Below are 57,671 nucleotides of genomic sequence, written 5' to 3' on the forward strand. Positions count from 1 at the left end.
TGTGCATCAGGTGTTGGCCGGGAAAATTACTTCCTTCTTTATGATGTTGCCGTTGGCGTTTGTTCTTCATTTTTCATCCTCCGTTCCGAAACCTACCTGTGTGGAGCAAACGGAGGATGAATCAACATCAACATGACCGACTGATCCCGGTCCGATTGGAACGGGTCGCCGGACTCTCGGGCAATCGCACATCAATCACAAAAAAGGAGGGCAAATGCCCCCCCTTGACAACCGTATGCGAATGGCAGGGTTTACCTGAAAATAGGCATACTAATCCCGATTCACTCTACACACAGGTAGGGCTTTGAGCACGATTCATAAATTAGTGACTCAAAGCTTGGAATCGGATTCTGTAAAACGCCAACATGGTAAACCCTCCATTGTTTTTTTGCCCCAAGCAATATATTAGATCAACCAATTTCATTTGGAAAACATGATAAACGGAAACTGGACTGCGATGTACTGTTCAACTGCTGGAGCATCTGTAGATGAAGCAGTTGCAGGACCAGTGTTCCCCTGACGGATGAGGGCTGCTGTGAAATATCAAGAGTCGGGGGGGTTTCCCCTGGTTCAGAACAGGAAGTGTTGGAACACCGGAGACGTATGTATTCCCCAGGAAAGGATTGGCTCCCTCACGGATTTGTCAGACACGCTCAAGTAAGGTCATCCGATTTTGGCTAAACGCGCTCTTTTCCGATCTCATCAATCTAAATATTGTAAATCATCTAACCATAGACTTACAATGAAATAAAAAAGACGACCATGATCAGGCAGGAGGTGCCCGCGTGGGTGTATTGGAAGAACTGCTGCGGGATGTGCCGCTTCCCCGCATGGTGAGCGTTCGGCAACGGTTTGACGATTCACGCTTGGAGGATTGGGAACGGGAACTGATTCAGCAGTTACGGCAACCGGACGTGAGAGGGCGCATTTCTCCCGGGGCACGGGTCGCCGTGGCGGTGGGCAGTCGCGGCATCGCCGAGATTGACGGAGTAACCCGCGTCGTTGTGGCGGAACTGCGGAAGGCGGGGGCGGCTCCCTTTATCGTCCCTGCCATGGGCAGTCACGGTGGGGCCACTGCGGAGGGACAGCGGGCAGTGCTGGCCAAATTGGGCATCAGGGAAGAGACGGTGGGGGCCCCGATCCGCTCCTCGATGGATGTGGTGCGCGTGGACACCTTGCCCAACGGATTGCCGGTTTATGCCGACAGGGCTGCCGCGGAAGCGGATGCGATCGTGGTGATCAACCGGGTCAAACCGCATACGGCCTTCCGCGCCAAGATTGAAAGCGGTCTGATGAAAATGATCAGCATCGGTTTGGGTAAGCAGAAAGGGGCGGAAGCGTGTCACCGGCTGGGCTTTGGGCAAATGGCGGAAAACATCGTGGCCATGGGGCGTGTCCTGATCGCCCGTTTGCCGATCATCTTCGGGGTGGCCTTGGTGGAAAACGCATACGACCAATTGTGCCATGTGGAAGTGGTGTTGTCCGAACGGATCGAAACTCGGGAACCTTCGCTGTTGGAAATGGCCAAATCCCGCATGCCGCGGCTGTTGTTTCCCGATCTGGACGTGCTGGTGATCGACCGGATCGGCAAAAACATCAGCGGGGACGGGATGGACCCCAATATTACCGGACGTTATCCCACTCCCTACGCCCAGGGAGGACCCCGGGTCAACAAAATGGTGGTGCTGGATTTGACGCCCGAGACAGGGGGAAACGCCAACGGTGTCGGAACGGCCGATTTTACCACACAACGATTGGTGGACCGGATGGACAAAACTGCCACTTACGCCAACGGATTGACTTCGACTGTCGTCGCGCCGACCAAGATTCCGACCACATTGCCCAACGATCGGTTGGCGGTTCAAGCCGCTGTCAAGACTTGCAACATCCTCGATCCGTACCGGGTGAAACTGGTTCGCATCCGGGATACCCTGCATCTGGGGGAAATTCGGATTTCGGAGACGCTGTTGCCGGAAGCCGAGCGGCATCCGGATGTGGAAGTGTTGTCTCAACCCGAACCGATGCAGTTTGACGAACAGGGAAATTTCATGGATGGATGGTGAGATACATGGGGAACCTGTTTGATCTGACAGGGAAAACGGCGGTGGTGATCGGAGGAACCAGTGTATTGGGCAGTGCCATGGCGGTCGGATTGGCGGAACACGGCGCACGCGTGGCCATCGCCGGACGCAACCAGAAAAAAGCGGGGAGCGTGTTGGAGCAAATCGAAGCCGCAGGTGGAGATGGACAAGCGTTTTTTGTGGAAGTGACGGTGAAGGAGAGCATTCAGGAGCTGGAACGTTCAATTCGTGAATGGGCCGGCGGATACGACATATTGATCAATGCCGCGGGGGTGAATGCATCCACCCCGTTTTTTGATCTGGACATGGAAGAATGGGATTACATCATGAGCGTCAATTTGAAAAGTGTTGTGATGGCTTGCCAGGTGTTTGGCAAAGGGATGGTTGAGAGCGGGAAAGGCGGCAGTATCATCAACATCTCCTCCGTTTCGTCGGGACCGCCGCTGTCCAAGGTGTTTTCGTATTCGGCGAGCAAGGCGGGCATCAACAATATCACACAATATCTGGCGCGGGAATGGGCCCCTCACCGGGTTCGGGTCAATGCAATCATCCCCGGATTTTTCCCCGCTGAGCAGAACCGGAAATTGCTCACCCCGGAACGAACCGAGGCGATCATGCGCCACACGCCGATGGCCCGCTTCGGCAATCCCGAAGAGTTAAAAGGAACTGCGGTCTGGTTGGCTTCGGAAAAGGCGTCCGGTTTTGTGACCGGCGCATTGATCCGGGTGGACGGCGGCTTCGGGGCGATGACGTTGTAATGATTCAGTGAACGCGGAGACAGTCGTTTTCCCGCCACAAAAGGGATCGTCTCCGCGTATCCGACTCGCCCAACCGTTTACGGAAAAAGCCGTCTGAAAGCCCATGGTTTGAATCGTGGGATGAAAGGCGGCGTTGCTCGGTATCCCCTTTTGGGGATGGTAAGAGCAACCAATTTGTTGTATAATCGAACATATGAGCGGTGCTCATCCACTAGTAGTGGGCTTGTTCCTGTGTACGTCATGGTATGAGGTTCCAGTGGCGAACAAATCTCTCCCACTGGATGAAACCATGAGAGTGAGGCAAAAAGAACTAGCGTACTGGTAATACCACGGGCACTTCCGTTGGTCGCAGGTACGCCGCCCATGTGGGTACATGTGCCCGGTGGCGCAGAACCATATGGGACGGGGTGATGACACACCCCCTAACTTGAGGGTTGCCCGAAACAGAAATGGACTGAGGGCGCTAACCACTCAAGAATCCCACGGCTTTAGCCGTGTGGAGTGTCAAGGAATGGTTCTTCCTCACATCAAATCCGTTCAAATGCTTCTCTTGAGATTGCTTTTGCCTCCGATTTGGAGTCTTTTTTTGTCTTGCCAAGGATAGAAAATTATCGAACCGAGTAGAAGTACAATGGGTTCCGTTGATGGACACGGCAACACTTGAGGAACAAGCGAAAATCGGTGCGGATGTTGGTTGTTGGCCGCCTGAAACCCAACTTATTGATCCACCCCGAACGTTGGCGGCCAATCTTCTGTGGATGAGTGTCCATCCTCCCTGTGGGTTCAGTGTATCTCCACCGCAGATACTAACTTAATATTCATGAAATTTTAAACGAAATAAAGAAGGGATGGTGGTTCTTGGTGTAGAATGGAAGAATACACATTTTTGGGTCTTGAGGCGGTGTCATACCGCCGAAGGGAGCAATCGGCATGAAAAGGTGGATGGTCGTCTGGTTGGTGTTTTTTCTGGGTACGCCGATTGTCGGAACGTTTATTCTTATCATTGCGTATCAGCTGGTATTGGACGGTGTGCGTTTTTATCCGTTTTGGCTGGGGGAATCGTATCTGTATTTGTGGTTTCCCGCAGCAGCGATTGCCACGATGACGACACACTGGGGAAAACGGCATCCCAAAGGGTATGGTGCATTGACAATCACGCTGTTTGTGTTGGTCATGGTGTTGGGAACGGCGGATATCATGCGACAGTATGGCCCTGTCGTCAGAGAGACGGTCGTACTCAAAGGATACACTCCCGACGCATTGGTGACCGACCGTCAGATGTACCGGGTGCCGTATTTTCCTTTTGATCAGGAAAAAGTTCTGCAGGCGGTGCGGGAAGAACGGGCGGAACCCGTTTATCTGGCACTGGATGAAGGAATGATACTGGCTTTTGCCGATCCCGCATACACCGGATACACATGGACCGACCGCATCGTGCACCTGGCCGTGGGGTTGACGGCGTTGGGCGCCTTCGTGGGGTATTTCGCCTATGTACTCAGTGTATGGACCCGGTACGTCCAAATGACCGATGAAGCGCTCGTCTTTCACCGCTGGCGTTCCTTCACCATTCTGCCGTATAAGGAGATCATTCATATCTGTATCGATGAGGATCAAAACCGGGTCTCGGTCGAGACGGAGGAGGTGGTTCATCATTGGACAACAGAACCGGAGGTCAAAGAACAGTTGCGGCAAGCCGCGAAAAAGGCCGGTCTGATCGCTCATGCGCACGGGAGATACAGTCGGCCGCAACAGTACCGGGAGATCCGGTTGGCGGAAGATGCTGTTGTCATCATGAAGGACGGAGAGGAGACGCGTATTCCTTATTTGGATGTGAGGGAGGTATATTGGGACGGCGCGGTTCGGATCACTGCCAGCGAAGTGGACGTGCTGATCACGGATGAACGGTACGTTCACCGGGATTGGTTGGAAGAATTGACGAAACGGCTGAAACAGGCCTGGCAGGAACGGGGTATCGGCTATGCGATGGAAGAGAGCTTGGAAGAGGGATATGTGTGGCTCGCATCGGAGTGGACGTGGGAGTGAAAAAGATCTGCAGGAGGAGTAAAAGGCCGGTGAAAAAAGAAGGAATCCTTTCCTCAAGGAGTGACTTCACCACGTGGGGTACGAATGGGGAAAGGATTCCGGAACCAGCCGATTGATGAAAAACGGGTGACGCTTTTGTTTGGGGAAGTTAGCCAGCCCAACCGCTTCAACGATCCGTCAGGGCGAGCCGGATACCCAAAATGGCGAATAAAGTCGCTTTCACCTTGTTGACATATCTCGCCATGGCCGGGTGTCGAAGCCATCGTTGCCCGATCATACCGGCAAATACCGAAACAGCGGTAAACACCGCCAATGCTTGCAGGAGAAAGAGGAAGCCCAACAACACCATCGGCCATACGGTATTCCCCGCGGAAGCGGGGACGAATTGTGGCAAAAACGCGAGGAAAAACAGTGATACCTTTGGATTGAGCAGGTTCATGAAAATCCCTTTGCGATAGAGAGTTCCGTGCGAACGACGTTCCGCTTGCGGAAGATCGAAGGTTGCTTTTCCTTCCCGCGCCGCCTGCCAAGCCAGATACAGCAGATACAATGCCCCCGCGTACTTCAAAACGGCAAACGCGATCGCCGATTGGTGAAAAATCGCTGCAACACCCAGCGCGGCGGCCAGCGTGTGAACGATCAATCCGGTACACAAACCGAGACTCGTAGCGATCCCGGCGGTTTTTCCCCGGCTCATGCTTTGTGCGATCACAAACAAAATGTCGGGGCCGGGCATCAGTGTGATGGCAACCGAAGCGGCGAGAAAATACAGGATGTGGCCTGGGTCCATTGTGAGACACCTCGCATTTAAGGGATGGAAGGATTCGGACCATGGACATTCAATGTTTCGGCCGACGATCACGGAAAAAGATAGCGATAATCCGGCGCATGGCTTTTCTCGACAAGAAGCGGGGCAACGCGGCAATCCAGCGGTTACGGATACCGGTCACCACGACTGTTTTTTGGTGTTCCCATCCGTCAAGGGCTTCCCGTACCACTTGTTCGGCAGGGATTGCATAGGGCTGCGTGATCCCCGTTCGCTCCGCAAATTCGCTTTGGGTACTGCCCGGACAAACAACGGTTACGGTGACACCGCTGCCTTTCAACTCCTCTGCCAACGCCTCCGTGTAATGAAGCAAAAAAGTTTTGGCAGCGCCGTATACGGCCATGTAGGGAGTGGGGAAGAAGGCCAGAGAGGAGGACACTTGGATAATCCCGCCCTGTTTTCGTGCGATCATATCAGGCAAAGCGGCACGGGTAAGCGCCAACGGTACTTGGATGTGAAGACGCACCAATGCTTGTTCCAAGTCGCCGTCGGTGTGAATAACAGGACCGTACAACCCGATTCCCGCATTGTTGACGAGCAGGTTGATTCGATGCCGAGTGATCCACCGGCTGATCCGGGCAACATCTTCCTCATGGGTCAAATCGGCCGTGATCACGGTCGCCTTCGCTCCACGCTGGTTGACGGCGTTTGCCACCTCTTGCAACAAGGAGGTTCGGCGGGCCACCAGCACCAGATCGTATCCCCTGTTTGCCAGCTCCTCGGCAAACGCGCGGCCGATCCCCGACGATGCTCCGGTGATAAGGGCAACCGGTCGCATGATGATGATTCCCCCTTAATTAAAAACAACGAATCTCCATGCGATTGCCGTCAAAGTCCTGGAAGCACATCCATTTTCCGTATTTTTCATCGAACATCCCGCTTACGTGACTTGCCCCACACGCTGAATCACCGGAGGCATACCCTTCGGTCGCCGTGGTCTCTCGCCGATAATCCATCCGCTTTGATTTACTGAGTTTTTCCGGTTTCGGTTTATGAATTCTGCTTGTGATCTTTCAAGTGTGCAAACCGATCGGTTCCGAATATGGATTCCGCAATTTCGCTTAATACTTTGCCGATGCTTTCATGTATGATGTGATCTGCCAAATGATCCAGAGGAGTAGCGGTTTTGTTGATGATGATGATTTTGGAACCTGTTTCATGCGCTAACTCTACCAATCCGGCAAAAGGATAAACTTGCAGAGAAGAGCCCATTACCAGTACCGTATCTGCTTGTTCCACTTCTTGAACAGCCGAATGCCAATCATCCGAATTAAGCGGTTCACCGAACAGAACGATTGGCGGACGAAGGGGAGCCTTACAATTCTCATCGGTACAATAATAGGTAGATTCGCGATAAGAAGTTGCGGGATATTCTTTTCCACAGCGGGAGCAGACCAGATGGCGCATATGACCATGGACTTCGATCACCCGTTGACTTCCCGCCCGTTGATGGAAACCATCGATGTTTTGCGTAAGAACCGCTTTTAACATTCCTTCCTTCTCCAGTTCGGCCAGCACATAATGACCAATATTGGGTTTATGCTTCAATAAGTCTTCGATGCGCATTTGATAGAATTCAAAAAAGTCATCTGTTCCGATCGCTTGCGGGCTGGCGATTTCATAAGGATTTCTTCCGCACCAAAGCCCGCCTTGTGAACGAAAATCGGGAAGTCCGCTTTCTGTTGACATACCTGCACCAGTCAGGGCGACGAGATAGTTGGAGTTTTGGATCAGCTGAATCAGTTCTTCCATGAGATCCCCTCCTCTTTTCAAAGGATCTATATTGAACCATTTCCATGAGGTTTGCCAGTGCCGGGGTGCTTACGTACGGGTATGCAGAATCGCCTCGCTTCTGATGCCAATCCTTTCTCCATTAACATATTAACATTAGACATCGCCCGATTCACAACTCAGCCCTTCCAATTTTGCCTCTGAGGGGATTGTTTTTTTGTCCGATGTGCCAGTATGACCTAATAGTAACAACAGTTTGGCGAAATACGGTCTTTTTGTTTGGCAACAGAAAAAGCCGCTGATGCGGCCGAGGCTGTTACAACAGAACCGGATTGGCATACGAAAACATTCAGTACCATTTGACACGCCACACGTCTGAAGACGTGGGAATTGGGTTGTTAGTGTTCGCAGTCCGTTTCCGCTTTGGACAACACCCAAGTTCTGGGGTGTGTCTTCACCCCGTCCCAAAGCAGTTCTACAACAACGCTGTATGCACCCGTCTGGGTGGCGTACCTTTTACCAGTACACTGGCTTTCATTCCTCACGCTCATGGTTTTACCTGGTGGGAGTCTTCGCCACCAGAACCTCCTGCCATGATTACAACATCCTACTACCAGCAGGATGTGCACAGCTCGATGAAGATGCCAACATTTCTTGTTTTTTCTGACCATCCCCGTGAAGGGGATCACGGGCAAAGCTGTCTTTCATCCCACGATTCAAATACCCCAAGGGCACTTCCTATGATCGCCATTTCTGTAATTCAAAAAAAGTCCTTGCTCTTGAAATTACGTAAATACCGGACTGTAAGCAATGGTGTAAAACATGATGAAGGTATTTTAGTGTCAACAAGATTATTAAAAAAAGTGATTGGGAAGCGGGGCATTGGGCAGGGATTGGTCGCGGGCCATTTCCTCCAAGCGTATCGTACTTTGCCTGCGACCTGCGCTGACCGGGTCGGGCGGTCCATCAGTTTCCCTGCGGGGCGCAGATGAAGGGAAGACTGGAAAGCAACGTGGACAGTATTCGCCAGACATACTCTGAAAAAGGGTGGCCGTTTTCCAACGAGCGACCTTTGCGTTTGTCGAAAGAGGGGCGAGAGGGAAAACGGCTTACCCGAAATTTTGATTGGTGAATACCGTGGGCTTTTTAATCCCTGAAAAAACTTTTGAGAACGAACAGCGCGTTGGCCGGGCGTTCGGCAATCCGGCGAGTAAAGTAGGGATACCAATCTTTCCCGAACGGCGTATACACCCGCACTTTATAACCTTCGGCCACCAGTTGCCGCTGCAATCCGTTACGCACACCGTACAACATCTGGAATTCGTACAGGTCGTCGGGAATGTTGTTTTCCTTGACGAACCGCTTCGTCCAGTTGATGATGTTTTCGTCGTGGGTGGCGATGGCCGTGTAGCAGCCGTTTTTCAGATGCATGGCGACCAGCTTCAAATAGTTGTCATCCACGTCCTTTTTGTCCGGGAATGCTACGTCCTTGGGCTCCTTGTAGGCTCCTTTTACGATCCGCAGATTGACGCCCATCTCGCCCAGCTCTTCGACGTCTGACTCGGAACGGTACAGATAGGACTGAATGACGAGGCCCACATGTTCTTTCCCGTATTCCTGAACCAGCGTTTTGAAGAGATCAATCGTTTGTTGCACCCGGGGCGAGTCCTCCATGTCGATGCGGACAAAGTTGTTCTTCTCTTTGGCTTTGGCCGCAATCCGGCGCATGTTTTCCAAACAGAAATCGTAGTTGATGTCCAATCCCAGTTGGGTCAGCTTGACGGAGACGTTGGAATTGACACCGTTTTTGGCGATGGCATCAAATATCGTCACGATGGAGTCGGTGGCTTGCCGGGCTTCTTCCCGGGTGGTTACACTTTCACCCAGCAAATCCAGGGTGACGACCAACCCTTCCTCATTCAGTTTTTTGACGATGTCCACTGCTTCGTCCAATGTTTCCCCGGCAACAAAACGGGATGCCCCCAACTTCAATCCGTATTTGGAAACGAATTTCGTGACGATGGGGTTTCCAGCAATTGTTAGGACCAATTTGCGTGAAAAGGACATCCTATTCCTCCTTTTTCGAGGACAATTGTATATAATCATACATAGCATTCACCTTTAAACCGTTTTCATTATACACCAGCATGGGTGATCTGCAATCCTTTTTATCATTCGAACGATTTGAAGATTTCCCATGGGGTGGGGTACAATAAGGGAGGCAAATCAGGATAAGAGGAGGCGTTTTCGTTGGTAGTCGAATTTCGCAATGAGCCCTTCACCGATTTCTCCAAAGAGGAAAACCGCCGCGCGTTTGAAGAGGCGCTGGCCAAAGTGGAATCCGAACTGGGGCGCGAATACGACTTGATCATCGGCGGAGAGCGGATCAAAACCGAAGAGAAGTACCGCTCCATCAACCCGTCCAATGTGGATCAGGTGGTCGGATTTACCTCGAAAGGCACGGAAGAGCATGCGGAGCAGGCCATTCAGGTGGCGGCGAAAACCTTCGAAACTTGGAAAAAGGTTTCTCCTGAAGCACGTGCCCGGATTCTGTTCAAAGCAGCGTCCATTTTGCGCCGGAAAAAACATGAGTTCTCCGCCTGGATGGTGTTCGAGGCGGGCAAATCCTGGCCGGAAGCCGATGCCGACACCGCCGAAGCGATTGACTTTTTGGAGTTTTACGGCCGTGAAATGATCCGTCTGAGCGAACGGCAACCGTTGACTCGCATTCCGGGAGAAGACAACGAACTCACCTACATTCCGCTGGGTGTGGGGATTGTCATTCCGCCGTGGAACTTCCCGTTGGCCATCATGGTCGGCATGACCTCCTCCGCGGTTGTCGCGGGTAACACCGTGGTGCTGAAACCGGCCGGTCCGACGACGGTAATCGCCGCCAAGTTCATGGAAATCCTGGAGGAAGCCGGTCTGCCGGCAGGCGTGGTCAACTTCGTGCCCGGTTCCGGTCCGGTCGTGGGTGAGTACTTGGTGAAACATCCGTTGGCACGGTTCATCTCCTTCACCGGTTCCCGTGACGTGGGGCTGCGCATCAACGAACTGGCCGCCAAACGGGCCAAAGGGCAAAAATGGATCAAGCGCGTCATCGCGGAGATGGGCGGAAAAGACTCCATCATCGTGGACAAGGAGGCCGACCTGGATCTGGCCGCTCAAGCGATCGTCACCTCGGCGTTCGGGTTCTCCGGTCAAAAATGTTCTGCTTGTTCCCGAGCGATCGTGCATCAAGACGTTTACGACGAAGTGCTGGCCAAAGTGACCGAGCGAGTAAAAAACCTCAAAGTGGCCGAAGCGCGTGAGTTCGGCATCGATATGGGTCCGGTGATCGACGAAAACGCCTATAAGAAAATCCTGGAATATATTGAGATCGGAAAACAGGAAGGTCGTTTGGTGATCGGCGGCGGGAAAGCCGAAGGAAACGGGTACTTCATCCAACCGACGATCTTCGCCGATGTGGATCCGAACGCCCGGATCGCCCAAGAAGAGATCTTCGGCCCGGTCGTGGCGTTCATCAAGGCAAAAGACTTTGATCATGCGCTGGAAATTGCCAACAACACAGAGTACGGTTTGACCGGTGCCGTTATTTCCCGAAACCGCGCCAACCTGGAAAAAGCGCGTGAAGAGTTCCATGTCGGCAACCTGTACTTCAACCGCAAATGCACCGGTGCTTTGGTGGGTGTGCATCCGTTCGGCGGCTTCAACATGTCGGGTACCGACTCCAAGGCGGGCGGGCGCGACTACCTGCTCTTGTTTACCCAAGCCAAAGTGGTTTCCGAGTTGTTCTGATGCAACGAACAGAACCCCGGCAAGTTACAATTTGCCGGGGTTTTACTCTTGTCAAAGTTTCGCCGCTCCCCCAAAAAAGGTGGGTCGTTTTCCCCCGGGCGATCTTTGGGCTTGCCGAGAGGGGAGCGGGAAAAGGGCGCACCCGAAATGGCAGGTTTGGTTTCGCCCGTTGTGTTTGTAAACGATCCCCGGCAGGTTTATCCCTTGCCGGGGCTTTCGGTTTCTTCGCCGGTGGATGCAGTCTCTTTTTGTGCCGGATTGACAGGACATGCATCATCGCAACCTCCCGCAGGGATCACCGTTCGTCGGCTGGCGATGAAATCGTACACTTTTTGTCCCATCCCGATCCGGCGCGCGATCCACATCAGCGGAACCAAGGGCCACAGGAGCGGCAGGCGGGAAGACATCTGGATGATGCCGTCGATTCCGTCACGAAAATGCCGGCCGTCGGCGGTGCTGTGCAAGCGTTTCTCCACTTTTTCCGCTGACAATCCGTATCTCTCGATGACGCCCGGCTCCCGGAACGAGACAAACGTCAGCAGGGAGAACCAGTCCAGTTTGCGTGCCGTCGTCACGCTCTGCCTGCAAAACGGGCACCATCCGTCATAGAACACGGTGACACGATGTCGTTGCACCCATTTCCGTTCTCCGATCCACCTTGTGATTCTGAGCCATACTTGCTGCATGTAACTTCCCCCCTGCACGATGGCTGATCCGATCCGCCGGAAGTCGCTGTCGGTCAGAAAAATCATCTCACTGCCGATCATCACCCATGAAAATTCGATCAATCCCATGAACAGGGCGATGCCGATGTGCATGGAGATCGCAAAGGCAACCGCGGCGTATTTGGTGTAACGATTGAGCAGCAAAAACGGAAATGCCACCTGAAACAATACGGTTGAATAGCTCAACAGAACCACCACGATATCATATTTCCAGATCCATTCACTGTAACCGGGCCAGTAGAACTCGTTGACCCGCGTGGCGTAGTAGATGGCTGTCCCGTGTTGCCACATGCTGCCCATCACTTTATACATACCCGAAGTAAAGTACACCATGGCCAGTTGGATCATGACGGCCAGTACTGCTGCGTTGTGAAGAACGGCAAACATCTGGCGCGGGAGGGAGCAGGTCGTCTGATCCAGCCGCTTCCGGCGACGTCGGGCGTCCCACGAGAACCAGGCGCCGGTGTTGGCGAGCATGAGATAAAACAAGTCCAATCGGAGAACATTGTCCCCGCCGTTGGTGATATAAGGATTGCGAATGAAAAGGGACCAGTACAGCACCGCGAGCAGAACACCGGTGATCCGAGTCCGGTAGCCGATCAGGTAGGCCAATGAGACCAGGATGGTCACATGATACACCCATTCGAAATAGATGCGATCCGCACTCAGTTGATAGAGTGAAAAGGTGTGACGCTCCCGGAGATACCGCAAAAAGTCGTCGTATGGCCAAATGCCGTGAGTGCCCCACAGCAAATGACGGTCGGTGTAATTGGAGAGTAAGTAAAAGAGAATGGCCGCAGCGACGGTGATCCGAACCAGACTGGCTCCGATCAATCCATGTTCCGTGGTGAGAAAACGAAAGATCCGGGCGGTCATCGGAAGTTCCCTCCCGTGGTTCCCGCATCGATGGGGCGAACATTCATCCAATCCGTTTCGCTGTAGTAAAACGTACCCTTGCGATCGGGTTTGTGCCGTTCATAAAACCGCGGAAATACGTTCGTGACGATCCGCACTTTCACTTGCAGCACGTGGGGCCGGTGCGGAAAGTCGCGGATTGCGTTGGCGGCCACCCGCTCCAGCATTTGTTCACCCTTGGCCTTGCGGTTTTGGTCTTTGTCGGTGAACCAGGTGATGGCGGTGTATTGAAACCGGTACAAACGTCCATCGTTGGAAAAGCGGTCCCGTTGTATGTGGGCGATCAGGGGCTGGGAAACATCGCGCCAGGGTGTTTCCCTGATTCGGCCCGTCTCAGGCTCCTTCCACTTCGCCTTGACGAGGATGTTCCTGTGTTGGGAGACAGGATTGGGAGCAAACAATTTCCAGTTCTGCATGAACAAAGGGTCCATATATTTCATCATGGGCTGAAACCATGATTGCTTGACCGGGTTGGGTGGTGCCAGATACAAAGCGGTCATGCCGAAGTGAAAGACCAACAAGCATGCCAGGCCGATGATCCAAGTGCTCAATACGGTGGTTTTCCATTTCACGGACCTCACCTCGTCCGGGAAGGTTCATCTTTCATCCTATCATACTTGGACAACAAAAACCGTTCATTCTTTGGTTACAGCCACACCGAGCCAACGGGCGACCACACCGGTGGTGCTCGCCTGAAGCACGATGGTGAACAGGATGGCGATAAATGTGACCGCCGCGATCACATCGGCATGAGCGACACCGGCACCGACGATCATGCCGGACAGGGCGGCAGGGATCACGCCGGTTTCCCGCACCCAAAAGAAAAAAAACACTTCCCGCCAACGCCAGCGCGCGAGCCGGTCGGGAAGGGCGCATGCCAGCACGGCAAGCGGACGTGCAACAAACATCAACACAAGCACGACCAGCACGCCTTGCCACCAGTATTGGGACAATACGGCGAAATTGACTTGCGTCCCGAGCAGAACGAAGATCAGTTTGCGCAACAGCAATGTGACGGTGTCTCCGAATAAGACGATTTCCGAAACGGTGTCCTCCGGGATGCGCAACCGGAACAGATCCGGGTTGCCGAAGACGACGCCCGCGGCAAAAGTGGCCATGAAACCACTGGCGTGAATCCCCCCGGCTGTCAGGTAGGAACCGATCGCCACCAGCAGGCTGACCACTGTACCATACCGGCGAAACAGGCCGATTCGATGCTCGGATGTGAACAACAAACCCAACCAGCCAACCAGGATACCGACGATCAATCCGCCGCCGGCCTCACGAATGAAACTCCAGATGGTATCGATGGCGGAAAAACGGGTTTCACCGAGGATCAGTCCCAGGACCGTGAAGGTGAGAATCGAACCGGTGGCATCGTTGAACGCGGATTCCGATTCGACGGTTTGCCGTACCCGGGGTTCCACTGCGACTTGGCGGAAGACGGGAATCAATGTCGCCGGATCGGTCGAGGCGATCACCGCAGCCAACAAGGCAGCATACAGGATCGGCAGTTTCAATACGGCGACCGCCGCTGCTGTCACGATGGCGGCAGTGATGAGCACGCCGGGAACGGACAACAGGGTCACCGTGATCCATACGCGCTTCAATACGGAAAATTGAATCGCTCGCCCACCTTCAAACAGGATCAAGGTGGACCCGATCAAAATGATGAACTGATAAGCAACGGAGTTGCCGGGCTGTACGATCCAGTTGAATCCGGCCGGACCGACGAGCATGCCGAGTATCAGGAATAACGCGACGTCGGGGATGCGAATCCGTTCCGCCAGTCGGGTGGCGATCAGCCCGAGCAGAAAGACCATGGCAAACATGTACATTTCGGTTTGTGCGATTTCCATTACTTTGGATTCCATTGTGCTGACTCCTTTTGAGGTGTGTTCGGTTGGTTCTCCCGCTTTTCACCGATTGCCGGTACAAGTGGCAATCTGATTATACCTTAATGCTGATCGATTTGTCGGACAATGAAGGGATCATTTGGTAACATAACCAAAACTGGCTCATTTAACCTCATTTCTTTCCGATAAGACAGAAGAATCGGATTCATTCCTTGACATTGGGAGGGGGGAATGGGTATATTCACCTTACGGATAGTGTTTTTCTTCGCGGTTCCTCATATTGATTTCAAAATTGTCTGTAATGGAGGGATGTACGATCATTCAGTTCCGCCAGGTCAACAAATGGTTCGGTGATTTTCACGTTCTAAAAGACATCAACTTGACGATCCAAGCGGGCGAAGTGGTCGTGATTCTCGGACCCAGCGGATCGGGCAAAAGTACCTTGCTCCGCTGTATCAATCAGTTGGAAACGGTATCTGACGGCGAAGTGATCGTGGACGGGGTAAAAATGAACGACCCCAAAACCAATCTGAACAAAGCACGGCAGGAGATTGGCATGGTCTTCCAGCACTTTCATCTGTATCCTCACAAAACGGTGCTGGAAAATATCATGCTTGCCCCGATGAAAGTGAAAAAAATGCCGGAAGAGGAAGCGCGAAAGATTGCGGAATTTTACCTGCAAAAAGTGGGAATCCCGGAAAAAGCCAACGCCTATCCCTCCCAACTGTCGGGTGGCCAGCAGCAGCGTGTCGCGATCGCCAGGGGGTTGGCGATGAAGCCGAAGATCATGTTGTTTGACGAGCCGACTTCCGCACTCGATCCCGAAATGATCGGCGAAGTGTTGGATGTGATGCGAACGCTGGCCAAAGAAGGTATGACCATGGTGGTAGTGACCCACGAGATGGGGTTCGCGCGGGAAGTGGCGGACCGGGTGATCTTTATGGATGAAGGACGGATTTTGGAAGAATCCGAGCCGGAGACGTTTTTCAACAATCCGAAAGAAGAGCGGACCCGGCAGTTTTTAAGCAGAATTCTGAAACATTGAAAAAGGGGGAATTCGATGCGTTTTTGGAAGCGTTGGTTGACGCTGTGTCTGTCTGTGGTGCTGGCGTTCTCCCTGACGGCGTGCGGTGATGGAAGCTCGGCCGACGATTCGTCGCTGGCAGCGATCAAAAAGCGGGGGAAATTGGTCGTCGGTGTCAAGTATGACACCAATCTGTTCGGCTACAAAGATCCCGCTGACGGTCAAGTCAAAGGTTTTGAAATCGATTTGATGCGCGAGTTTGCCAAGAGATTGCTGGGAGACGAAAAGAAAGTGGAGTTCAAGGAGGTCACCTCCAAAACGCGTATCAAGATGCTGCAAAGCGGCGATATCGACATGATCGCAGCGACGATGACCATCACCGACAAGCGGAAGAAACAGGTGGATTTCTCCCGCGTCTATTTCATGGCCGGACAATCCTTGCTAGTACCGACCAACAGTTCGATTACGGGGCTGAAATCTCTGAACGGAAAAGTGGTGGCCACGGCCAAAGGAGCCACGAGCGGCCGGAACTTGGAAAAATTGGCTCCCGGTGTGAAGATCAAGGAGTATGAAAACTATGCGGATGCATTCACAGCACTCAAGAGCGGTCAAGCGGATGCCGTGACGACCGACGACAGTATTTTGATGGGAATGCAGCAACAGGACCCCACCCGCTTCAAGCTCGTCGGCGGACAGTTTACGCAAGAGCCGTACGGGATTGCCGTGAAAAAGGGGAACAAGGATCTGCTGAAAGCGTTGAACGATTTCTTGAACGACATCATGAAGGATGGCACCTATCAGAAACTCTATCGGAAGTGGTTCAAAAAGAACCCGCCGGCCAATATTCCTGCTGAGGCAGTGCAAAAATCTCCGTGATCATGCGTACCACCTTCCAGGCAACTCTGGCCATTCCGTAAGGAGAACAACGATCTCCCGGGGTGAGTCGCTTTCCTGAGCCTGATCGAGAGGAAGCAGAATGCGCAGGGATTCATTCGCGGGCAAATTCCCATTAAGCCAAGCGTGCTCGCCCGCGTCCTGCGCCACCTGTTTCGGACTGCCATGATCTGCTTCCCGGGAGGGCGTAGGTGGACTGAGCCGGGAAGGCGATGCGGACTATTGACAGACACGTCTTGGCAACGGAGTCATGATCGTGTATCAGGTGAATCGGACCATATCCACCGGGATATGTCCTGGAGACGAAAGCGGGGGTGAGCGATGTTCGACGTAGCGGTTTTGGCCGATTACAAGCAGGAGTTTATCGACGGGTTCTTTGTCACGCTTTCGGCCAGTGTACTGGCATTGGGACTCAGTTTGGCCATCGGTACCTTCATCGCGGTGTTGCGGTTGTCCGGGGTGCGGCCATTGGAAATCCTGGGAACGGCTTATGTGGAGTTTTTTCGCAACACGCCCATTGTGATTCAGGTGTTTCTGTTTGCGATCGGACTCCCCACGTTGGGCATTCGGTTTTCTGAGTTCACCAGTGGCGTGTTGGGCCTGTCCATCTACACCGGGGCATTCATCGCCGAAGCGCTTCGGGCGGGGATCCAGTCCGTGCCGAAAGGACAGATGGAAGCGGCACGTTCATCCGGGATGAGTTATGTGCAGGCCATGCGGTACGTGATTTTGCCGCAAGCGTTTAAACTGGTCATCCCGCCGCTCGGCAACCAGTTTGTCAATCTGGTGAAAAACTCATCCGTTTTGGCCATCATCGCGGGTGGGGATTTGCTGTATACCGCAGATCGTGTTTCGTCGGATACGTTTGAGGTGGCACTCGTCTACGGCTTTGTCGCTTTGCTGTATCTGGTCATCACCCTGCCGCTCAGTCTGGGTGTCAACTGGTTGGAACGTCGGTTGAGTAAAAATCACTGAAAGGGGGATGCCGGTGGATTTACAACACACATTCGCACCCGCAACGCTCCGTTCGTTGATGGAAGGACTACTGGTCACATTGGAAGTGGCGGCATCCGCCATTGTGCTCAGTTTCGTCTTCGGTATTATTCTGGGCATCCTGCGGTATACAAAATTGCCGGTATTGTCCCAGCTCGCGGTGTTGTACATTGAGGTGATGCGCAATTTGCCGCTGTTGCTCATCATCTTTTTCGGCTATTTCGGGTTGCGTGACATGGGGATCGAATTGCCCGTGACCATGGCGGCGATTACGGGGCTTACAGTATTCACCTCGGCGTTGATCGCTGAAATTGTGCGAAGTGGATTGAATTCGGTGGAAAAAGGGCAAATCGAAGCCGCACGTGCCCAAGGGTTCACCTATTCACAAACCTTGTGGTACATCATCCTGCCACAGGGCCTCAAACGCATGATCCCGCCGTTGGTCAGCCAGTTCATCACGTTGGTGAAGGACACATCGCTTGCGGTTGTGATCAGTTTGGAAGAGATCATGCACAACGCGCAGATCGTTTACAACAAGTACGTGAATGCGACCATCCCGTTGCTGATCTTGGTGGCGTTTATCTATTTCACCATCAATTACAGCCTCTCGAGAGTGAGCCGGTATTTGGAAAAACGGTTGGCAGGCTGAGCGCCCGACCTTGATACCGATCCCGGTAATGGTATTCACTGTCTGAAAACTCACCACCAGCCCACATCAACACCATCATCGCCCATCCCGGACCGATTCGGGACATGTCCAGGGTGTGTCTGTCATGCTTCTCCCCAATGCAGAGTGATCTTAATTCCTGTAAATGGAAAAAGATCCCGATTGGGTATGTGTCAGACATGCCCTCACAGTGTTGGATGCAGTTTCATCCAACACACAATCTTCACGGAATCCCTTTCAACGAATATGGACACAACCATGCAGATGGAATAAGATCAAAGTGGTGAACTCATTCAAAAAAGGACATACTGTCATGGCCGCATGGCATACATATTCGTGGATGCCCGTTTGACGGGCCGGTTATTCATGTGATTCCAACTTTTGCATACACACCATGAATCAATGGAGTCGAAAGAAAGGGGTCAGGGATGGGCGAATTTATTCAATCCTTTTTACAGTGGTTGGCGGATCTTGGTTATTTGGGGATTGCTCTGGGGTTGATGGTAGAAGTGATCCCGAGCGAAATTGTCCTCGCTTACGGGGGATACCTAGTTTCCCGAGGGGAAGTGACGTTTGTGGGTGCCGTGATCGCCGGTACGATCGGCGGTGTGTTGGCACAGTTGTTCCTTTACTGGGCAGGGTATTATGGCGGTCGCCCCTTCTTGGAAAAATACGGGAAATACATCCTCATCAACAAAAAGCATCTCGATGTGGCGGAAGAGTGGTTTCAGCGCTATGGGGCGGGCGTCATCTTCGGGGCCCGTTTCATCCCGGTCGTGCGTCATGCCATCTCAATCCCGGCCGGAATTGCGAAAATGTCGTGGATCAAATTTACGGCGTATACCACGGCGGCCATCATCCCGTGGTCGATTTTCTTTATTTACATCGGTTGGGAGCTGGGAGATCGCTGGGAAGACTTCAAAGAAATCGCCGAACCGTATGTACAGCCGTTGGCGATCGTTGCGGTGATTTTGCTCGTCGGTTATGTGTTGATCCAATCGATGAAGAGAAAACGTGCACAAAACAATGGTTGAGCTTGAATTCTCGGACATTTGCACGATTGGGAAAAAATGAGGACATGAAAATGTCAAGATGCCCTCCCATGAATATAAGAATCTTTGTTACAATAAGGGCAGAACAGGGTACGCTGAAAACAAACGCAGTCATCGAGCGTTCACATAAGGGAAACTGAAAAACAGGGAGGGCGTCATCGATGCACATGCCTTCGTTGAGCGGATGGATCATTATTTTGGTCATCGCGCTGTTGGTGTTCGGTCCGAGCAAGTTGCCGCAGTTGGGTAAATCACTCGGCAGTGCCTTGCGGGAGTTCAAAGAAGCAGTCGGCGGTGTGGGCAAAGACGATCAAAACAAAGATAAAACCAGCACCTGAGAAGAAGGGACGGGGTTTTTCCCCGTCCCTTTTTCAACAACAGCGCCGGATGCCTTTGCCGCCATATTTTTCATCGGTGGCCCAGCGGTGAAATTCCTTTTCTGACATGGGTTGTTGGTCGGGATGGTGGCGGCGCATGTGTTCCAAGTATCTTTGATAGTCAGGCACGCCGGCGATGGCGTTCAGATAGTCGGCTACGGCCTTGAACGGGCGCAGGCAACGCGCCAACCAACCGTCCATACTTCTCCCTCCTCATCGGGTCGACGTTACCGGTGTGTAGGGTGTTTCCATGAGCGGCAAGCGTTCCCGCTTAATGATCAATTTATACCATACGCGTAACGCATCCAGAATGATCAGGGTGACCAACAACATGAAGATGGCCGTCAAAATGGCGTCGATCTGGTTGTTCAGCACGATGCGGTGCATTTCCTCCATCGATTGCGCGGGAGGCAACACTTTGCCGGCGTTGATGGCCGCTTGGTATTTGTCGGCTGCTGCCAGGAAGCTGACTTTGGCGCTGGGATCGAACAGTTTCTGCCATCCGGCTGTCATGGTGACGGTGGTCAGCCAGGCGGTCGGCAGCAGGGTCACCCAGGCGTAACGGGTTTTGCCCATTTTCAGGAGAATGGTCGTGCCGACGACCAGTGCGACGACGGCCAGCATCTGGTTGGCGATCCCGAACAGCGGCCACAGCGTGTTGATGCCACCGAGCGGATCGACAACCCCTTGATAGAGGAAGTATCCCCAAGCCGCCACGACCAAACCGCTGGCCAGCACATTGGCAAAATAGTTGGACGTATCACCCAATTTTTTGTGGAAGTGTCCGAGCAGATCCTGCAGCATGAACCGCCCGACACGCGTACCGGCATCGATCGTCGTCAGAATGAAAACGGCTTCAAACAAAATCGCAAAGTGATACCAGAAGGCCATCAACGCTTTTCCACCGATAACAGCAGAGAAGATTTGCGCCATACCGACCGCCAGTGTGGGCGCACCGCCGGTTCTGGACAGCAGGGTTTGCTCCCCGATGTCCTTGGCCAAGGTTTGTAATTGGTCCGGTGTCAGGGTGAAGCCCCACGAGGTGATCGTCTTCGCCGCGGTCACCACATCGGTGCCGATCGCGGCAGCGGGGCTGTTCATTGCGAAGTAGACACCGGGTGTCAGCGCGCAAGCCGCGATCATCGCCATGATCGCAACGAAAGATTCCATCAACATGGCACCGTATCCGATCGAACGAGCATGGGATTCGCGTGCGATCATCTTCGGTGTCGTTCCGGAGGAAACCAGCGAGTGGAACCCGGAAACGGCACCACATGCGATCGTGATGAAGACAAACGGGAACAAATCACCGGCAAACACCGGACCCGTACCGTCGATAAACTTGGTGAACGCCGGCATTTGCAAAGGTGGCAACACCAGCAGAATGCCCAGCGCCAAAGCGCCGATCGTGCCAATTTTCAGGAACGTGCTCAGATAATCGCGCGGTGCCAACAGCAGCCACACGGGGATGACGGAGGCGACAAAGCCGTAGATGATCATCATCCAGGCGATCGTGGTGCCTTCAAAGGTGAACATGTCGGACAACGTGGGATGCTTCGACACATACTGTCCCAGATACAGGGATAGCAACAGCAGGCCGAAACCGATCAGCGACGTTTCCAGCACGCGCCCCGGGCGGATATAACGCATGTACACACCCATGAACAAGGCGATCGGAATCGTCGCGGCGATGGTGAACATGCCCCACGGACTGTGTGCGAGCGCTTTCACCACAACCAAAGCCAAAACGGCCAACAAGATGATCATGATGCCGAGGATGGCGAACAGCGCGATAAATCCGCCAACCGGCCCGATCTCCTGTTTTGCCATTTCTCCGAGTGATTTGCCGTTGCGGCGCATGGATCCGAACAGAATGATGAAGTCCTGCACGGCGCCGCCCAATACCACACCGACCAGAATCCACAAGGTACCGGGAAGATATCCCATTTGCGCGGCCAAAATCGGGCCGACCAACGGTCCCGCGCCGGCGATGGCGGCGAAATGGTGGCCGAACAATACCCACTTGTTGGTGGGTACGTAGTCTTTGCCGTCATTGATGCGTTCAGCCGGCGTTTGCCGATTGTCATCCAAACCAAAAACCTTGTTTGCCAAAAAGCGGCTGTAAAAACGGTACGCGATGGCATAGGTGCAGATGGCAGCCACCAGCATCCATGCCGCATTCACCGTCTCACCGCGATTGAGTGCCAAAACGGCGAAACCAGCCGCACCTGCCGCGGAGATCAATCCCCAAAGCAACACGGAAGCCCATTTGTTCATAATATTTTGACCCCCTTTACAACATTGGTGAGGGAATATTCCCTTATTCATGATTATACTGCAAAATGCACCGGATCTGGACCGGTCAATTTTTTCCCTGTGGGATGTGCCGTCAAGATTTTGTCCCGAAAAGCAGAATGCGCGGTGAAAGAAAAGGGATGAGTTTGTGCTATACTGTCATAGGAAGGATGGGAGAAAACGGACGTCGGGTTCGTCCGGTTTGTAAAAGCGGGAGAAGTTCTTGAACGAGGCGCTTTTGCACTGCCTGGGTTGTGTCTGGTTCGACCATACGGTGGCAACGTTTCTTATGCGAGCGAGTTCCTATGGTGTGTCTGGTCAATCCGCGAAGGAGCAAATGCTTTCCCGGGTGAGCGATTGACCTGAGCCCGGCAGAGTGAAGACCCGGAAAGCGCAGGAATGAAATCGCGGGCAACTTCCTTCAAGCGAAACGTACTTTGCTTGCGTCCTGCGTTCCGGGTTGAAGCGACCATGACCTGTTTCCTTGCATGGCGCAGGTGGAGCAAGCCGGTAACCAGAAACGGAACGATTATGATCCAGACTCACCCCGACAACGTGGCTTCCCCGCAGTTTGCATGATACAATGGATCAGATACTGAGCGTTTTTCGGAGGTGAAACCGATGGCCATTTCCAAGGAACAAGTGCAGCATGTCGCGCAACTGGCGCGTTTGGCGTTGACGAAAGAGGAAGTGGAGCAGTTCACCACGCAGTTGAACGATATTCTTCACTTTGCGGAAAAATTGAACGAATTGGACACGGAAAACGTGGAACCGACCACTCACGTGTTGCCGCTGGCCAACGTATTGCGCGAAGATGAAGTGCGCCCGTCTGTTCCGCGTGACAAAGCACTGGCCAACGCACCGGAAAAACAGGACGGCATGTTCCGTGTGCCGGCCGTATTTGAGGAGTAAAGGGGGAGAACCATGTCACTGTTGAGAGAATCGCTGAACTCGATACATAGCCGTCTGGCGAATCGCGAATTGACGGTATCTGATTTGGTGGATGCGTCGCTCGCCCGGATTCGCGAAGTGGACGAGCAGGTACGGGCGTTTTTGACGGTGGATGAAGAGGGGGCCCGGAAACGGGCGGAAACCTTGGACCGGGAACGGATGGAGTCAGATCAGCGGGGACTCTTGTTCGGATTGCCGGCGGGAATCAAGGACAACATTTGTACGGAAGGGCTGAAAACCACGTGCGCCAGCCGACTGTTGGCCAACTATGAACCGATTTACTCGGCCACGGTGATGAAGAAGCTGGAACAAGCCCAGGCCGTCACGATCGGCAAAATGAACATGGACGAGTTTGCGATGGGATCGTCGACGGAAAACTCCGGGTTTTACCCGACATACAACCCATGGGACCTCAACCGCGTCCCCGGCGGTTCCAGCGGGGGATCGGCCGCCGCCGTCGCCGCGGGAGAAGTGTATTTCGCGCTCGGATCGGACACCGGCGGATCGATTCGGCAACCGGCCGCGTATTGCGGGGTTGTCGGGTTGAAACCCACTTACGGGCGGGTGTCCCGGTTCGGTTTGGTCGCGTTTGCTTCTTCGCTGGATCAGATCGGGCCGCTGACGAAAAACGTGGAAGATGCGGCGTATGTGTTGCAGGCGATTGCCGGACATGACCCGATGGATTCCACCTCGGCCGATGTGGAGGTGCCGGATTATCTCTCCGCGTTGACGGGGGATGTGAAAGGGCTCAAAGTGGCCGTTCCCAAGGAGATGATGGGAGAAGGCATTCATCCGGGCGTTCGCGAGAAGGTGCAGCAGGCGTTGCGGGTGCTGGAAAGCCTGGGTGCCGTCATCGAGGAAGTTTCCCTGCCGCATTCCGAGTATGCCGTGGCCACGTATTACCTGCTGGCTCCGGCGGAAGCGTCCTCCAACCTCGCTCGTTACGACGGGGTGCGCTACGGTGTGCGCGTCGAAGCGGACTCGTTGGTGGAAATGTACAAACAGACGCGCAGCCAAGGGTTCGGCAGCGAGGTGAAACGCCGGATCATGTTGGGTACGTACTCTCTCAGCTCCGGTTATTACGATGCCTACTATCTGAAGGCACAAAAGGTGCGTACCTTGATCAAGCAGGACTTTGACCGGGTTTTCGAGCAATATGACGTCATCGTCGGACCGACTGCACCGACCACCGCTTTCAAAATCGGGGAAAAGGTCGACGATCCGCTTACGATGTATCTGAACGACATCCTCACCATTCCGGTAAACCTGGCAGGGCTGCCGGCGATCAGCGTGCCGTGCGGACTGTCTGACGGACTGCCGGTCGGTCTGCAAATCATCGGCAAGGCGTTTGACGAATCCACGGTGTTGCGGGTGGCTCATGCCTACGAGCAGCACGGGGAACGTTTGCCGGAGCCGACGATCGGAGGTGCGGAAGCATGACACAGTTTGAGACGGTTATCGGATTGGAAGTGCACGTGGAGCTCTCCACCAAAACGAAAATTTTCTGTGGTTGTTCCACCGAATTCGGCGCTCCGCCGAACACGCACACTTGCCCGATTTGCCTGGGGCATCCCGGCGTGCTTCCCGTGTTGAACCGGCAAGCTGTGGAATACGCGATGAAGGCGGCGATGGCACTCAACTGTGAGATCGCCGAATACAGCAAATTCGACCGGAAAAACTACTTCTACCCCGATTTGCCCAAGGCCTATCAAATTTCGCAGTATGACCAGCCGATCGGTCGTAACGGGTGGATTGAAATTGAAGTGAACGGGGAGAAGAAACGGATCGGGATCACGCGTGTCCATCTTGAGGAGGACGCGGGCAAACTGAACCATATGGATAACGAGGATGGTTCACTGGTCGACTTCAACCGCGTGGGTGTCCCGCTGATCGAGATCGTCTCCGAGCCGGATCTGCGTTCGCCGCAGGAAGCACGGGCGTATCTCGAAAAATTGAAGGCGATTATGCAATATACCGGGGTCTCCGATGTGAAAATGGAAGAAGGATCACTCCGGTGTGACGCCAACATCAGTCTGCGTCCGGTTGGTTCCGAGAAGTTCGGTACCAAAACCGAGCTGAAAAACCTGAACTCGTTCCGCAACGTGGAACGCGGTCTGGAATACGAACAGAAGCGGCAAGCGGAAATCCTCTCCCAAGGGGGTGAAATCACCCAACAAACGTTGCGGTGGTTGGAGGATGAAGGACGAACCAAAGTGATGCGCAGCAAAGAGGAGGCGCACGATTACCGCTACTTCCCGGAGCCGGATCTGGTCCGTCTGCACATTGACGCTGATTGGAAAGAACGGGTACGGGCCACGATTCCGGAGCTGCCGGATGCACGTCAAGCCCGTTATACCAAGGAGTACGGCTTGTCCGACTATGATGCCGGTTTGCTTACTGCTTCCAAGGTGATCGCCGACTTTTTCGACCAAACGGTGGAAGCCGGTGCGGAACCGAAAGCGGCGGCCAACTGGATCGCAAGTGAATTGCTGGGCTATCTTAATGCCTATGACAAAGAACTGGCCGACACGCGCATCACGCCACAAGGGTTGGCAGGTATGATCGGGTTGATCCAAAACGGAACGATCAGCACCAAAATCGCCAAGAAAGTGTTCAAGGAATTGGTCGAAAAAGGCGGGGACCCAAAACGGATCGTCGAGGAAAAAGGGTTGGTACAGATCAGCGATGAGGGGCAATTGCGGCAGATCGTGGAGCAGGTGTTGGCCGAGAACCAGCAGTCGGTGGAAGATTACCGCAACGGAAAAGACCGCGCTCTGGGATATCTCGTGGGACAAGTGATGAAACTGACCAAAGGCAAGGCCAATCCGCAGTTGGTCAACCAACTGATCCGGGAACAGATCAACGCTTGATATCGAGATCATTCAGGCCGGCGTTACTTTCGAAGATGCCAAATTGTGGACTTCCCGTTGGAAGAGCGGGAGCCGTTTTCTGATCGAGGGGAGAGCGGCTCCCGTCAGGTTTTGTGTTCCGGTTTTGAAAAACGAACGCCGTCTTTCAGCGAGTGTTTCGCCAAGAGAAAAGATGATCTGTTAAGTCCGGCGTTGGGGTGGGAGGTGTTGGAAGTGCAAGGTTTGTACACCGCCATTGTGCTTTTGTTTTTGGGCATGGGCTTGTATTATCTGAATACGGAACCGGTTGTGGCGGTGCATCATTTTTTGATCTCCCTCTATTTCTTTGTTTTTTTGTTTGAGATTCGGGGAAAACCTTTTTCAAAGAGCGTCTATTGGTTGTTGTTGCTGTTGTTGGTCGGGGATGCTTTCATGCAGTTTTCCATTGGGGATATGAATATCATCAGCGGATTGGTCAGTGCGATGTTTGCACTGTCCACCTGGCAAGCCCAGAAGCGATTGACTTGACGTCGATCCGTCCGGATGCTTTTCACGATTCCATCTGCCGGTCATGAATGTGATTGTTTGAACATGGACGAACCGAGGTGGTTACGGATGGCCCAACGGGGTGTTTTGGTCATTGCGCACGGGTCCAGCAAACCGGAATGGGTGCAGTTGGTTGATGAAGCGGTATCGCTGGTTCGATTGGATTTGCCCGTAGAGATTGGTTTTTTGGAGATGGTGCCGGGCCGGGCGATTGCGGATGCCGTACAGTCACTGCGCCGCCGGGGTGTGGATGAAATCATTGCCGTACCGTTGTTCGTCTCTTCCGGTAGTACACATATTGAGGAGATCGGTTACCTTTTGGGTGTGATTTCCAATCCGCGTCTTTCGTTTGAGACGCAACCCATCCCCTTGGGGATTCCCGTACATTACACACCGGCGATGGATGGTCACCCGTTGATCGGTGAGATTGTGACGGAACGCGCCCGTAAACTGAGCCGCCATCCGGAGGAAGAAGTCGTCGTGCTGGTCGGCCACGGAAGCGAGATGCCCGGATTCCGGGAAAAATGGGAAGAAGGCGCCAAGAAACTTGCCGCACAGGTGCAGCATGCATTGGGGTTTCGGCAAACGGTATACGCGTCGTTGCATCCGGATCATTTGCATGAAGTGGTCCGCACTTGGAGCGCACAGCACCGGGTATTGGTGTTGCCATTGTTTTTGAGTGAAGGATATTTTACCAAAAAAGTGATCCCGTCGAAATTGGCGGGGCTGGATTATGCGTATTCCGGAGAGACATATCTGCCGCATCCGTTGATTTCCCGCTGGATCGAAGAAATGGTGAGGGATGCGATCGGTCAATCCCGGTGCGCACCTTCTGCCGCCACTCAGTGAATCAAGCCGGCGTGGGTGTGCCGCTGCCACGGGGCGCACAATGTCGGGCAAGACCGGCAGCCGGATATCGGCATCCCCACCCTGACAGTCACCACCGTCCCGTGAGGGACGGTTTTTTCACGTTGGGATACCGTTTGACATATAGCGCCAATGGTGACATTTTGTTTGTACAGGCACCTGTTGTAAGGATGTGGGAAATGGATCACCTGTCTTATGTTTCTGGCATCCACCGGGTCCATTGCCGCGTACCCAACAGATGCTGTGCACCGACCATCGCCTGTTGCAAGTGCGTCTCCGCGTGTCGGGTCCAAACGAGAAGCAATTCCGCCGTGGGACGGAATCCTTCCGGCGCTGAACCGCACAACCGGTGAAAATATCCTTGTTTGATGCGATCCGCCCGCCGGGCGAGATACAAGCATTGTACCAGTGTCATCAACAGGGTTTCATGCCAATCGCCCATCGCCATCCGTTTGAGGCAACCGGAAGCGGTCAGACGGTAGTGGTTGGACAGCATGCATTCCCGATGTGCTTCCTCCCAGCCGTCCCAATCACGTGCAAACGCGGAACAACGCAGTTGATAACAAATGGAACTCAAGGTTTCGTCTGCGGCAATGCTCTGTTCCAAAGCGTGTTGTACTTCAGTCAACCGGTAGGGTTCCGGACCGGTTGGGGTCGGTTGCGACTTGTTGGAGGAGGCGTGGGAATCGGTCATCGACGGTTCCTCCTTTCTCATTCTCAAGCGGGCGAAATCTTGTCTTTCACCATTGTATGCGTTGGCCGGGAAAATAAGCAGACCGTAAAAGAGGTGATCCCGAATGTACAGGCGAGCGAGATTGATTTACAATCCCACCGCCGGGAGAGAGATGTTCGTACGGCAGTTGCCCCGCATTCTCGAACGCTTGGAGCGGGCAGGATTGGAAACGTCCTGTCACGCGACACGGGAGCCGGGTCAGGCGACAATTGCGGCGCGGCAGGCGGCAGAACGCGGGTTTGACGTGGTGATCGCTGCTGGTGGAGACGGGACGGTGCACGAAGTGGTCACCGGCATATCCCAGGGTCCGCACCGTCCGATCCTGGGCGTTTTGCCGTGCGGTACCACCAACGATTTTGCGCGTGGCATAGGGTTGCCACATGACTTGTTACGGGCGTGCGACGTGATCGGTGGCGGATTCGCACGGACAGTGGATGCGGGACGTGTGGGGGATCGGCTGTTTGTCAACGTGGCGGCGGTCGGTGATGTGACGGCTGTCACCTACGAAGCACCCAGCAGACTGAAAACGCTGATCGGCCCATTGGCTTATTACTTGAAAGGACTGGAGAAAATAGGATCATTGTCGCGTTCGTTTCCGGTTCGCATCGAGGCGGACGGCCGACAATGGGAGGAAGACATTTTGTTGATGATGGTGGCCAATACCCGATCGGTGGGCGGGTTTGAACAGCTGGCCCCGAAAGCGGATTTGACCGACGGGAAACTGGATGTGATCGTGGTGCGCAAAACGGGTATCACCGATTTGATTCCGTTGGTCAGAATCGCGAGGAAGGGTGGGCACATCTATGATCCAAGCATCTTGTATTTTCAAACACGTCGTCTCCACGTCGAATCGGATGAGCCGCTGCGTTGGAACCTGGACGGGGAACTGGGCGGGACCCTCCCCGGTATATGCGAAACGTTGCCGGGTCATCTGCGGGTGTTGTGCCCGCGACCGGCTGCAAATGCATCGGACAGCGTGATTGAAAAGGTTCTGGTATAATCGATTCGTGACGCTGCGGAACCAGTTGCAGCAGATGACCGAATGATGGTGAGGAGCAAAGAAGGATGAAACCACCTGTTACCACGGGAGATATCATCGAACTGACCGTCACCGGACAGAGCCATACCGGCGACGGTGTTGGAAAATACGAGGGGTTCACCGTTTTTGTTCCGTTGGCGCTGACCGGTGAACGAATTCGGGCGAAAATCACGAAGGTGAAGAAGACATACGCTCACGGGCGGATGTTGGAGATATTGGAACCGGCCCCGGCACGGACGGAGCCGGCTTGTCCCGTTTTTGAACGGTGTGGCGGATGTCAGTTGCAACACGTGAGCTATGAGGAGCAGTTACGGATCAAACGGCAGCAAGTCATCGACAGTTTTCAACGGATCGGCGGATGGGAGGAACCGGTGCCCGTTTTACCCGTGATCGGGATGCAAGATCCGTGGGCATACCGCAACAAAGCGCAAGTGCCGTTCGGCTTGCGCGGCGGGGAACTGGTGGCCGGTTTTTACGCTGCCGGTACGCATACGATTGTCGACATGGATACCTGCGGCATTCAACATCCGGACAACGACCAGGCAGTCCGGGAAGTAAAGCGGCTGGCCAAGGAATGGGGAATCTCTCCGTACGATGAAAAAAATCACCGTGGGGTACTGCGACATGTCATGGTGCGAACCGGGTTTGCCACCGGCGAGATGATGGTCGTACTGGTGACCAACGGAAAACGGTTGCCGCACCGGGAGATGCTGGTGACCGAACTGCGGAAGGCACTGCCGCGGATGAAGTCACTGGTGCAAAACATCAACGACCGTCGGACCAATGTGATATTGGGCCGGAAAAACCGGTTGTTGTGGGGGGAGCCGGTGATCCGTGACCGGATCGGGTCTGTGACCTACGTGATTTCTCCGCAGTCGTTTTTTCAGGTCAATCCCGTTCAGACACGTGTGTTGTACGATCAGGTGCGTCGATATGCCCGGTTGACGGGGCGGGAGATCGTGATGGATGTCTATTGCGGTGCCGGTACCATCGGTTTGTATCTGGCTGACGGCGCGGCATGGGTGTACGGAGTGGAATCTGTGGCTGAAGCGGTTGAGGACGCACGGCGCAATGCGCAGATCAACGGGATCGAACATGTCACGTTCGTGGCAGGAAAAGCGGAGGAAGTGATGCCGAAGTGGCGGGAACAGGGAATCCGGCCTGACGTCATCGTGGTGGACCCGCCGCGCAAAGGCTGTGATCCCGTTTTGTTGGATACGGTGGTGGACATGCATCCCAAACGGTTGGTCTACGTCTCGTGCAACCCGGCTACGTTGGCACGGGATGCCCGTTATTTGCGGGAGCGGGGTTTTGAAACGCGCGAAGTCCAGCCGGTGGATATGTTTCCGCACACCAGTCATGTGGAGTGCGTCGCTTGGATGGAACCGGTGGGGAAAACTCTTGACGGAAACAAATGAAATAAATGATTGGATTTTGCTTTGTTCCCAGGAACAGTTTTTTGCCATTCCCTCTCATCATGGAAAAAGAGGCGCGGTATGGTTCCGCGCCGGAGAGTGCTGACAAAGCTTTTTAACCACATATGATTCCCGGATGCCCCGTTTTCCCTCTTGCTCCTGGATCGTAGCGTCTCAAAGGTCGCTCGTGGGAAAAAACGGCCACCCTATTGTAAAAAATGGGTCCGAACTCCCGACGAGCGACTCCAGCTGTCGTTACGGAGAGAAGACGGGGAAATCAGTGTCCGTGACATTTCGACAATCTGGTGCGGTATGGTTCCAGCAACCCCCCGATGGAAAAGTCGAACATCTTCTCATTCTTCCATTTCCGCTTGGCTCTTCACGTCTGCCGGCACTTCGATCTTGTCGTTGAGGTCGCCTTTGAGGTTGCATTCGGAATGATCTTCCACCTTCAACACGGTTCCGTCGGGAGCGGAACGGAGGCCTCGTAATCAAGTTCTCCTCCCAGAAAACGGAACGTGCTGGCATTGATCCGATACGTGTCTTTGAACGTGTGAAACTGAATTTGTTCCTTTTTCAGCTTCGCGCCGTTGGGGTGTTCGTCCTGAGCAAGGTCCAGTTCTGATTTGATCTGTTTTTTAATGTAGCTTTCGTATGATTTGTTTGCTTTCAATACCTGGAGATCGAATTTCAACACATACGTGTTTGCTTCTTTTTTCATGGTCACGCCGTTCGGGGAGCTTCCCCGGAACAGCTTCGCCATCATGGCCAGTCCGTCGGACATCCTTTGGTCTTTACCGCCAGGTCGCATTTCAACTCCCTGTTTTTTCGTCCAGCCCGTTCCCGCTATATGTTCATATGATTCATCCCCGATATAGTATCCTTCTACCGGCAGGTTTAGATTGTCTTATTTAAAGTTCCCTTTTATATGTGTGGCCGGAGGTTGACCGGTTTCTTCCCAATCGCCGTCATAACCCATTGAGGTTATTTTCTCAACATCACCCTGCATGGTGAACACCATCGACAGGTCCCACCCTCATATCATAGGCATAACCGCCCTTGCTCATCACGTTGGCCGACTTTTGCAACACTTCGGCGACCGTCAGTTCTTGTTCTTTCGGCTTCTCCAGTTCGGGTGCGGAAGCTTGATTTTGCTGAACGCATCCTGACAACACAAGAACCACAGACGTAATGAAAATGAGTCCAAAGCGAATGAATTTGTTCATGCCGTGTTACTGCTGTGCGTGATGTGGTGATCCTTGCGGTCGGGAGCCGGCGTACTCCCGTCTACAGCAGAATGCTGCCTCCCTTCCCTTATATTCTTTTTGAACGGGAACAGACAAAATGTGAAACTGTCCTTAAAAACTCAAGAAGTTCCCGGATCATGGATGAAAAAGGCTTCAATCGCATGCCGTTGTTCGAACACATCGAGTTCAGGATCCACGGTGGAACGGATTTCGTACCCCTGAAACACCCCGATGATCAGGTTGCCGATGACCCGGGCCTCGATATCTGACCGAATTTGCCCCAGCTCCTGGCCGCGTTGGATGACGGTCGCCATAAACGCTTCCCATGCCCGGTACTGCTCTTGAATCCACTCCCGGACGACCGGGTTTTTTCGGTGCATCAGAAAGACCTGATAGAAAGCGGAGGACCACAAAGCCGGGTCCGATCCTGCAGAACCCTGATACACCTGTCTCAGCATTTGCCGGAGGATCTCCCGGACATCACACGGTTCCTCCTTCAGCTTGGCGAGCGTCTCCTCGGCAATTTCTCCAAATGTCCGATCCAGCCGGGTTCGCATCACTTCGTACAGCAAGTCCTCTTTGCTTTGAAAGTGTGTGTAAAATGCCCCCTTGGTTTTCCCGATCTCAGACATGATGTCGTCAATCGACATGGCATCATATCCTTTTTCCGCAATCAAGCGGAACGCCGTGTCAATCATTTGTTGCTTCGTCTGTTCACCGGACTTGTATTTCATGACGTTCTCCTTTCCTGGGAAAATATCAATTTGATGTTGAATACTATTATAAATCATCCTATAATGAAATCAAACCAAACGTTCAGTATGATTTGGTCGCGTGAAGAGGGTCTTTTCATTTCTCATCAAAGGAGTGGGGAACGGCTCAAAAGAAGGGATGTGACAACGACCAAGTCTTCAGGCGAGAAAAGAAAATGTAAATTTAAAAAAGTTCAATAACTACCTGAAGGGGATGGGCTTTTTGGATGTCCATTCCCTTTTTTACGTGACAAAACGCTGTATCGAGCTGTGCCGGCAGCTCACAAGAGGAATGGATTGACGGCTGTCAATTTCCGGTGAGGAGAACACGGACCGGTGCAAGTAATCGGAGTCTTTGCGGGGGATTTGTAACCAAAGTTGAACCCTTTTCCGAAACAGGTCAAAATGAGAGGGGAGTTCCGAAAAAAGAAGATGGACGAAGAGGAGAATATTGTATATTTCGGCGAATAACATGGGAGAGTGCGACACATACATATGGTATAATGAGGGAACTTGAAACCGAAGGGTGATGGAAAACGTTTGCTGGGGTGGATACGTGGGATGTGAGACGGCAAAACAGAGGGGGAGGAAACATGGATCGGATCGCTCAAACGGGCTGGGACGGGTTGGCGAGAAGCGATGATGCACTGGATCACGATGTCGTCGATATCCTGCTGGTCTCCGAAAACTTCGGAACCGGTCATACGCGTGCGGCAGAAGCCTTGGCTCGCGGCATCGAACGGTCTCGTCCCGAGTTGCGGGTGCAACTGATTGAGCTGGGGAGGGCGCTTCAACCTCAAATCAACCGTGCTCTCCTGACCTCTTATCTGGGCATGATCAGACGGGCGCCCAATTTATGGAGAAAAGTGTACGGACGACACCATGAGCGGCTGTTTCCCCGTTGGTTGCAGTGGTGTTTGCATCTGACACTGTATGCCAGTTTATCTGATCTGATTGAAACCTTCCGTCCCAAACTCGTCGTTTCCACCCATCCGTTTGCCAGCTCCGGCGTGGCCAAACTGAAACAAAAAGGGTTCCCCCTTCGACTGTGTACAGTGGTTACAGATTTCACAGCACACGGTTCATGGGTTCATCCCGAAGTGGACCGTTACTTGGTTCCCACCCCTCAGGTACGTGAACAACTGGTGCAGTTGGGTGTAGAGGATCGTCGCATTCAGGTTACGGGCATTCCCACGGATGTGCAGTTTTGGGAAGAAGGGAATCGGTTGCGTGCCCGGCAGTACGTCGGTTTGTCGGACAAGCCGACCGTTTTGATCTTGGGAGGCGGATTGGGCATCGGTACGGACAGGCTCGTCCAGATGGCCGCCAAGTGGAAAGAAGAGATGCAAATCGTGGTCTGCACGGGGCACAACCGCAAAGTGTACCAGTGGTTGCAGAGCGATCTGTCCCTGAGGCACCCTCACATTCGCATCCTGGGATATACGCGGAGGTTATCGGATTGGATGGATGCGGCCGACCTCATTTTGTCCAAGCCCGGTGCGCTGACATGTTCGGAAGCGATCGCCAAGGGAACACCGCTGTTGTTGTATGGATCAATCCCCGGACATGAGGAACAAAACAGTCGGTTTCTGGTTTCTCACGGGCTGGCTGTCCAGGCGAAAAACGAAGAGGAGCTGGACGCGTGGTTTGCCCGGTTGTTGCATAAACCGGATCGGTTTCAGGAAATACGGGAGAACATGCTCCGATGGCGCAAGCATATCCACCCCTCCAAAAGTGTGGAGGCCGTGTTGGAGATGATGGTGTCCGAACCGTCTTCAGGGTTCCTGATAAAGGCATAAATGTGGGGTTTTGTTTTGCTTGCCCTTTTGTGCTTCCATCGATATAATGCAAAGGGCAGGTATAAATTCACAGATGTGACCAAGCCTTGAAAACGGACTGCGAAACAATCGCAGTAATCGACATGGGATGAGGATGTTAATAGACCATGGACAAACAACCTTCAGATATCGTGATACCGGATACCGGTATTTATTCCAAGAAGCTGGGGCAAGCCGACACCCGGATGCATGATTGGATTGCTCGGTTCGCCCGGTTTTGGGTAAAGGGAGTCATCTCTTTGAAGATTGAAACGACTCAACAGCTGGCCATTCGCATCATCCATCTGTTGTTTTTGAGCATCTTGATGTCGCCGTGGCTGCCGCCGCTGGTGATGCTCGGGATCGGTTTGTTGACGCCTTTTTTCTATAAATGCAAATGGCCGGTGCGCGGTTGGCCCGAGGGGATTTTTCTCGGTTTTGCGTTTCTGTCGCTCATCAGCTGGGCGTTTAATCCTTCGTGGTTTTGGTGGATTCCCATCGGTATCATCCCGATTATCTTGTTCGGGCTGTATTATCTCTTGACGATATGGATCAAACATCTGGCTGATTGGTCGTGGCAACAACTTCAGCGGCTGTATCTTCAATTTTGGCTGGGCGGCATCTATGTCGCCATTGTCGTGATTATGCAGCGTTGGGACCTGTTGCCGCACGAAAAGTCGTTTTGGACGTACATGCTGGGGTTTTATCCGCTGTGGCAGACGGATATGGAACGAAGTGTGGGGACGGCTGCCAACTCCAATCTGGCTGCAGCCATGCTGATCTGTTTGGCACTGATGAGTATTTACGCGTCCTCGGTGGTGCGGGGAGCGTGGAAAAAAGTCGGTTGCTTCACGATGTTTGCCATGTATTCGGTGGCCATTTGGTGCACCGGCTCCCGCGGTGCATGGGTGGGCTTGTTGATCGGTCTGTTGGTTCAGGTGTGGATGACCGGAAACCGTCGTCGCACGGTGTTGTTGTTCTGCGCACTGTTACTTTTGGGCGGTGTGATCTATACCAATCAAACCCTGATCCCGCGGGAAGAGACGCTGTTTGCCACGGTGGAAGTGCGGATTTTTGTCTGGCAGCATGCGTTTCAAATTTTCCGGGAACATTGGTTGCTTGGTGTATTGCCGCTCCATTTTGGCCAACTGTTCGCCAAGATGACCGGCAAATACATGTTCCATGCGCATAACGTCTTTTTGGGTATTGCCACGGAATACGGCATTATCGGTCTGGGATTGTTCTTGGCGTTGATCGCGGTAACGACATACCGGGCCCGGCGGTGGCGGAAAACGGCCAATCGGAAAGAAGAAAAGCGGTTGGCCGGGCTGTTGATATCCATTCTCTTTGCGCTGTTGGGTCACGGGATGTACGATTATCCCATCATTTCCCCGCAAATCGGATTGATCTTCATTTTGAGCCTGATCATGATCCACGCACAGTATGAACGCCGGTGCCTGAAGAAACCGGAGTGGAGTCAGGTATCATACACGGACAGTGTTTCCGAGAAAAAGATGGACAAATGGGAGGCGGCGTTGATCACCGTCTCCAGTGTATGGAAGGCGTTACCCGGAGGACGGGTGTACAGTGTATCTCATTCCAAAGATGGATGAGACGGGTCAACGGTGTAGCTTCCTTGGTTCTCGCTCTGTGAATTACCTGAAATATCTTCCCGGTCAACGCCTTTACCAAGCCTGACCCCAGTAACCGGAAATTGAGGGGAAAATCCACGGGCAAGCTCCACGTCTCGCGCCTGCCGGTTCAAAGCGGTCTTGATCTGCGGGCGCAGGTGGAGCGAGCAGGAAAAGTGTTACGGACGATCACAAAAACGGAGTAACGGAAGCCGGGGTGGAAAATGAACGCATTTTTCGCCTATTTGTATCGTTTGCGGTTGATTCAAAGATGGAGCCTGATGCGCAACGTGATGCCGGAAAACGTGGCGGAACACAGTTTTCACGTTGCGTTGCTGACACACGCCCTTTGCACGATCGGCATCGAGGTGTTCGGTAAGCAGATTCCGGTGGAAAAGGCGGTAACACTGGCATTGTTCCACGATGTGACGGAAGTGATCACCGGCGACATTCCTTCCCCGGTGAAACATCACAACGACAAGCTGCTGGGGGGATTTCGCGAATTGGAGAATTTGGCTGCGGAGCGGCTGTGCGACATGATCCCCGAACCGCTGCACCGGCATTATCGCCCGTTGATTCATGGTGAAGATTCCGATTTGCACCGTTGGGTGAAAGCGGCCGATTTGCTGGATGCTTATCTCAAATGTGAAATGGAGATTTCGGCGGGAAACCGGGAGTTCGCCGTTGCCAAACAGGAGATTGAACGCCGTCTGCAATCGCTCGACATGCCGGAAGTGGACTATTTCCTCCGCCATTTCGGCTCCAGTTTCACCCGGACACTGGATGAACTGCATGATATGGACGATTCGGACATGAATCGCTGAGTACACGTTGCAGACAAAGACAACGGGATACGATTTACCTTCCAAAGCTCGGCACTCGACGGGAAAATCGGGTCCACTCCTTTAAAAAGGGTGACCGTTTTGAGACGATTGACCATAGGCGTTTTCCGATCGAGCAGCGAAAGGAAAAGGACTCACCCGAAAATACGTGATTCCACTGACTTTGTCAGCAGTCTCAGGCGCTAACGCGCCTTTTTTCTTTTTAAGGGTCACAACACAAATATAGATCCCGGTATTTTTCTTACGCTTCCATTTCGCTTTCAATCGCCAGATCCAACGCGTGCGGGATACTTTGCCAACGGATCGGCTGAAAAGCCGGGACTGCGGCCTGTTTCCCCGTTAGTACGGCAAACAGCCGGGTAAACTCGCGATCATGCACTTTCTCGTTGGAAGTCACGTTTGGCGGATGCAGGGGCTTCCGCCGCGACACGGGTATGGAAGTCAATGGCTGTGCCGCGTCATGTGCCGCTTTCAACAGTTCTTGCAGGAACTTCGGGGAATGGTCATACAGACGGGGGCGATCCATCTTCAGATGATGGAAACGGGGCCAGACAGACCATCAATTCATAGCGTCAAACCTCCTCCGGTTGAACATCTTCGAGTGTGTTCATCCCTGTTGAATAGCCTGTGCAACGGGTGGAAAAACGTCCGGATGAGTATAAAACCGGCAAAGCGCGGTCATGCTGTTACCAGAATCTATCAATCTATGAGGTGGTTTTACTATGTTTAAACACCGCGCTTTCTGGTTGATCATCAGCGTTGTCACCATCATTGGTTTGACGCGTTGGGGCGGTGGCATTCCATCCGCTCCGCAAGCGTACGCGGAAAAAGAAGGTCTCATCGCTGTCCGTGTCCAACATGGGGACACTGTATACCGGATCGCCAAACAACATGGGACTGATGTGACTACCGTGGCACGGATCAACGATTTGCAAGATCCATCCCGCATCCGGACGGGACAGATTTTATGGGTGCCCGAGACAAAACGGCAATCTGAAGCACCCCAACGCGAACCCCGTTCCGTTCCGGCAATGTCCCGCGGAATTTCATTGGGTGATTTTACCCTGACCGCATACACAGCCGGACCGGAGTCAACGGGGAAAGCACCGGGTCACCCCGCCTACGGCATCACCGCATCCGGTGCCAAAGCCAGAGAGGGTGTCACTATCGCTGTTGATCCCAAGGTAATCCCGATTGGATCGCGTGTATATATCGAGGGGATCGGTTATCGTACGGCACAGGATGTGGGTGGGGCGATCAAGGGAAATCGGATTGATGTGTTTATGAATGACCTGAGCGAGGCACGGGAATTTGGCGTGAAGAAACACGTGCGGGTGATGTTGGTTCCGACGTCCTATGTTTCGGAATGAAACTCCCACGCTTGAAAGCCTGGGATTCCCGGATCATTCGCGTTCTCCATTCCCCTTTCTTTGCGGGGCAACTGGCGGAGCGAGTCGGGAAATGGGACAGTATTCACACAGACACGTTAGACAACGACCCGGATTCAAGGATATGGGGCATAAGCGCCAGACCCGTTTTCCGAGGAGAACGGCAGTGGAGCAAAACGCCAAAATACGATAAAATGGACGGGCAGGAACCCCACGGCAAAAGGGGAGGCAGTGAATGAAACGTGTGTTTCCGCTCCGTTATCCCTACTCGTATGAGGCCACCGTCCGGCGGCTCATTTCTTTCGAAAAGTCCAGCTACCGTTTCCATAACGGACGTTTGGTTCGGGCGATCGAGGCGGGGGGACGTCCTTATGTGGTGGAAATCGGTTGGCAGACGGAACCTCGTGCGCTGACGGTGCACGTACACGGTAATCCACCGGAGGCGGAACGGGAACGGTTGGAAGCCAAACTGCGCCGGATGTTTTCGGTGGATGTGGATTTGACGCCTTTCTATCGACAGCTGGAAGCAGACCCCAACCTGGGACCGGTTATCGAAAAACGGAAGGGTTTGCATCTGGTGCTGGATGCTTCGTTGTATGAGTGTTTGATCAAAACCGTCATCAGCCAACAACTGAATGTGGCGTTCGCTGCCAAGCTGATCGAGCGGTTGATCGACCTGGCGGGCGAACGGTTGTCGTTATTTGATGGGGAGTTGTTGCCCGTGTTTCCCTCGCCTGAACGGGTGGCGGCGCTGGAATACGAGCAGTTGCAGGCACTGCAGTTCAACCGGCGGAAAGCCGAGTATGTGATCGACATCTCCCGTCAGGTGGCCTCGGGAACATTGGATTTGGAAGCCTTGTGGACAATGGAGGACGAAGCGGTGATGGAGCGTTTGTTGCCCCTGAGGGGAGTGGGGCGATGGACGGTGGAGTGTTTGTTGCTGTTCGGTCTGGGACGTACCGACCTTTTGCCGGCGGCGGACATCGGGCTTCGAAACGCGGTCCGTTACGTATATGGATTGGCACATCAACCACGGGAAGAAGAAATCCGTAAACTTGGCCGGGATTGGTCTCCATGGCGAAGCTACGCCACGTTTTATCTGTGGGATGCGTTGAGCGAATGGAAGCCGGAGAAAAAAGGAGGATGAAGGATGGGACGGAAGAAGAAAAAGCAGACCGAGGTGAGAACGGTCGACCCGATTGTCACACTGACCCATGATCTGAAGCGGGTTGTGCTGTGGATGGCAATCGCAGTCGGAGCAGCGGCGGTCTTGGCGTTGACGGTCCCGTCGTTTTAAAAAACAAGGCCGGGAGGGAATCTCCTAGCCTTGTTTTTTTGTTGCGGGCGATTCGGATGACGCTTTCGGTTGGGTGGATGCCCGCATCATCGCAATCTCGGGCGGGCTCATCAAGACTTGCCGCGGGTAGGCCACATCGATGTCGTGTTTTTGGAAAGTGGTGATGATGGTTTTGCGCAATTCACGTTCGATTCGCCAAACTTCCTGCGGGTCGCTCAATGCGGTGACAGTGAATTGCACTCCGTCCCGCTCGATATTGGTCACGCCAAATACGGACGGTTCCTCAAGCAGATAGGGGGAGAACCGCTTGTGAATGTCCCGGCACACCTCTTCCAACACTTCGTGCACCCGACCCAGATCGGATTCATACGGAACCGTCACGGTGACGATCGCCCGCATCCGATCGCGGTTGTAGTTGGTCACCTGCGTGATTTCGCCGTTGGAGATGTAGTGCAGCCGTTGGTTCCATTCACGGATTTTGGTCACCCGAAGCCCGATCTCCTCCACCGTGCCCGTAATTTGGCCGTTGATCTCGACAAAATCGCCCACTTCCAGCTGATTTTCAAAGATCAGGAAAAATCCGGTGATAACGTCCCGCACCAGATTTTGCGCACCGAATCCGATCGCCAATCCGAGAATCCCGGCACCGGCCAACACCGGTGTCATGTTGACGCCCAGCCGATCCAGAATCATCAACAGCGCGATGAAATAGATAGAATAACGCGCCGTCGATTTGATCAGCTTGCTCATGGTTACGGCGCGCTTGCTGTCCGTTTTGCTCAATTTCAAGATATGATCGATCAGTCGGTTAACCAAACGCAAGGCGATCAGCGTGATCAGGACGATCAACAAGATCTGCCCCAGCGGCAACAAGAGGTATTCCACCGGGTTCTCAAACATCGCGCTCAGTTTATCGCTCATGTTTTGGATCAGGCCCACACTGTGTTCGGGATGGGCGGGGGTTTCGGATTTGGTGAGGTCCAGTTCCTTTTCCAGCATGTGATCACCCCTCCGTCAGTGGATGGATTTTTTCTTGAACCGTCCGCCCAACACATCGTGCACGTGTTCAATGGCCACGAAAGCGTGCGGGTCGATTTCACTGACGATGCTCTTCAACTTGGCGACTTCCAGACGCGTCACGATGCAGTAGAGCAGTTCCTTTTCCTCTTTGGTATAGCCGCCTTTTCCATAGATATGCGTCACGCCGCGACCGAGACGGTACAAAATGGCTTCGGCTATGTCATCCGGCTTGTCGGAGATGATCATGACCGATTTGGATTCATCCAGTCCTTCCACCACCACGTCGATCGTCTTGTATGCGATGAAATACGCAATGAGCGAGTACATCGCCTTGTCCCATTCGAAGACGAATCCCGCGCTTCCCAAAATGAACACGTTGAAAAACATCACGATCTCGCCGACGGAGAAGCCCAGTTTTTCATGGCCGATGATGGCCAACACTTCGGTTCCGTCCAATGATCCGCCATTGCGGATGATGAGTCCCACGCCCATACCCAAGATAATGCCGCCGAATACGGTCGCCAGAAAAAGGTTGTCAGTGACCCGTGGGAAACTGTGGATGAATTCGGTCAACACGGCCAGCAGAATCACTGAATACATGGTGCAAAACGTGAATGTCTTCCCAATTTGCTTGTAACCCAAAAACCAGAACGGCAGGTTGAATAATACCAAAAAAACGGACATGGACCAAGGTGTAATTTCACTGAAAATGATGGAAATACCGACCACACCGCCGTCAATGATCTGATTGGGGATCAAAAACAGGTCCAAGCCAACGGCAACCAGGATACAGCCCAGCGTGAGTGAAATGAGGCGTCGCCACCAGCGCCAAGAGGGAATACGAAAAATGGGTTGGTTCACTGTGTCCTTTTCCCTCCCATCCGGATCTATTGTGTAGTCTTTCACGATTATAGCACAACTTGGAAGGTGTACGGGGACGTTTGACTGATTGTCACAGATGGCAGACAGGAGATGGATACGATGATGCCGGATCGTCGGACATTGAAGTGTCATCCTTTCTCCCTTAACCAAATCGCCCGTTTTTGTTAAACTGGACCAAAGGAGTGCTGTTCGTGGTCAACAGTGGTTTTATTGTCTTTCTTGAGTATCGGGTACATACACATAAAAGGGAACTGTATCTACAACTTCTGGACTATTTTGATCGGAGACCGCCCGTGCCGTGGGAATAATCCGACACGAGCGGATGGAAAGTGTGGATCAACCGGGATCGTTCGTCAAGATGATTCGCGGTGCCGGATGAAATAACCGGCCCACGTGTCATCTCTCTTATAAGGAACCTTGCTTAGGACGGCCGGATGACGGATATTGCAGACAAAGTGAATATCTGGTCATTCCGGGTCACCGAACCATCATCCACCGGAAAAAAGGATGTTTGATCATGGGCGCAAAAGATCCGTCGGCTCGCTGGTTTGTATGGCGGCGCACAAGAAGGCGGTTTCACCGCCTTTGTACGGTAACTTCTGCGTGGCCGGTTCGATTTGCGGTGTTGACGGGATTGTTGTTGGTCTTCGTTTTCATCTGCCTGCTCATGTGGGGGTGGCGGGATGAGGAGAGACCCCGTGTGCCTTCGCCCGTTATCCGAACGGCGGAATTTCAGGCAGTGAAACCGGGACAGATTCGGGAAGATCGTTTCTTTTTCCGCGGAAGGTCAGAGCGGGGGGAAGCGGATTATGAGTGGAACCTGCGCACAGGGACTTTATTGAAAGAGGGGGAAAAAAGCGAAACGGGCGTAATCCCCTTGGGAAATCACGGCCTTCTGACCGTTTTGTCCGAAGGTGCTGCCCGGTTGTTGATGGTGCAAAAAAGAGTTCATCGCAACCGGATTGCTTACAACGTCCGGGCAGGGATGCATCATCCGGTATCGGTGTCGCCGCGGGGAGATGCCATCGTGTATCCGGTTGGAGATGCGGACGATGTGTCATTGGCTTTGTTCCGTCCCAAGGAGGGACGATCTCACCCGATCCCCGAAACCAGGTTTTCGTCCCGTACCAACATAGCGACGGCAGTGTCCTGGTCCCCGAGTGGCCGTTTTCTGTCAGTGGCGGACAGGGTGTACGCGGTGGGTGATACTGTTCCCGTCACGATCCTTCGAAGCGGTCCGGGCTGGTGGTCCCCAAAGGAGGATGTGCGGGCGACCGTGGAGGACAATCGACGGTTGGTTCTCTGGAATGCCGAGACGGGGAAACGACGGGTCGTGTTTGAAACTCCTTCGGGTGAGGAGATCGTTCCGCCTGTTGTGTGGGATTCCCATGGTCATTATTTTTCCTTTGCAACCGGACGCAGGGTTAGCGGAGAACTGTTTTTTGAAAAAGTACATGTGATGGACGGACAATTGTATCATTACGTGGAGAATGAACATAATCTGCAATCAACGCAATTGGATCACCTGATGATCGGACCCGGCGGCGGTTATGTATCATACGTGATCAACGGGATGTTGAAGCTGATTCATCTCCGCACGCAAAATTCGCTGGTTTTCGATGTGTATCATCAGCTGGCGGGGCAGTCCCATCCGTTTATCCGTCACGAACCTAACGGGGTATGGCTGGCGGAGGGCCGCCATGTCCTGTATATCGGTGACGACATGAAAGAAAAGGAAATTTACCGAACTTCCCGTCCATTGATGGGATTTTATCTGTCACCACGTTTGCACCGGCTGCTGATTGTGGAAAAAATGCCGCATGGGTGTAAGCTGAGCCTGATCGATCTCAAACGGTTGGGCCAATCGGCGTCCTCCGGCGATTCGGGCAATACAGGATAAAGGAGCGCGAGCAATGGCCAGAGTCTCAACGAAGCAACCGGCACTCCCGTTTACGGAAGTGCGAAAAGCATCCATTCAACGACGTTTGCTCCAATGGTATCGGATTCACCAACGAGATTTGCCTTGGCGGCGGGATCAGGACCCCTATAAGATTTGGGTATCCGAAGTGATGTTGCAGCAAACACGGGTAGAGACCGTGATTCCCTATTTTCATCGCTTTTTGGAACGATTCCCCACACTGGAAGCGCTGGCGGCGGCCGATGAGGCTGACGTCATCAAAGCGTGGGAAGGATTGGGGTATTATTCGCGCGTGCGCAACCTGCACGCCGCTGTTAAGGAGGTGGTGGAGAAACACGGGGGGAAAGTGCCCGACACATTGGAGACCATCTCTCAGCTGAAGGGAGTGGGACCGTATACGGCGGGTGCCATTTTGAGCATCGCGTATAACCGGCGGGTGCCGGCCGTCGACGGCAATGTGTTGCGCGTCTTTTCCCGGTTGTTCGCTTCGGCGGATGACATTGCCCGTGTCCAGACACGAAAAAAAATGGAAACGTGGGCTTATCATCTGATACCGGAGTCCAATCCGGGTGATTTCAATCAAGCATTGATGGAGTTGGGGGCGATGGTGTGTACGCCCACATCGCCTTCCTGTGCGAATTGTCCGGTCCGCTCCGATTGTCTGGCATACGAAAAAGGGATGCAACACGAATTGCCCGTCAAGAAAAAAGCGAAACCGCCCGTTCCGGTTTCGCTCGTGTTCGGCTGGATTCGGGACGGCAATCGCGTGTTGCTGGAACAAAGGCCGGAGACGGGACTCTTGGCAGGGATGTGGGGATTGCCCACACTGGAGACGGATGTCGGCGATTCGGTGCAGGCATTGATTGTTTGGATGGAAAAACACGGTATACTCATACAACCCGGCGAAACGTTGGGGATGGTGGAGCATGTCTTCACGCATCGCAAATGGCATGCCACGATCATCGGCGGTACGTGCGTCGGATATAAGGGAGAACTCCCGCAACATTGGCGGTGGGTAACGTTGGAGGAACTGGAAAGGTTGGCGCTGCCCAAGGTATACCAAAAGGCCGTTCAAGCCGCTTTATCTTCCATTTTTGCTTGATATCCTGATCAGCAAGGGAAACACGGTGTTGTGGCCACCGTGCAGGCGAGGGAGAAACCGAGGGGGAATTGATCCGTGGAAGAGAAAAAAGAGCCGACCGTCGGCGACTCCAGAGAAACACCAAATGAGTCGCCATCCCTGCGAAACGTCCCCGATTCGCGACCGGAGGCGGATCGGTTGACGGAAGTGGGAGCGGACGCGTCTGACACAGTTGAAAGGCAAGAAAAAGATGTCCCGTCCAGAAAGTCAGAGGCGGAGCCGCCGACAGGGGAAAAAACGATGTCCGCCTTTGGGGAATCCTCTGCCGGGCAACAGGGAGGTTCGCCAGTTGATCGGCAGGGTGAACGAAAAGAGAACTCGACGGACCCAAAGCCGAAAGTGGATGAATCAATCCCGGTCTGGACAGAGATGTCCGAAGAAACAGAATCAAAGGACCGTAAGACTTCAACGGAGCCGGCCGTGACCGGTTCGTCGAACGCACCTTCCTCTCCCGAGCGGGAAGAAATGGCCGCCGCTGCATTGGTGTCCGGAACCCCGCGGATGAGCGTTTGGGATCGGGTCACCCGGGTGTTGCAACGCGTCCCGCTGGTCAACCGCATTCCGTTTCAACGGATCGGTCCGCAAAAAACGGTCGTCGGCGCGTTGGTGGTGGCTTTCGCCTTGGTGGGAAGCTTGTCCGCGTTTGTGTTTGACGGAACGACCGATGCCAAAGAGGCCCCGCGGGCAGGTGTGACAAAGCCGCATCAACAGCCATATGTGAAACCGAAACCGATTCCATTCATCGTCACCCATGAGGGCAGAAAATGGACTGTGGACCTCCGTACGCTTGGCTATGACGGTCAAGATCCATCCACATTGAATCGTGACAAATGGTTGGCTTGGTTTCGCGGGGTGAAAAAAGAAGTGGACCAACCGGCCGTGGACGCGGAGCAAAATTGGTTCGGCGGTAAACTGACCCCGTCCAAAACGGGAAAATTGGTGGATATGGACACCATCGAAAAAGAATGGCTGCCCCGTTTGACGACGATGACCGGTCAGCCTCAGGAGCTGCCGATGGTGATTGATCAGCCGGAGGTGACCGAAGCGGATTTTCAGCAGGTGGATCAACGGTTGATCGGCAAGTATACGACATATTTTGATGGAAGCAACGTCAACCGTACCACCAACATCCGATTGGCCTCCAAAGCGATCAACAATCTGATCCTGAGTCCGGGAGAGCGCTTCTCCTTCAACCGTGTCGTAGGACCGCGCACACCGGGGCGCGGTTACAAATCAGCCAAGGTGATCGTGCGGGGAGAATACAGTGAAGGCATCGGCGGCGGGATCTGCCAGGTGTCGAGCACACTGTTCAACAGCGTGGATGAAGCGGGACTGAGAATCCTACAGCGCAATTCCCACAGCAAAGAGGTGGCGTACGTTCCGCCGGGGCGCGATGCGACCGTCTCATGGGGCGGACCGGATTTCCGTTTTAAAAACAATCTGACCAAACCGGTATTGATCCGTATCCGGGTGACCAGCAATGCAATCACGGCCTATGTATACACGACACCGGACGCCCGGGTGAAAAAACGGAAACCGGTGCAACCCGCACCGACCAAAGTGGAGTCGGTGCCCGCCACCAACCCCGGTTCTTTGAACGGGAAACAACCGCAGTGACCAACGGGAAAGCCGTCCCTTTACGGGACGGCTTTTTCAGGTAAAGGATTGTCGACTGAATGAGGCCGTTCTTCGGTATGAATATCGTCCAGTTGCCAATCAATGGGCTGCAGACCGACCTTTTGCAAAAATTCATTGGTTCGGGAAAACGGACGGCTGCCGAAAAAGCCGCGATTGGCGGAATACGGACTGGGATGGGCCGATTCGATCACCAGATGATGATCGCGGGTGATCAATGCTTTTTTCTCCTGCGCATTTCTTCCCCACAAGAGAAAGACGACGGGTTGTTCCCGTTCATTCAACGTGCGGATCACCTGGCTTGTAAACGTTTCCCATCCTTTCCCCTTGTGGGAATTGGGCTGGCCCCGGCGAACAGTCAAGACGTTGTTGAGTAGCAGGACGCCTTGTTTCGCCCACTTGACCAGATGACCGTGGTTGGGAATCCGGCACCCGAGATCATCATGCAACTCTTTGAAAATGTTTTTGAGTGAGGGGGGCACTTTCACCCCGGGCTTGACGGAAAAGCTGAGCCCGTGCGCCTGACCCGGGCCATGGTACGGGTCTTGTCCGATGATGACGACCTTGGTGTCGGCATAAGGGGTGAGGTGCAAGGCGGAGTAGATATCATATTTGTCCGGATAGACGGTATACGTGTTGTATTCGTGGATCAAAAACTGGCGCAACTTTTGGTAATACGGCTTTTCGAATTCAGCGTTCAAATGATCGGCCCAATCATTTTTCAGGATGGGCGCCATATGTCTCTCCTCCCGATTATGTATCTTATTGATAAAATTATTTTCACATATATGATGGTTTTTTGTAAGGGGTTGCTGTCAAAAACAGCTCCGGGGCCGTCTCTCATTTTGCCATGTCCGGCATGAGGTGCGGGAGAGAACGGCCTTTTTCATTCTCAATGGCACAACATGTTCACCGCTGATCCAATGACTGTCCGGAGGATGTTTTTTCAGCGCGTTTAACAGCCATCCACGGCCCGATTCTCAGGTTCATGATCTCCCCGTCATTCCGCTTTTTCCAGTTGGACCGCGGTGGAGAAAAAGACGGCACCGCCACCCATATCGGCTTCCCGGTCGGGCGTGAGTTGGTTGATCCCTTTTCCGTCCGGATAGGAGGACAACCACCACAATCCCATGCTGACCAACACGCCGGGAAGAACGGCGTCGGTCACTTTTGCCGTCAAGGTACAACTGCCCCGCTCGTTCCGGATGCGTACGAGACTCCCGTCGACAATCCCCTTCCGCTCTGCGTCTTTCGGGTGAATTTGCAAAGTGGGCCGTCCCTCCATCTTCTGCAGTTTGGGAATGTTGCCCATGCTGGAGTTGAGATACTGGTGGTTGGGCGGAGAGATCAGCATGAACGTATCGGGGTCTTTCGCGTTTCGTTCCCCGTCGGTCCCCTCTTTCAGTGCGATGTGAGCAGGGAGGGGGTCCAGTCCTTGCGCCCGGAGCGATTCATTGAACAGCTGAATCCGGATACCGCGTTGCAACCGTTCCGGAAATGCCGCATTCTCCGATAGATCCAGCTTGACGATCTCTTTTTCCATCAGCTCGTCAAAATCGATACGGGACAGGCAGGGATTCTCCGGGTTGTCCAGGACTTGGCGGATCAGGTCCTCTTCCGTATCGTCAAAGCAGGGTTCCGTGAAACCCATCCGTTTGGCCAACGTACGGAACAGCTTGTAGTTGGACCAGGCTTCGCCTTGCGGTGGCAGGATCGGACGTGCCACTTGGACGTACATATGCCAGTAGGATTTGTATACATCCAGGTTTTCGAAATGGGATGTGGCGGGCAGCACCAAATCGGCATAACGGGCGGTGTCCGTGAGAAACAGGTCGTGTACCACCGTGAACAGATCTTCCCGGGCCAGACCGCGCAACACCTTTTCCTGAGAAGGTGCCACCGCGGCCGGATTGCTGTTGTATACGAACAGCATGCGAATCGGCGGATCAGCCTCCAGCAATGCGCTTCCCAGTTGGATCATGTTGATGCTGCGCACGTCGGGATCGGGCAACAGATCGGGACGTTCCAGTTTGTCGGTGTCCACTTGGACCAAACCGTTTTCCTTGAGCGCTCCGCCGCCTTTGTACTGCCACTGGCCGGTAAGTGCCGGCAGACAGGTGATGGTGCGAACGATCATGCCGCCGTTGTCATGATGTTGCAAACCGTTGCCGATCCGGATGAGCGAGGGTGACGTTTTCCCATACTCCCGGGCAAGCCGGATGATGGTCTCCTTCGGTACGCCCGTGATGCGGGATACCCGTTCGGGCGGATATGTTTTCAGCCGTTCCTTTAGCTGCTCCCAACCGACGGTATGATCGCGCAAAAAAGCTTCGTCAATCAGGTTTTCCCGTTCCAACACGTGCATCATGCCCAGTGCCAGTGCTGCGTCGGTTCCGGGATACAACTGGACGAACTCGTCGGCCCACCGTGCCGTCTGATTGCGATGAACGTCGATGACCACGATTTTGGCCCCTTGTTTGCGGGCTTGCTCGAACAGCATCACTTGATGCATGTTGGTGCTGACGATGTTGCCGCCCCAAACGATGATATACCGGCTATGGACCGTGTCTTCGGGATCAATCGCCCCCTTGATCCCCATGGTGGCACGGAATCCTTGACTGCCTGCCGCGTTGCAGATGGTGCGCTCCAGCCGCGTCGCTCCGAGGCGATGAAAGAAGCGCCGATCCATCGTCCCATTGTTGACCAGGCCCATGTTGCCGTAATAACTATAGGGAAGAATCGATTCGGCGCCGTATTCGGCAATGAGATTTTTCATTCGTGACGTGATCTCGTCCAGCGCCTCTTCCCAAGTGATCCGTTCAAACTTGCCTTCCCCTTTCCTGCCTGTGCGTCGCATCGGGTAAAGCAGCCGTTCCGGATGGTGGACTCGGGCAGGGAAATAGCGTACTTTATGGCAAATCACTCCGCGGGTGATGGGGTGATCAGGATCGCCGGTCACCCGGGTGATGCGACCGTCTTCCACCGTGACGCGCAAGCCGCAGGTGTCCGGGCAATCCAGCGGGCAGACGGAGCGAAAAATTTCTCGGGTTGATGGTGACACGTTTCTCCCTCCAGCCTTTTTCCACATATTTTACCTTTTGCATAAGCGGTTGGAAAGAGAAAGGGCTGTACGAATCCGGCATCGTTTGAGACAATGCTCATGATGACATCAAAGGAGGGAACGATGTGCTGGCCCAATTGTGGCGGGCGGCCGGATGGGGGGTGCCGTCCCATGATGAGGTGAAGGTGTGGGTGGAACGGGCGCTGAAAGAAGGGGCAAAACGAAAGGGACGGCCGGGAGATCGGCGGTACGAATGGACGGATTGGCCCATGTCGCCCAGTGTCCGTTTCCGCGTGATGACGGACGGAACACGTGTGGTGCAGTTGGTACCGGCGCTCGTTTGCGGATCGACTCATCCGTTTGTTCCTTCAATCGTCCGGCAAACGGAACACCATTGCATCGCTTGGGGGGCGTGGCGGAGTCAAACGGGTGGCATCCTGCATCGGACGGCAATCTGGATGCAAAATGGCTGGGAAGCGGAGCAATCAGGTCCATGGACGATGAGGATCGCCGGTCTGGCGTATCAAGTAAAGGTGGATACAACATCTTTGGGCACGGCAGAATCGATGCCGCTGTTTGCGCAGGTTGCTCGCTTTACACGTGAGATCCCCTTGGAGGAGCAGGCGAATTATGCCGTTCGGGGAAAGGTGGAGGAAGTGGAAGAAGAGGGCAACCGGATCACCGGTCAAACGCTTTGGAAAATCACATTGTCGGGAAAAGACCAGTGGCAGTTGACCATGGTGACACATCCAGCTTTGGTGGAGGGGAAAATCCGCCCGGGTGTTTGGGTGGTGGCCGAGTGTCGATTACAAGGGGAGATGGTGGACTGGGGCGATCAGGTAAATCCGTGAGGAGAAAATGATTTGCCAAGTGACGAAGACCTCAGCCCGACTGCGCGAAGTCCCGGAAAGAGCAAGGATGGAATCGAGGCAACTTCCTCTGAGCGAAACGTACTTTGCCCGCGTCCTGTACTCCCGGTCGGAGCGGCCATGAACGGCTCCCTTTGCAGAGCAATGGTGGAGCAAGCCGAAAAAAGCAATTGGACAGTATTCATCGGACACGCTTAAGGATGTCACTGCGTTCGCAGATAATGTAACGGGTTCCAATGGCGGATGTTTCGCGTTTACGGGTTATCGCCGGCCGCGCCGTTCGATTTCCGCGATGATTTGATGATGCAAGCTGACTCCCTGCGCATTCATCAGCGGGGCAAGCTGTGAAAAAACGGCGTGCTGAAACGCCAGTTCCTCATCGGTCCATTGGGAAAGCGGCGTGGTGTGCAACGTTTGCCAATCACGGCCGACAAACACGATGACTCACCTCAGTTGCATCAGGGTTGTTTTCAGTATGGTTCAATCCCGCGATTTGATACATCGAAGCTCAAGGAGTTGTGGTGATGAGGATCGTAGCGCGTCTCTTGTCTGAGGAGATCGAACCGGAGCGCGTGTTCTCCCGGTTGTACGGAAGCTGTACCCATGCGTTTTGGCTGGATGGCCAAGGAAGTGACCGCAGTGGCCGTTTTTCCTGGATGGGGGGAGATCCGTTTCTGTTGATGTCCACCCGTCATGGGCGGACCACGATAATCCGAAACGGTCAGGTACGCACATATGGGGACCATCCGTTCACGCTGCTGAAATCGCTGGCCCAGTCTTGGTCGGTGACGGATGTCCCTTTGCCGGATGTCCCGTTTTTGGCCGGCGGTGTCGGATATGTCGGCTATGAGATGAAGCGGTATGTGGAACAACTGCCGCAGACCGGTGCTGATCCGTTCGGCTTGCCGGAGATGTACTGGATGTGGTTTGACAAAGTGATGGTATTTGACCATGCCGAACGATGTGTCTGGCTCTGCAAATGGCAGTTGGATAAAGAAACCGCTACTGATGTGGAACGAACGCTGAACGAATGGGAAACCGCCGTCTTGCGTGCCGCACGTATTTCCCTTCCCACCCGCGCATGGCCTGATTGTATCGCGGTTGACATGGATGAGTCGGCGTTTCGTTATACGGTGAGCCGTGACCAATATCTGCGCAAAATCGAAATCATTCAACGCCATATTGCGGACGGGGATATTTACCAAGCTTGTCTGACGCATTTGATCACTGCCGATTTGACGTCGGACGGTTGGGAGTTGTATCGGGTGTTGCGCCGGATCAATCCCGCGCCTTTTTCGTGTTATCTCAAGTTGGGAGAAACGCAAGTGGTCTCTTCCTCTCCGGAACGCTTTTTGCGTGTGCGTGCCGATCGCATGGTGGACAGCAGCCCGATCAAAGGAACACGTCCGCGGGGACGTACCCCGGAGGAGGACGCGCGATTGGCTGACGAGTTGGCCACGCATCAAAAAGACCGGGCGGAAAACGTGATGATCGTTGATCTTGTGCGCAATGATCTGGGCAGAGTTGCGGAGCCCGGCAGTGTACGCGTACCCGAATTGCTTGCTGTGAAATCTTACGCCACCGTTCATCAACTGGTGTCCACAGTGGAAGCCAGGTTGCGGGAAGATCTGCACGCCGTGGACGCGTTGCAGGCCGCGTTTCCCGGCGGCTCCATGACGGGTGCGCCCAAGATTCGTGCGATGGAGATTTTGGATCGGTTGGAACCTACAGTGCGGGGAATTTATTCCGGCGGGATCGGTTATTTGGATGTCCGCGGGACAATGGATCTCAGTATGGTGATCCGCACAGTGATTTGCCGAAAGGGACAAGCCTTTTTTCACGTGGGTGGCGGAATCGTCGCCGATTCTGATCCCGTGGCGGAGTATCAGGAGACGATGGACAAAGCCCGTGCGCTCAAGGCAGCGATCCACTGGACGAATCGCCAAACATGACACCACCTGCCATGGATGGGGCGTGGTGGATGATTTCAATTATAAATATTACGTGATATTTTCCATTTCAAAAAAGCCTTTTTCCGGTTTGTTGGAAACAAAGGAAAAAGGCATGAGTCAAGCGTACGGGGATCGTCAAAGAGTGTGAGCATCATGTATCTCGTTGGTTGAGACGGGAAAAATATGAAAACGTCAATGCGCGTTCGTCCGTGTGTTGGACAGTATTCTGACCTCAAACGGTTTGTGTGGGGCGATATCACCCACATTGCGATGTACCAGTCGTTTGATACGGTGGTATTGATCCGGTTTTACCCAGCGTTCCGGCTCCACGTATACGATGAGGCGTCGCCCGTCATAGTCCGTCCGGGCGGATCGAACTCCCTCGACGGTTTGAGCCGCCTGTACCATATGGCTTTCGGGATAACCTACATAGGTATAGGATTGACTGTCATTGGTCAGTCCTTGGCGTTGTCCCGGTGGTTTGGCCCATTGGCATCCCGCGGAAACTGTCAAGAAACCACACATCATACCTGCGAAAATGCGGCGATTCATTCCCTTCCCTCCTCTTTTTGCATAGTTTGGGTTGAAAAAAGTCCGGCTTTGCAAGGGAAATCTTCCCTGTCGGTCCGAAGACTTGATGAAAAAGAGGTGGAGGCTGTGAGTATACCCGTACGTGTCTCGAAGTGGTTGCTTCCGGTTACCCTTGCAGTGCATGCGGGAGGGGTTGCCGGATGGTTGGTTTGGTATTGGCGGGATGGCGAGGGAGGGTCGCCGGCGTGGTTGTGGCAGGCCGGCATATTGGCGGCTTGTTGCATGGCGGTTTGGTACGGGAGATGGTACCGGTGCTTTTCCGCCGAATACGGTGCCTTTCTCTCGTTGGCATGGTTGATATGGGTGATTGGGTCCGCATCCGTTATCCTGCACCATGTGATCCAATTGACGATGATATCCGCTTTGACCGAATTGCTGAGACAAATTCCTTCGGTTTGGTTGCAGACATATTTGGCGGAATGGAACCGTCTGCTGTACGTTTTTGGCGGCATATTCGGTCACTTTTGTTATGTATGTTCCGGTTTGATGTGTACGGTGGTCCTGTCCCGGAATCCGTCGTTTTCGGCGCGGGTGGCCGGTTATTCGTTCGGTTTGTGGATGGTGGGTCTGGCGTCCGTACTCTGGTGTTGGTACAGAAATGTTCCGTCAGCTTGGTTGTTTGGATTTCCGTTGTTTTTGTCCGGCGGGTGGTCGGCACTGATGGCGGGAGCCACCCCCGCAGAGGATGGGGCGGCATCTTGGTGATCGATCGGGTGCGTGGGGAAGAGCGCTTTTTTTGGATTGTGTTAAGAGAATGTTAAGGTCTTCACCCCTGAAATGTTCAGAATCCGCGTTTAATCTGGTAGGTGTCGAAGTAAACAAGGGAGTGATATCGTGGAGTCATTGATGGACCGAATGGCGTTTTTGTTGCGTTTTTTTCGATCCCCGCGTATGATCGGCAGCATCACCCCCAGCTCCGCCCACCTCGTTCGGGCCATGCTCGATCCCATTCCGTGGGAACGGGTCAACACGGTGGTTGAATTGGGAGCAGGAACCGGGGTGATCACCGAAGCGTTGGTTCAACGGACCCATCCGGAGACACGTGTCATCGTATTTGAACAAGATTCCCGTTTACGGGACTTGCTGTTTCATCGTTTTCCGTACATTGATCATGCCGACCATGCGGAAAAACTGGGTGAGGTGTTGGAGCGGTACGGGATCGGACGGGCGGATTGCATCCTGTCCAGTTTGCCTTTCACCAATTTTCCGAAAGGCATGCGGCAAGTCATCTTGGATGAAGTGGCGGAACGGTTGGCACCGGACGGTATGTTTGTCGCCTACCAGTATTCCCTGCACATGTTGCCGCTGTTGAGGGAGCGATTTCAGCGCGTCTCGTTCCGGTTGGTATTTTGGAATCTGCCCCCCGCTTTCGTCTATGTATGCAGAAAACCCAAAACACGGAAGAAGGGAAAAAGCAAATGATTGGCTAAACCTTACTCCATCATCCACCAATGTGAAAAGATCAACCGGCATGGCGATGGAATGAGAAAGGATTTGTCGGGGGAGGATGAATGGCCGGATGGAAATGCAGACAACCGTGTTGATCGTTGACGATGAGCCGGACATTCGGGAGTTGATCCGTCTCTATCTGGCAAATGAGGGGTATCGCGTGTTGGAGGCGGCCGACGGTCGGGAAGCTTTGGAACTGACTCGCAAACATGAGATTGACCTGATGATCCTGGACGTCATGATGTCCGGGATGGACGGGATGGAGACATGCGCCAAAATCCGTGAGAGGCAGTGGATGCCCATTATCATGCTGACGGCCAGGACGGGAGATCTGGACAAGATTCAAGGGCTGGCTGTGGGGGCCGACGATTATGTCACCAAACCGTTCAACCCTCTGGAACTGGTGGCGCGGGTCAAGTCACAGTTGCGGCGGTACAAACGATATGCCAACGCTTTTACACTGCAAACAAATCTGCTTTCCATCGGTGGGGTGACCCTTCATCCCGAAATGCGCCAAGTATGGGTTCGCGGTCAACCCGTTCACCTGACACCTCGTGAATTTGATATTTTGGCATTGTTGTTCCGCCATCCCGGAGTGGTGTTTCGTTCGGAAGAAATTTATGAACGGGTGTGGGGGGAACCGATGCTGACTTCCAACAATACGATCATGGTACATATTCGAAAAATTCGCGAGAAGATCGAGGATGACCCCAAAAATCCCGCTATCGTGCTTACCGTTTGGGGGGTGGGATACAAGGCGGCGGCCGATTCCCATCCGGTTCGTCATGATTGAGCCGAAATTGCGAAAATGTCGTCTTGTGACCCGTTGGCTCAGGAAAATGTGGTCTCGTCTGCGAACCCGGATGATCGTCGTGTTTCTGATCAGTTTGGCGGCCATGTTGGTGGGGGGATCGATCGGGGAGCAACTTACCTTCAGAGAGAAGCGCTATTACTACTATCCGGAAGAAGAGGAAATGACCGCCCTGTTCTTGTCCCGTTATGCCCGGGAAATGACACAGATTCGAGCTGCCAAGCGAAACGAACGGTTGAACAGTCTCGAACAAACCGGCAGGATGAGATTGCGCGTGTTGGATCAAGAAGGAAATCCGCTTTATCGGTCGGTGCATGCATCCAAGAGAAGAGAGAATATCCATACCCTGTTGTTTCAGATGAAACGTCAATCGGATGATCTGAATACCAGTGGCGGTGTTCGGAATCTGACGTTTGTCTATCCGTTTTATCTCGATCAACAACCGGTCTATTTGGTGGCTGATTGGATAGGGAGCGGGAAGCCTGTCGATCAGGGAAATCCGTTGATGAGCTTTTGTTCCGCCATTTTGTCTTTCTGGCTTGTGTTCCACTTGTTGACCAAGGGGAAACTGCGGCAAATTGCCGCCATGTCCCGCGGTGTCCGGGAGATTGCCCAAGGCAGGTGGGAAACGCGCGTGCCGGAAACAGGCGATGATGAATTGGGGATTTTGGGGCGACATATCAACGAAATGGCACGAAAGCTGAAGGAAAGCCGGGAGAAGGAAAAACGCCTGGACGCACAGCGCAACGAGTTGATCACCAGCATATCCCATGATCTGAGAACGCCGTTGACCTCCATCATCGGATACCTTCTCTGGATGAGGGATCACCCCGACATGTCCGAAGCGGAGGTTCGCCGTTATGCGGGTATCGGGCTTTCCAAAGCCCAAAGCATGAAACGGTTGATCGAGGATTTGTTCGACTATGCCAAGTGGACGCATCATCAAGCACCGATCCGGAAAACCCGTCTGTTTTTCAACCGATTGATCGAACAGCTGGCGGAAGAGACGATTCCACTCGCCGAACGGGAGCAAATGAGCATCCGGCTTGATCTGTGCGAAGACCCGTTGGAACTGGATGGCGATCCCGACCTTTTGGTGCGGATGTTGGAAAATGTCTTTCACAATGCGCTCCACCACGGCAGTCGGCCGGGCGAGATCGTGGTGTCCACGGCCAGGGAAGGGGACACGGCCGTGCTGAAGGTGACAAATATGGCTGATCCCTTGCCGAAAGAGAGACTGAGCCGATTGTTTGACCTGTTTGTCACCGGGGAGCAATCCCGATTACGCGGGTCGGGTGTCGGGTTGGCCATCGTCAGGATGATTGCGGAAATGCACGGGGGAAACGTGACGGCCACCCAGGATCGAGGGATGCTGATGATCCGGTTTCGACTGCCGCTCTTGCATCAATGAACATACCAGTCCGGGCTTCGGGTGGGAGGGAAAAGCTGGTATCGGCGAAACGAACGGGGGAGCAAAAGTGAATGAATTGTGAACGCGAAACCAAGCAAATGCTAGTTTTTGAAAGATATTTGAGTGTTAACGGGGTTTGCATTCAAGTTGCGGGCGCGTTACACTTTTTAAAAGGAAGCCGCCATCGAGGGAGGAAACAACAAATATGCGTCTGCGCTCTTTTCAATTATCCGATGTACACGATGTGTCAGAAATTTGGAAACTAAACGCATCCGCAAAGCCGGAGGCGGAAACGCTTCAGGTTCTCTCACAACAGTTGGCTCGTGACCGCGATTTGGTGCTGGTGGCGGAAGTGGATAACCGGGTGGTGGGGGCGATCGTTGGCGTGCAGGATGGAACCAGTGGCTTTTTCTACTGTTTGGCCGTTCATCCTTCTTATCAACGCCGGGGAATCGGTCGCAGTCTCATCCGTGCCTTGGAAGAGCGGTTACGCAAAAAAGGGGTCAAACGGTTGTGGATCACAGTGGATCCCGGTACGGAAAAATTGCTTCCGTTCTATCAGCATCTGGGTTACAGCAACACGTGTTCCAGTATGCTGGAAAAGGATTTGTTCGAGGAATGCATCGAATGGCGAAAACAAGCTTAATCGGGCTTAATTGAACTTTATCCTTACGTTTTTAACCCGATGGGTCTGTCCGGAAATTCGGACGGACTTTTTTGTTTTCCGCAAATTTTTTTGATTTGGAGCAGGACACGAGACCAAAAATAGCCAATTCTTAATATGGGAGGTGGAAATATGGGGAAAGGGCAAAAAGCCTGGTTTGAACAAGCGGCACATTCGCTGGATCCGGTATTGATTCATGAATTGAGACGCCTCCGGGAACATGACGACGACAAAGCGACAGTTCCGGTGATTATCCGGTTGAAGAAGGATCTGGAAGACGAGAAAAAAGAGCATGTGTTTCAGCTGTGCCAAGAAGGGGAGTGCAACGCCGTACACGGAGAATTGGAGCTGGTGCGCGGGTTGTACGGCAACCTTCATCCCGAGACGATCCGGCAGCTGGTGGAGCATGAAGCGGTGGACCGTATCTTCCATGACCGGGAAGTGCGGGCGTTTTTGGACGTAGCCACCCGGTCGATCGGTTCCCGCGATGTACAGGCAAAACTGGAATACACGGGTAAAGGCGTCACCATCGCCATCGTGGACACCGGCATCTATCCGCATGCGGATTTGACCCGTCCCAAAAACCGCATCCTGAAGTTTGTCGACTTGGTAAACGGAAAAAGCGAGCCGTATGACGACCAAGGGCACGGTACCCACTGTGCGGGAGATGCGGCCGGCAACGGTTACCAGTCGGAAGGGCTGTATGCGAGTCCCGCACCGGATGCCAACCTGGTCGGCATCAAGGTATTGGATGAAAACGGCAGCGGTCAAATGTCCACGGTGATCCGCGGGATTGAGTGGTGCGTGAAAAACAAGCAAAAGTACAACATTCGTGTGATTTCGCTTTCCCTGGGCGCG

General features: G+C 53.6%; 56 protein-coding genes (2 of these 56 only partly in view). 35 read left to right on the plus strand and 21 right to left on the minus strand.

Annotation, left to right across the window (positions count from 1 at the left end; all coding sequences use genetic code 11):
* Positions 1-70, minus strand: the 5' end (the start) of a protein-coding gene (gene erm / locus JQC72_RS12965; protein WP_205496338.1) for a 23S ribosomal RNA methyltransferase Erm. It extends 758 nt beyond the left edge of the window; only the first 70 of its 828 coding nucleotides appear in the window; the start codon lies at positions 68-70; its stop codon lies off the left edge, out of view.
* A 715-nt stretch (positions 71-785) separates the two neighbouring features.
* Between erm and JQC72_RS12970 the strand changes: the two genes are divergently transcribed.
* The 3 genes from JQC72_RS12970 to JQC72_RS12980 all read left to right on the plus strand — a co-directional run bounded on the left by JQC72_RS12970 (position 786) and on the right by JQC72_RS12980 (position 4,882).
* Positions 786-2,063, plus strand: coding sequence for a nickel pincer cofactor-dependent isomerase, group 22 (locus JQC72_RS12970; RefSeq protein WP_205496341.1), 1,278 nt, complete (start codon positions 786-788; stop codon positions 2,061-2,063).
* 5 nt (positions 2,064-2,068) lie between these two features.
* On the plus strand, positions 2,069-2,839 hold the full coding sequence (locus tag JQC72_RS12975; RefSeq protein WP_205496342.1) for an SDR family oxidoreductase: 771 nt from the start codon (positions 2,069-2,071) through the stop codon (positions 2,837-2,839).
* Between the two features lie 930 nt (positions 2,840-3,769).
* Positions 3,770-4,882, plus strand: a complete 1,113-nt coding sequence (locus tag JQC72_RS12980; protein ID WP_205496344.1) for a hypothetical protein — start codon at positions 3,770-3,772, stop codon at positions 4,880-4,882.
* Positions 4,883-5,048: 166 nt separating this feature from the next.
* Here JQC72_RS12980 and JQC72_RS12985 read toward each other — a convergent pair whose 3' ends face one another.
* From JQC72_RS12985 to JQC72_RS12995, 3 genes are all read right to left on the minus strand, one after another.
* On the minus strand, positions 5,049-5,672 hold the full coding sequence (locus JQC72_RS12985; RefSeq protein WP_205496346.1) for a LysE family translocator: 624 nt from the start codon (positions 5,670-5,672) through the stop codon (positions 5,049-5,051).
* 49 nt (positions 5,673-5,721) lie between these two features.
* Positions 5,722-6,486: an SDR family NAD(P)-dependent oxidoreductase gene (locus JQC72_RS12990; RefSeq protein WP_205496348.1), complete on the minus strand. Its 765-nt coding sequence runs from the start codon at positions 6,484-6,486 to the stop codon at positions 5,722-5,724.
* A gap of 212 nt (positions 6,487-6,698) precedes the next feature.
* On the minus strand, positions 6,699-7,460 hold the full coding sequence (locus JQC72_RS12995) for an NAD-dependent protein deacylase (RefSeq protein WP_205496349.1): 762 nt from the start codon (positions 7,458-7,460) through the stop codon (positions 6,699-6,701).
* Between the two features lie 614 nt (positions 7,461-8,074).
* Between JQC72_RS12995 and JQC72_RS13000 the strand changes: the two genes are divergently transcribed.
* On the plus strand, positions 8,075-8,431 hold the full coding sequence (locus tag JQC72_RS13000) for a hypothetical protein (RefSeq protein ID WP_205496350.1): 357 nt from the start codon (positions 8,075-8,077) through the stop codon (positions 8,429-8,431).
* A gap of 154 nt (positions 8,432-8,585) precedes the next feature.
* Here the strand turns inward: JQC72_RS13000 and JQC72_RS13005 are convergent, their stop codons facing one another.
* The gene (locus JQC72_RS13005; RefSeq protein ID WP_205496353.1) at positions 8,586-9,506 is read right to left on the minus strand and encodes a proline dehydrogenase family protein; all 921 of its coding nucleotides are present in this window, start codon (positions 9,504-9,506) and stop codon (positions 8,586-8,588) included.
* Between the two features lie 183 nt (positions 9,507-9,689).
* On the opposite strand from JQC72_RS13005, the gene pruA reads away from it, so the two are divergent.
* Positions 9,690-11,237, plus strand: coding sequence for an L-glutamate gamma-semialdehyde dehydrogenase (gene pruA / locus JQC72_RS13010; protein ID WP_205496356.1), 1,548 nt, complete (start codon positions 9,690-9,692; stop codon positions 11,235-11,237).
* A gap of 197 nt (positions 11,238-11,434) precedes the next feature.
* On the opposite strand, the gene JQC72_RS13015 is transcribed toward pruA, so the two are convergent.
* The 3 genes from JQC72_RS13015 to JQC72_RS13025 form a co-directional block, all read right to left on the minus strand.
* Positions 11,435-12,838 carry a DCC1-like thiol-disulfide oxidoreductase family protein gene (locus JQC72_RS13015; protein ID WP_205496357.1) on the minus strand — a complete coding sequence of 468 codons (1,404 nt, stop codon included), beginning with the start codon at positions 12,836-12,838 and terminating at the stop codon, positions 11,435-11,437.
* Positions 12,835-13,449, minus strand: coding sequence for a DUF5819 family protein (locus JQC72_RS13020; RefSeq protein ID WP_205496360.1), 615 nt, complete (start codon positions 13,447-13,449; stop codon positions 12,835-12,837). Before JQC72_RS13020 ends, JQC72_RS13015 begins: the two co-directional genes overlap by 4 nt.
* A 63-nt stretch (positions 13,450-13,512) precedes the next feature.
* Positions 13,513-14,751, minus strand: coding sequence for a cation:proton antiporter (locus JQC72_RS13025; RefSeq protein ID WP_205496361.1), 1,239 nt, complete (start codon positions 14,749-14,751; stop codon positions 13,513-13,515).
* 298 nt (positions 14,752-15,049) lie between these two features.
* Here JQC72_RS13025 and JQC72_RS13030 point away from each other — a divergent pair, with 298 nt between their 5' ends.
* From JQC72_RS13030 to JQC72_RS13055, 6 genes are all read left to right on the plus strand, one after another.
* Complete coding sequence (locus JQC72_RS13030; RefSeq protein ID WP_205496501.1) at positions 15,050-15,778, plus strand: amino acid ABC transporter ATP-binding protein; 729 nt, start codon at positions 15,050-15,052, stop codon at positions 15,776-15,778.
* A gap of 15 nt (positions 15,779-15,793) precedes the next feature.
* Positions 15,794-16,633, plus strand: coding sequence for a glutamate ABC transporter substrate-binding protein (locus tag JQC72_RS13035; protein WP_205496363.1), 840 nt, complete (start codon positions 15,794-15,796; stop codon positions 16,631-16,633).
* Between the two features lie 339 nt (positions 16,634-16,972).
* Entirely contained in the window at positions 16,973-17,626 is a 654-nt protein-coding gene (locus JQC72_RS13040) for an amino acid ABC transporter permease (protein ID WP_205496364.1), read from the plus strand.
* 13 nt (positions 17,627-17,639) lie between these two features.
* Entirely contained in the window at positions 17,640-18,293 is a 654-nt protein-coding gene (locus JQC72_RS13045; RefSeq protein WP_419179869.1) for an amino acid ABC transporter permease, read from the plus strand.
* 446 nt (positions 18,294-18,739) lie between these two features.
* On the plus strand, positions 18,740-19,345 hold the full coding sequence (gene uptA, locus JQC72_RS13050; RefSeq protein ID WP_205496366.1) for an undecaprenyl phosphate transporter UptA: 606 nt from the start codon (positions 18,740-18,742) through the stop codon (positions 19,343-19,345).
* Between the two features lie 179 nt (positions 19,346-19,524).
* Positions 19,525-19,701, plus strand: a complete 177-nt coding sequence (locus tag JQC72_RS13055) for a twin-arginine translocase TatA/TatE family subunit (RefSeq protein WP_302104838.1) — start codon at positions 19,525-19,527, stop codon at positions 19,699-19,701.
* Between the two features lie 33 nt (positions 19,702-19,734).
* Here JQC72_RS13055 and JQC72_RS13060 read toward each other — a convergent pair whose 3' ends face one another.
* Together JQC72_RS13060 and JQC72_RS13065 are read right to left on the minus strand one after the other, a co-directional pair.
* Positions 19,735-19,941, minus strand: a complete 207-nt coding sequence (locus tag JQC72_RS13060; RefSeq protein WP_205496367.1) for a YbdD/YjiX family protein — start codon at positions 19,939-19,941, stop codon at positions 19,735-19,737.
* Between the two features lie 12 nt (positions 19,942-19,953).
* Positions 19,954-22,017 carry a carbon starvation CstA family protein gene (locus JQC72_RS13065; RefSeq protein WP_205496368.1) on the minus strand — a complete coding sequence of 688 codons (2,064 nt, stop codon included), beginning with the start codon at positions 22,015-22,017 and terminating at the stop codon, positions 19,954-19,956.
* A gap of 639 nt (positions 22,018-22,656) precedes the next feature.
* On the opposite strand from JQC72_RS13065, the gene gatC reads away from it, so the two are divergent.
* The 5 genes from gatC to JQC72_RS13090 all read left to right on the plus strand — a co-directional run bounded on the left by gatC (position 22,657) and on the right by JQC72_RS13090 (position 27,230).
* Positions 22,657-22,947 carry an Asp-tRNA(Asn)/Glu-tRNA(Gln) amidotransferase subunit GatC gene (gene gatC / locus JQC72_RS13070; protein ID WP_205496369.1) on the plus strand — a complete coding sequence of 97 codons (291 nt, stop codon included), beginning with the start codon at positions 22,657-22,659 and terminating at the stop codon, positions 22,945-22,947.
* A 12-nt stretch (positions 22,948-22,959) separates the two neighbouring features.
* Positions 22,960-24,426 carry an Asp-tRNA(Asn)/Glu-tRNA(Gln) amidotransferase subunit GatA gene (gatA, locus tag JQC72_RS13075; RefSeq protein ID WP_205496371.1) on the plus strand — a complete coding sequence of 489 codons (1,467 nt, stop codon included), beginning with the start codon at positions 22,960-22,962 and terminating at the stop codon, positions 24,424-24,426.
* Complete coding sequence (gatB, locus tag JQC72_RS13080; RefSeq protein ID WP_205496373.1) at positions 24,423-25,856, plus strand: Asp-tRNA(Asn)/Glu-tRNA(Gln) amidotransferase subunit GatB; 1,434 nt, start codon at positions 24,423-24,425, stop codon at positions 25,854-25,856. The genes gatA and gatB overlap by 4 nt, the downstream gene beginning before the upstream one ends.
* 45 nt (positions 25,857-25,901) lie before the next feature.
* The gene (locus JQC72_RS13085) at positions 25,902-26,363 is read left to right on the plus strand and encodes a hypothetical protein (protein WP_205496376.1); all 462 of its coding nucleotides are present in this window, start codon (positions 25,902-25,904) and stop codon (positions 26,361-26,363) included.
* Positions 26,364-26,450: 87 nt separating this feature from the next.
* A complete protein-coding gene (locus JQC72_RS13090) occupies positions 26,451-27,230 on the plus strand; it encodes a sirohydrochlorin chelatase (protein ID WP_205496380.1) in 780 nt (259 codons plus the stop codon).
* 211 nt (positions 27,231-27,441) lie between these two features.
* On the opposite strand, the gene JQC72_RS13095 is transcribed toward JQC72_RS13090, so the two are convergent.
* On the minus strand, positions 27,442-27,942 hold the full coding sequence (locus JQC72_RS13095) for a hypothetical protein (protein WP_205496382.1): 501 nt from the start codon (positions 27,940-27,942) through the stop codon (positions 27,442-27,444).
* A gap of 103 nt (positions 27,943-28,045) precedes the next feature.
* On the opposite strand from JQC72_RS13095, the gene JQC72_RS13100 reads away from it, so the two are divergent.
* Together JQC72_RS13100 and rlmD are read left to right on the plus strand one after the other, a co-directional pair.
* Positions 28,046-28,981, plus strand: coding sequence for a YegS/Rv2252/BmrU family lipid kinase (locus tag JQC72_RS13100; RefSeq protein WP_205496384.1), 936 nt, complete (start codon positions 28,046-28,048; stop codon positions 28,979-28,981).
* Positions 28,982-29,046: 65 nt separating this feature from the next.
* Complete coding sequence (gene rlmD, locus JQC72_RS13105) at positions 29,047-30,438, plus strand: 23S rRNA (uracil(1939)-C(5))-methyltransferase RlmD (RefSeq protein ID WP_205496386.1); 1,392 nt, start codon at positions 29,047-29,049, stop codon at positions 30,436-30,438.
* Between the two features lie 448 nt (positions 30,439-30,886).
* Here the strand turns inward: rlmD and JQC72_RS13110 are convergent, their stop codons facing one another.
* From JQC72_RS13110 to JQC72_RS13120, 3 genes are all read right to left on the minus strand, one after another.
* Positions 30,887-31,246 carry a hypothetical protein gene (locus tag JQC72_RS13110; protein WP_205496388.1) on the minus strand — a complete coding sequence of 120 codons (360 nt, stop codon included), beginning with the start codon at positions 31,244-31,246 and terminating at the stop codon, positions 30,887-30,889.
* Between the two features lie 187 nt (positions 31,247-31,433).
* Positions 31,434-31,661 (minus strand): hypothetical protein, encoded by a 228-nt coding sequence (locus JQC72_RS13115; protein ID WP_205496391.1) that lies wholly within the window; start codon positions 31,659-31,661, stop codon positions 31,434-31,436.
* Between the two features lie 140 nt (positions 31,662-31,801).
* The gene (locus JQC72_RS13120; protein ID WP_205496393.1) at positions 31,802-32,416 is read right to left on the minus strand and encodes a TetR/AcrR family transcriptional regulator; all 615 of its coding nucleotides are present in this window, start codon (positions 32,414-32,416) and stop codon (positions 31,802-31,804) included.
* Between the two features lie 611 nt (positions 32,417-33,027).
* Here JQC72_RS13120 and JQC72_RS13125 point away from each other — a divergent pair.
* The 3 genes from JQC72_RS13125 to yfbR all read left to right on the plus strand — a co-directional run bounded on the left by JQC72_RS13125 (position 33,028) and on the right by yfbR (position 36,706).
* A complete protein-coding gene (locus tag JQC72_RS13125) occupies positions 33,028-34,233 on the plus strand; it encodes an MGDG synthase family glycosyltransferase (protein WP_205496396.1) in 1,206 nt (401 codons plus the stop codon).
* 146 nt (positions 34,234-34,379) lie between these two features.
* The gene (locus JQC72_RS13130; RefSeq protein WP_205496399.1) at positions 34,380-35,864 is read left to right on the plus strand and encodes an O-antigen ligase family protein; all 1,485 of its coding nucleotides are present in this window, start codon (positions 34,380-34,382) and stop codon (positions 35,862-35,864) included.
* A gap of 242 nt (positions 35,865-36,106) precedes the next feature.
* The gene (gene yfbR, locus JQC72_RS13135; protein ID WP_205496401.1) at positions 36,107-36,706 is read left to right on the plus strand and encodes a 5'-deoxynucleotidase; all 600 of its coding nucleotides are present in this window, start codon (positions 36,107-36,109) and stop codon (positions 36,704-36,706) included.
* 259 nt (positions 36,707-36,965) lie between these two features.
* On the opposite strand, the gene JQC72_RS13140 is transcribed toward yfbR, so the two are convergent.
* Positions 36,966-37,250, minus strand: a complete 285-nt coding sequence (locus JQC72_RS13140) for a hypothetical protein (RefSeq protein ID WP_205496404.1) — start codon at positions 37,248-37,250, stop codon at positions 36,966-36,968.
* A 196-nt stretch (positions 37,251-37,446) separates the two neighbouring features.
* Between JQC72_RS13140 and JQC72_RS13145 the strand changes: the two genes are divergently transcribed.
* The 3 genes from JQC72_RS13145 to JQC72_RS13155 all read left to right on the plus strand — a co-directional run bounded on the left by JQC72_RS13145 (position 37,447) and on the right by JQC72_RS13155 (position 39,409).
* The gene (locus tag JQC72_RS13145) at positions 37,447-38,094 is read left to right on the plus strand and encodes a 3D domain-containing protein (RefSeq protein WP_205496407.1); all 648 of its coding nucleotides are present in this window, start codon (positions 37,447-37,449) and stop codon (positions 38,092-38,094) included.
* A gap of 253 nt (positions 38,095-38,347) precedes the next feature.
* Complete coding sequence (locus JQC72_RS13150) at positions 38,348-39,259, plus strand: DNA-3-methyladenine glycosylase family protein (protein WP_205496409.1); 912 nt, start codon at positions 38,348-38,350, stop codon at positions 39,257-39,259.
* Positions 39,260-39,262: 3 nt separating this feature from the next.
* Complete coding sequence (locus JQC72_RS13155) at positions 39,263-39,409, plus strand: hypothetical protein (RefSeq protein WP_205496411.1); 147 nt, start codon at positions 39,263-39,265, stop codon at positions 39,407-39,409.
* A 24-nt stretch (positions 39,410-39,433) separates the two neighbouring features.
* Here the strand turns inward: JQC72_RS13155 and JQC72_RS13160 are convergent, their stop codons facing one another.
* On the minus strand, positions 39,434-40,408 hold the full coding sequence (locus JQC72_RS13160) for a mechanosensitive ion channel family protein (protein ID WP_205496413.1): 975 nt from the start codon (positions 40,406-40,408) through the stop codon (positions 39,434-39,436).
* 15 nt (positions 40,409-40,423) lie between these two features.
* A complete protein-coding gene (locus JQC72_RS13165; protein WP_335342462.1) occupies positions 40,424-41,290 on the minus strand; it encodes a YitT family protein in 867 nt (288 codons plus the stop codon).
* 538 nt (positions 41,291-41,828) lie between these two features.
* Between JQC72_RS13165 and JQC72_RS13170 the strand changes: the two genes are divergently transcribed.
* The 3 genes from JQC72_RS13170 (at position 41,829) to JQC72_RS16910 (ending at position 45,987) form a co-directional block, all read left to right on the plus strand.
* Positions 41,829-43,211, plus strand: coding sequence for a WD40 repeat domain-containing protein (locus tag JQC72_RS13170; RefSeq protein ID WP_205496415.1), 1,383 nt, complete (start codon positions 41,829-41,831; stop codon positions 43,209-43,211).
* A 13-nt stretch (positions 43,212-43,224) separates the two neighbouring features.
* The gene (gene mutY, locus JQC72_RS13175) at positions 43,225-44,331 is read left to right on the plus strand and encodes an A/G-specific adenine glycosylase (protein WP_205496416.1); all 1,107 of its coding nucleotides are present in this window, start codon (positions 43,225-43,227) and stop codon (positions 44,329-44,331) included.
* Between the two features lie 75 nt (positions 44,332-44,406).
* A complete protein-coding gene (locus JQC72_RS16910; RefSeq protein ID WP_419179870.1) occupies positions 44,407-45,987 on the plus strand; it encodes a VanW family protein in 1,581 nt (526 codons plus the stop codon).
* A gap of 20 nt (positions 45,988-46,007) precedes the next feature.
* Here the strand turns inward: JQC72_RS16910 and JQC72_RS13185 are convergent, their stop codons facing one another.
* Complete coding sequence (locus tag JQC72_RS13185) at positions 46,008-46,742, minus strand: uracil-DNA glycosylase (RefSeq protein ID WP_205496417.1); 735 nt, start codon at positions 46,740-46,742, stop codon at positions 46,008-46,010.
* A gap of 263 nt (positions 46,743-47,005) precedes the next feature.
* Complete coding sequence (locus JQC72_RS13190; protein ID WP_205496418.1) at positions 47,006-49,093, minus strand: molybdopterin-containing oxidoreductase family protein; 2,088 nt, start codon at positions 49,091-49,093, stop codon at positions 47,006-47,008.
* 98 nt (positions 49,094-49,191) lie between these two features.
* Between JQC72_RS13190 and JQC72_RS13195 the strand changes: the two genes are divergently transcribed.
* On the plus strand, positions 49,192-49,917 hold the full coding sequence (locus JQC72_RS13195) for a hypothetical protein (RefSeq protein WP_205496420.1): 726 nt from the start codon (positions 49,192-49,194) through the stop codon (positions 49,915-49,917).
* Between the two features lie 279 nt (positions 49,918-50,196).
* Here the strand turns inward: JQC72_RS13195 and yfhS are convergent, their stop codons facing one another.
* Positions 50,197-50,373: a mother cell protein YfhS gene (gene yfhS / locus JQC72_RS13200; protein ID WP_205496422.1), complete on the minus strand. Its 177-nt coding sequence runs from the start codon at positions 50,371-50,373 to the stop codon at positions 50,197-50,199.
* Positions 50,374-50,459: 86 nt separating this feature from the next.
* Here yfhS and pabB point away from each other — a divergent pair, with 86 nt between their 5' ends.
* The gene (pabB, locus tag JQC72_RS13205) at positions 50,460-51,887 is read left to right on the plus strand and encodes an aminodeoxychorismate synthase component I (protein ID WP_205496424.1); all 1,428 of its coding nucleotides are present in this window, start codon (positions 50,460-50,462) and stop codon (positions 51,885-51,887) included.
* A gap of 192 nt (positions 51,888-52,079) precedes the next feature.
* On the opposite strand, the gene JQC72_RS13210 is transcribed toward pabB, so the two are convergent.
* Complete coding sequence (locus JQC72_RS13210; protein WP_205496427.1) at positions 52,080-52,439, minus strand: hypothetical protein; 360 nt, start codon at positions 52,437-52,439, stop codon at positions 52,080-52,082.
* 105 nt (positions 52,440-52,544) lie between these two features.
* Here JQC72_RS13210 and JQC72_RS13215 point away from each other — a divergent pair, with 105 nt between their 5' ends.
* From JQC72_RS13215 to JQC72_RS13240, 6 genes are all read left to right on the plus strand, one after another.
* A complete protein-coding gene (locus JQC72_RS13215; protein ID WP_205496430.1) occupies positions 52,545-53,183 on the plus strand; it encodes a hypothetical protein in 639 nt (212 codons plus the stop codon).
* 129 nt (positions 53,184-53,312) lie between these two features.
* Positions 53,313-53,900, plus strand: a complete 588-nt coding sequence (locus tag JQC72_RS13220; RefSeq protein WP_205496432.1) for a class I SAM-dependent methyltransferase — start codon at positions 53,313-53,315, stop codon at positions 53,898-53,900.
* A 103-nt stretch (positions 53,901-54,003) separates the two neighbouring features.
* Positions 54,004-54,720 carry a response regulator transcription factor gene (locus tag JQC72_RS13225; RefSeq protein ID WP_205496507.1) on the plus strand — a complete coding sequence of 239 codons (717 nt, stop codon included), beginning with the start codon at positions 54,004-54,006 and terminating at the stop codon, positions 54,718-54,720.
* Positions 54,721-54,766: 46 nt separating this feature from the next.
* Positions 54,767-56,149 (plus strand): HAMP domain-containing sensor histidine kinase, encoded by a 1,383-nt coding sequence (locus JQC72_RS13230; RefSeq protein WP_205496433.1) that lies wholly within the window; start codon positions 54,767-54,769, stop codon positions 56,147-56,149.
* 205 nt (positions 56,150-56,354) lie between these two features.
* Complete coding sequence (locus tag JQC72_RS13235; protein WP_205496434.1) at positions 56,355-56,795, plus strand: GNAT family N-acetyltransferase; 441 nt, start codon at positions 56,355-56,357, stop codon at positions 56,793-56,795.
* Positions 56,796-56,945: 150 nt separating this feature from the next.
* A protein-coding gene (locus tag JQC72_RS13240; protein ID WP_205496436.1) for a S8 family peptidase crosses the window boundary here: on the plus strand, positions 56,946-57,671 show its 5' portion. It continues 570 nt past the right edge of the window; the window shows 726 of its 1,296 coding nt (coding positions 1-726); it begins with the start codon at positions 56,946-56,948; its stop codon lies beyond the right edge, outside the window.

It is taken from the genome of Polycladomyces zharkentensis, assembly GCF_016938855.1.
GTDB classification, from domain to species: Bacteria; Bacillota; Bacilli; order Thermoactinomycetales; family JIR-001; genus Polycladomyces; species Polycladomyces zharkentensis.

Coding starts and splice junctions, on each gene's coding strand:
- JQC72_RS12975 (WP_205496342.1), top strand. CDS start 2,069: ATGGGGAACCTGTTTGATCTGACAGGGAAAACGGCGGTGGTGATCGGA.
- JQC72_RS12980 (WP_205496344.1), top strand. CDS start 3,770: ATGAAAAGGTGGATGGTCGTCTGGTTGGTGTTTTTTCTGGGTACGCCG.
- JQC72_RS12985 (WP_205496346.1), bottom strand. CDS start 5,672: ATGGACCCAGGCCACATCCTGTATTTTCTCGCCGCTTCGGTTGCCATC.
- JQC72_RS12990 (WP_205496348.1), bottom strand. CDS start 6,486: ATGCGACCGGTTGCCCTTATCACCGGAGCATCGTCGGGGATCGGCCGC.
- JQC72_RS12995 (WP_205496349.1), bottom strand. CDS start 7,460: ATGGAAGAACTGATTCAGCTGATCCAAAACTCCAACTATCTCGTCGCC.
- JQC72_RS13000 (WP_205496350.1), top strand. CDS start 8,075: ATGAAGATGCCAACATTTCTTGTTTTTTCTGACCATCCCCGTGAAGGG.
- JQC72_RS13005 (WP_205496353.1), bottom strand. CDS start 9,506: ATGTCCTTTTCACGCAAATTGGTCCTAACAATTGCTGGAAACCCCATC.
- JQC72_RS13015 (WP_205496357.1), bottom strand. CDS start 12,838: ATGACCGCCCGGATCTTTCGTTTTCTCACCACGGAACATGGATTGATC.
- JQC72_RS13025 (WP_205496361.1), bottom strand. CDS start 14,751: ATGGAATCCAAAGTAATGGAAATCGCACAAACCGAAATGTACATGTTT.
- JQC72_RS13035 (WP_205496363.1), top strand. CDS start 15,794: ATGCGTTTTTGGAAGCGTTGGTTGACGCTGTGTCTGTCTGTGGTGCTG.
- JQC72_RS13040 (WP_205496364.1), top strand. CDS start 16,973: ATGTTCGACGTAGCGGTTTTGGCCGATTACAAGCAGGAGTTTATCGAC.
- uptA (WP_205496366.1), top strand. CDS start 18,740: ATGGGCGAATTTATTCAATCCTTTTTACAGTGGTTGGCGGATCTTGGT.
- JQC72_RS13055 (WP_302104838.1), top strand. CDS start 19,525: ATGCACATGCCTTCGTTGAGCGGATGGATCATTATTTTGGTCATCGCG.
- JQC72_RS13060 (WP_205496367.1), bottom strand. CDS start 19,941: ATGGACGGTTGGTTGGCGCGTTGCCTGCGCCCGTTCAAGGCCGTAGCC.
- JQC72_RS13065 (WP_205496368.1), bottom strand. CDS start 22,017: ATGAACAAATGGGCTTCCGTGTTGCTTTGGGGATTGATCTCCGCGGCA.
- gatC (WP_205496369.1), top strand. CDS start 22,657: ATGGCCATTTCCAAGGAACAAGTGCAGCATGTCGCGCAACTGGCGCGT.
- gatA (WP_205496371.1), top strand. CDS start 22,960: ATGTCACTGTTGAGAGAATCGCTGAACTCGATACATAGCCGTCTGGCG.
- gatB (WP_205496373.1), top strand. CDS start 24,423: ATGACACAGTTTGAGACGGTTATCGGATTGGAAGTGCACGTGGAGCTC.
- JQC72_RS13090 (WP_205496380.1), top strand. CDS start 26,451: ATGGCCCAACGGGGTGTTTTGGTCATTGCGCACGGGTCCAGCAAACCG.
- JQC72_RS13095 (WP_205496382.1), bottom strand. CDS start 27,942: ATGACCGATTCCCACGCCTCCTCCAACAAGTCGCAACCGACCCCAACC.
- JQC72_RS13100 (WP_205496384.1), top strand. CDS start 28,046: ATGTACAGGCGAGCGAGATTGATTTACAATCCCACCGCCGGGAGAGAG.
- rlmD (WP_205496386.1), top strand. CDS start 29,047: ATGAAACCACCTGTTACCACGGGAGATATCATCGAACTGACCGTCACC.
- JQC72_RS13110 (WP_205496388.1), bottom strand. CDS start 31,246: ATGCGACCTGGCGGTAAAGACCAAAGGATGTCCGACGGACTGGCCATG.
- JQC72_RS13115 (WP_205496391.1), bottom strand. CDS start 31,661: ATGAACAAATTCATTCGCTTTGGACTCATTTTCATTACGTCTGTGGTT.
- JQC72_RS13120 (WP_205496393.1), bottom strand. CDS start 32,416: ATGAAATACAAGTCCGGTGAACAGACGAAGCAACAAATGATTGACACG.
- JQC72_RS13125 (WP_205496396.1), top strand. CDS start 33,028: ATGGATCGGATCGCTCAAACGGGCTGGGACGGGTTGGCGAGAAGCGAT.
- JQC72_RS13130 (WP_205496399.1), top strand. CDS start 34,380: ATGGACAAACAACCTTCAGATATCGTGATACCGGATACCGGTATTTAT.
- yfbR (WP_205496401.1), top strand. CDS start 36,107: ATGAACGCATTTTTCGCCTATTTGTATCGTTTGCGGTTGATTCAAAGA.
- JQC72_RS13140 (WP_205496404.1), bottom strand. CDS start 37,250: ATGGATCGCCCCCGTCTGTATGACCATTCCCCGAAGTTCCTGCAAGAA.
- JQC72_RS13145 (WP_205496407.1), top strand. CDS start 37,447: ATGTTTAAACACCGCGCTTTCTGGTTGATCATCAGCGTTGTCACCATC.
- JQC72_RS13150 (WP_205496409.1), top strand. CDS start 38,348: ATGAAACGTGTGTTTCCGCTCCGTTATCCCTACTCGTATGAGGCCACC.
- JQC72_RS13155 (WP_205496411.1), top strand. CDS start 39,263: ATGGGACGGAAGAAGAAAAAGCAGACCGAGGTGAGAACGGTCGACCCG.
- JQC72_RS13160 (WP_205496413.1), bottom strand. CDS start 40,408: ATGCTGGAAAAGGAACTGGACCTCACCAAATCCGAAACCCCCGCCCAT.
- JQC72_RS13170 (WP_205496415.1), top strand. CDS start 41,829: ATGGGCGCAAAAGATCCGTCGGCTCGCTGGTTTGTATGGCGGCGCACA.
- mutY (WP_205496416.1), top strand. CDS start 43,225: ATGGCCAGAGTCTCAACGAAGCAACCGGCACTCCCGTTTACGGAAGTG.
- JQC72_RS13185 (WP_205496417.1), bottom strand. CDS start 46,742: ATGGCGCCCATCCTGAAAAATGATTGGGCCGATCATTTGAACGCTGAA.
- JQC72_RS13190 (WP_205496418.1), bottom strand. CDS start 49,093: ATGTGGAAAAAGGCTGGAGGGAGAAACGTGTCACCATCAACCCGAGAA.
- pabB (WP_205496424.1), top strand. CDS start 50,460: ATGAGGATCGTAGCGCGTCTCTTGTCTGAGGAGATCGAACCGGAGCGC.
- JQC72_RS13210 (WP_205496427.1), bottom strand. CDS start 52,439: ATGAATCGCCGCATTTTCGCAGGTATGATGTGTGGTTTCTTGACAGTT.
- JQC72_RS13225 (WP_205496507.1), top strand. CDS start 54,004: ATGCAGACAACCGTGTTGATCGTTGACGATGAGCCGGACATTCGGGAG.
- JQC72_RS13230 (WP_205496433.1), top strand. CDS start 54,767: ATGTGGTCTCGTCTGCGAACCCGGATGATCGTCGTGTTTCTGATCAGT.
- JQC72_RS13235 (WP_205496434.1), top strand. CDS start 56,355: ATGCGTCTGCGCTCTTTTCAATTATCCGATGTACACGATGTGTCAGAA.